Raw genomic sequence first — 49,254 nt, 5'->3', positions numbered from 1 at the left:
CAATAACCCGGGCATGAAGGACTTCTGCGGGTAGTTCAGAAGGGGTGACAAAAGAAAAACTCCACTCGCCATAAGGCAGCGTCCAGTCGCCGCTGGCGGCCTGTTTTGACTGCAAAGGTTCAGGTTTCTGTGGGCTGCAGCCAGTGATTGACAGTAATAGTGTAAGTGTCAGTACGTAATGCCTTTTCATCGTTTTTTTCCGTCCATGTTGTAAATCGTTCTTAGCCAGTTCTCGTCCGGCCGGTTCACAAAACTGATGGTTTCGCAGGCTGAAGCGCCACCCTGTAATTCCCCGTTCTGTCTGAGATCTACGGCGTTCCAGTGGGCTGAGCAGTGGATATAGTTTTGGGCAATCAAATCCATGTCTTCTGGTGAAAAACCGTTGACGGCTGCATGCCGGCGAGCTGCTTTTCCCATCTCACGGGCATGTTCGCAGAACGGTTTCAGTTCGTCAGGCAGCGCGTGTCCTCTGGTTTTGTCTACGTCAGCAAACAACGCCCCAGCTTCGACTGCGGCATCGACCATTACCCGTAGTGCAACCTTCGACCAGTCATAGCTGACCGTGCGATGGCGCAACGTCAGCGCGGCAAAGGTGCGTTTTTGCTGCTGGCTGTAGCGATCCGCTGGTGCTAAATCGTCCTGCCATGCTTCCGGGGTGATCGCATTGGTACGAATGACGGGCATGATGGCCGGCGAATGCTCCAGCATACGCAGCTGCGCCATTGTCTGCCGGTAAACGTGAGATTGCGCGCTTGGTTGATTATGAGGCAGGGTTTCCACCAGCGGACGGGTGAGAAAGAGGTCTTCCCGCAGCTGCGGCAGATATCCGCCGCCGATATCGGAATGGGCGCCGGGAAGCGACAGCTCCGGCCAGGCTGGGGCAACGCTGTTAAGAGCGAAGTTATAGCGGCACTCGTGTTGGGCGATAATGTGAAACACCTTTTGCGCCACGCCGGGGCGCAGGCGGATGTTGACGTTACCGGTATTTGCGCTGTGAGGATTAAGGCCGTTTGCCACCGTACCCACTGCCGCCACGGTGTCCATAATGCCGAGAAAGCGGGTTTTGCCCGATGATGCACCGCTATAGCTCACTTTGCCCATGCCTGCCGAAATTGCATTGGCAATAGCGGGATCTGCTGACTGGACGCGGTTGGCAAAGTGGCGGGCAGCGGCTGCACCGCGACTGAAACCGAAGATATCAAACAGCAGGGTATCGACAACATACTTACCGTTTAAACGAGATCGTGTTTTCTTTATCCCGGCTTCAAGTTGCGCCACCGCATCGTCAGTTTTGGCGATTATCCCGGTTTCTGCGGTGCCCAGCCCCAGGCCTATCGGGTTATCAGGCTCGCCAGCGCGGGTGCCAATGCCCTCAACATAGACAGCACCTTGAATATAGTTACCATCAGTTTGAAAGTTTTGCTCATATAACTCATTCAACCAGTGAATGTTCGTGTAATACCCCAGATAACTACCCGCCCCAATCCCGCTAATCCCCATCTTCTCCGATGCATTCTTGGAGAGAATGGTTGCCGCATCCGGGCTGTTGATATCAAAGTGCTGCGCCGTTAGCGCCTCAAGCATGTTCCGGGTATTCACCGCGTTATTACCCGTGCCATCAAAGAATACCCCCAGCACCAGCGTTACCTTACGCTCCGGCGGCTCTTTGAGAAGCGTGACCTTCTGCATCACCGGGAAAAGACGACCATAATTCTCCGGCGTCAGCAGGTAATCGAATTCGGTACCGGCGATGAGATGACGACTCAGAATATAATCGTAATCCACCGATATATATTCATAGTGCATATCGTTCATTTTAGCTAACTGATTAACAGATCGTATTGTTGCACCGCGAAGTTCGATAAGATAAAACTTTTCCATGTGTCCGTGTTTATTAGTACGGTAAATATCAAACGTCAGTTTTAGACGTTCATTATTATTAATGGCGTTATTGAGTAATGGAGAGCTTTTATCCAGGAGTTTGCAAAATTGCAGAACGTGGTGATGGATACGTCCGTTAACGCCGTCCACTGCCTGCGTCAGGCTGAAGACAAAGATTTCATTTTCGTGTCCCAGCTGATAGCGGTTACCAACAGAGTCCTGTGAACCACAACCTGCAGAAATCTTTCCCTGAATATCACCCTCCAGCGTTAAATAAATAATGTTACTCATTTGCTTTCCTGAGTGGGGTGTTTAATCAGGAATAAGCCTAATGATAAAACTGAGGTGTTAACCTGTTATTAATCAAATTAAACGGAAAAAGTGGCCATTATTTAAACGTAAAAGGAATAACTAACATGTTAAATTATAGTGAGTACGGAAAGAAGTATCTTATTATCAGCGTAGTCATATGCAAAAAATCCCCAGCAATGTATGCCGGGGATTTGTGTCTACAAATTAAAGTGTATGCTCAGTACGGGCGATGATATCGTCCTGCGCATCCGGCGATAGCGCGGTAAAGAAGGCGGAATAACCGGCCACCCTGACCACCAGATCGCGATACTGATCCGGGTGCTTCTTCGCGTCCAGCAGCGTTTCGCGCGACACGATGTTGTACTGAATATGCCAGCCTTTATGCACTTCGAAGAAAGTGCGCAGCAGTATCATCAGCTTCTGCTTGTCGGATTCGTTCTCCAGCGTCGCCGGGTTCAGCTTCTGGTTGAGCAACACGCCGCCGAGAATTGAGCCGGTAGGCAGTTTGCCGACGGAGCCAATAACCGCCGTTGGACCGAGATGGTCAGTACCGGAAGCCGGGCTTGCCCCTTCCGCCAGCGTGGTATGCGCTTTACGGCCATCCGGCGTCGCCATCGTTGCCGCGCCAAACGGTACGTTTGCAGAGATGGACGAGGTTCCGGCGTAATAGTTGCCGCCGGTCGGGCCGCGACCGTAACGCGGGTTGTGATACTGCTTCAGCTCGTCGATATAGGTCTGATAAGCGCGGGCCAGCAGGGTATCGACGGTGTCATCGTCGTTACCGTATTTTGGCGCGCCGTTGATCAGTCGCTGGCGTAACTGTTCATGAGTGAGGTCTTCAAAGTCATCGGCCAGTGCGGCGGCAAGCTGCTGTTGGCCGATAGCCCCCTGTTCAAAGACCAGCTTTTTCACCGCCGCCAGGCTGTTGCCGAGGTTAGCGATACCGACCTGCAAACCGGAAACCCAGTCATATTTCGCGCCGCCTTGCTTGATGCTCTTCGCGCGTTCGATGCAATCATCCACCAGCGCCGAGCAGAGAATGTCATGGACGTTCTCTTCCAGCATGGTGTCAACAACGTACTCGATTTCGATCGATTTGCGCGTGTAGTAGCGAATCTGCGTATCCCAGGCGTCCATCACTTCATCGAAGCTGGTGAAGTTACCGGCGGAGAGCGCCTTTTCCTGCGGCAGGAAGACCTTACCGCTGGTGGCGTCGCGACCGCCTTCCAGCGCTGCCAGCATCACGCGGGCAAAGTTAATGAAGCTCATGCCGGTGCAGCGGTAGCCCCATTTGCCACCCACGGCGGTTTCGATACAGCCGATGGCCGCGTAGTCGTAAGCGTCTTGTGGGTCGATACCGAGTTTAATAAATTCCGGGATAACGATTTCGTCGTTATTGAACGCGGGCATCCCAAAGCCGCAGCGAATAACCTGCACGCAGGCATCGAGGAAGTCGTTGCTCATTCCGGCGTGATAGCGCACGCTGAGGTTCGGCTGGGTGGAACGCAGGCGGCCGCAGGACTCCAGAATAGCGTAAGAGAGCGGATTGACCGCATCCACCGGCTGACCGTTGACCAGACTCTGACCGCCAATGGTGACGTTCTGATACAGCGGGCTGCCCGCAGAGGCTTTGGAGTGAGAGCCGGAGCGGATCTTGTTCACTTCCAGCAGCTTCAGCCAGCAGCTGTGCAGCAGTTCAATCGCGTGTTCGCGATCCAGCGTCTGGTTTTGCTCTACATCACGACGGTAATACGGCCAGAGATACTGGTCCATACGTCCAAACGAGACGGAGTGGCCGTTAGACTCGATTTGCAAAATCAGCTGGATGAAATAGCACAGTTGCAGCGCCTGCCAGAACGTCTGCGGCGGCTGATGGGCGATGAGATCGCAGTTCTCCGCCATCGCCAGCAGTTCGTCACGGCGGCTTTCACGGCTTTCTGTCGCCGCCATCTGACGCGCCAGGTCGGCAAAACGTTTGATGTGCAGGCTGACCGCCTCCAGTACGATATCAATCGCTTTCAGGAACTGCTCGCCGTGCAGGTCTTCCAGTACGGTCAGGTTAATGCGCGAACGGCGTTCCGCCACCTTGTCACGCAGACCATCAAGACCTTTTTCCAGCAGCAGCGGGAAGTTTACCGCCAGATGCGCGTCGCCGGAGGTCATGTTGCCCTCGGCTTTAATGATGCCGGTTTCCAGCAGACCTTTTTGCTCATCGGTAAACATGCCGTAGCAGCGGTCCTGTACCGTCTGACCACGCCACCACGGGCACACGGCGTGTAAAACGCGTTTGTTCTCTTCGCTGACCGCAAAACCGGCGCCAGGGCGATCGGCCAGATCGTCGATCTCTTTTTCAATCCACGAGACGGTGTATTCCGGGAAGATCGGCGCGGCGCGCACTTCGCTTGCCTGGTTGCCGATAATCAGTTCGTCATGTTTGATCCAGATAGTGCGTTCCGCCAGATGGTGCGCCAGCGCCAGTGCGCGACGAACCGGAATCGGCTTATCCAGATGTTGCTGATACATCTCGGTGTAGTGCTGCGCGCGCTCCGTACATACGGGCGGCTTCACAATGTGCACCAGCGCGGTTTTATGCGCTTTGATGCGGTCGCTGAGCGTATCCAGTTTCAGTGTGGTCATGGGATTATCCTCGTAAAGTCGCGGTTAAACCTTTGCTGCTGGCGTACTGCTGCGCAAAATCAAGCAACGCGGGCGCATCAAGTGGTTTGTCCGGGGCATAGTAGGGCTGACTGAGTAAGTGGTATTTATTGATGCCCAGCGTGTGATAGGGCAGAAAATGGATCTCACCGACGTGCAGTTCGTCGGCGGCAAAATCGGTAATGGCTTTGATCGCCTCTTCATCGGCGTTAAAACCCTGAATGAGCGGCACGCGGATGATCATTTTTTTACCGGCGGCAGCGAGCTTTTTCAGGTTTTCCAGTACGCGAGAAGCGCTGCCATCGGTCCACTGCTTAAACGGCGCCTCGGCAACGTGTTTTAAATCGGCGAGGAACAGATCGACATTCGGCAGGGACGGTTCGATATATTTCCACGGTACGTGCAGACAGGTTTCGACCGCGGTATGGATACCCGCATCATGGCTGGCTTTGAACAACGCGGCGGCCAGTTCCGGCTGCATAAAGGGCTCGCCGCCGGAGAGCGTTATACCGCCGCCGCTGCGATCGTAAAACGGCTTGTCGCGCAGTACGGTGTCCATGATCTCTTCCACGCGCTTTGTTTCGCCGCAGACGGTTAACGCCTGAGTAGGGCAGCAGTGGGTGAGGGCATCCATATGCGCATCGGTCAGTTTTTCGCGATGAATAAGCAGGCCGTTCAGCGCGCGTTCGATCACCTCTGGCGCGGCTTGCGCGCACAGCGTGCACCCGTCAAGGCACAGGCGCGCATCGTATAAGAGATCTCTGGCGCGTGCGCGGCTTTCCGGGTTCTGGCACCAGCGGCAGCCCAGCGAGCAGCCTTTCAGGAAGACAACGGTGCGAATGCCGGGGCCATCATGGGTAGAATAGCGCTGAATATTGAAAATCATAAACGGCCTCTCTTTCTTTCGTATAAAGATTAAATAACTTTCGAATGAAAGTTATGTTGATGCAGGTCAACTCTCAGAGAGGTTTTGTCGTGATAGTCTTAAACTATGCAAAATCTCACAGTTTGAGGAATGGTTATGGAACTCTATCTGGATACGTCTGACGTTGAGGCCGTGAAATCGCTGGCGCGTATATTCCCGCTGGCAGGAGTGACGACGAATCCGAGTATCGTGGCGGCAGGTAAAAAACCGTTGGAGGTGTTACTCCCGGAATTGCACGACGCGATGGGCGGGCAGGGGCGTTTATTCGCTCAGGTGATGGCGAGCACGGCGCAAGGAATGGTCAGCGATGCGCGTAAGCTGCAGGCGATTATTCCTGATATCGTGGTAAAAGTGCCGGTTACAGCCGAAGGACTGGCAGCGATTCAATTGTTGAAAGCGGAAGGTATTCCGACGCTGGGGACGGCGGTTTACGGCGCGGCGCAGGGACTGTTATCCGCGCTGGCGGGTGCCGACTACGTTGCGCCTTACGTTAACCGCGTGGACGCACAGGGCGGGAACGGTATTCAGACGGTTAATGATTTGCAGCAGCTACTGAAAATGCACGCCCCGCACGCCAAAGTGCTGGCGGCCAGTTTTAAAACGCCGCGTCAGGCGCTGGACTGCCTGTTGGCCGGGTGTGAATCCATCACCCTGCCGCTGGATGTCGCGCAGCAGCTTATCAGTTACCCGGCTGTTGATGCCGCAGTAGCGAAGTTTGAGCACGACTGGCAGGGCGCGTTCGGACGAACGTCGCTTTGAGCGACGCGTAGGCGCCATCTGGCAACATGCCCGGGGCGCTGCGCTTGCCGGGCCTACAAACCATCGTAGGCCGGATAAGGCGTCAGCCGCCATCCGGCACCTGTGCTCCGCACACTTCGCAACCCGGATTGCGCATTAATTTCATTTCGCGGAACTGACAGGTCATCGCGTCGTACATCACAATTTTGCCGGATGCGGGTTGACCGTAATGCGCCAGCAATTTGATGGCTTCCATCGCCTGCAATGAACCGATCACCCCTATCAGCGGCGCCATAACGCCCGCTTCCACGCAGGTGAGGGCGTTCTCGCCAAACAGACGGCTCAGACAGCGGTAGCAGGGTTCGCCTTCCTGCCAGGTAAAGACGGTGATCTGTCCTTCCATACGGATGGCGGCGCCGGAAACCAGCGGCACTTTGGCGGCGAAACATCCGGCATTAAGCTGATTACGGATGGCAACATTGTCAGTACAGTCCAGCACCAGATCGTGCCCGGCGATAAGCGCATTCAGCGCCGGTTCGTCCAGCAGGGCGTTGATCGGTGTAAGGGTGATATAAGGGTTGATGCGCGCCAGCGCCTCGCGCGCCGAATCCACCTTCGGCTGCCCGACGGTGGCATCGCTGTGCAGCGTCTGGCGTTGCAGGTTCGACACTGAAACGGTGTCAAAATCGAGCAGCGTGAGCTGCCCAACGCCCGCGCCCGCGAGGTACTGCGTTGCCGCACACCCGAGCCCACCCAGGCCAACGACCAGCACCCGCGCATCCTTTAGCGCTTCCTGTCCTTCAAAATCGAACCCTCGCAGAATGATTTGCCGGTTGTAGCGCATCATCTCCTGGTCGCTGAGTTCCGCCATTACAGGCCTCCAAACAGCGCGTTAAACGGCTCGACTTCCACCCATTCGCCCGCGTCAACGTTGCCGCGATCGCGTTCCAGCACAATAAAACAGTTACCCATGCTAAAGGAGCTGAAAATATGCGAACCCTGGTGTCCCGTGGTGGTGACTTCCAGTTCGCCGTCAGCCGTGCGTTGCAGAATGCCGCGCTGAAAATCAAGACGGCCCGGCGTTTTCTTCAGCCGTGAAGCGGTACGCACGCGCTGACGCGCTGGCAGACCGCTGGCGATATTGCCGCTAAGTTTCGCCAGCAACGGCTGCACGAGCTGATAGAACGTCAGCGCCGCAGAGACCGGGTTGCCCGGCAGACCGCAGAACCAGCTGTTGCTCAGTTTACCGAAGGCGAACGGTTTGCCAGGTTTAATCGCCAGTTTCCAGAACGCGATTTCCCCCAGCTCTTCAAGGATCGTTTTGGTGTAATCCGCCTCGCCCACTGAAACGCCGCCAGAGCTGATGACCACATCGGCCTGGCTGTCGGCTTCGATAAAGGCGGCGCGTAGCTGCTGCGGGTTATCGCGAATGATCCCGAGATTGATCACCTCGCAGCCTAACTGTTCAAGCATCAAGTGTACGGTTAAGCGGTTGGTGTCATAAATTTGCCCGTCGCCCAGCGGCTGACCCGGCAATTGCAGCTCATCGCCGGTGGAGAACAGCGCCACGCGCACTTTGCGCACGACCTGCGCTTCGGCGATGCCCAGCGAAGCCAGTACCGGCAGTTCTGCGGTGGTCAGGCGAGTCCCCGCCGGGAAAACCACGGCGTCATGGGTGATGTCTTCCCCACGGCGGCGGATGTTTTGTCCGTTACGAACGTCAGCGGTAAAGCGGATGCCTTCGTCGGTTTGCTCCGTCTGTTCCTGCATGACCACCGCCTCACACCCCGCAGGCACCGGCGCGCCGGTCATAATGCGGATACAGGCGCCAGCAGGCCATTCCCCCTGGAACGGTTGCCCGGCAAAGGCTTTCCCCGCCACCGGCAGCGGTTGACCAGCGGTCAGATCCGCCAAACGCACCGCGTAACCGTCCATTGCAGCGTTATCGAATCCCGGAACGTCCAGCGGGGAGACCACATCGTTTGCCAGGATGCGGCCAAAACAGTGAACCAGCGGCAGGGTTTCGAATGCCGTGAGTGGCGTAATGCGCGACAACATCTGGGTGAGCGCCGTTTCAAGCGGCATCAGTCCGGCGGTAAATTCCATGAAAACACTCCTGCGAGGCAAAATCGAATCCGTCTATTATGTCAGAAAATGCGGGCAGGCTGTATGCCACCTCAGACTTAGGGGCTGGCCCTTTACCTTTACATGCCGCCTGCATCTTTCTATATTCAAAAATCGAATCAATAACTCACAACAATTCTGATATTTATAGGGAAAGTTGTGTGCCACCGCTAACGGACGACAAATAATGGGCAAAGCAGTCATTGCTATTCACGGCGGCGCAGGCGCAATTACGCGCGCACAGATGAGCCAGGAGCAGGAACAGCGCTATATTCAGGCGCTGTCGGACATCGTCGAAACAGGACAGAAAATGCTGGAGGCGGGCGAAAGCGCGCTGGATGTGGTGACGGAAGCGGTGCGTTTGCTGGAAGAGTGCCCATTATTTAATGCCGGGATCGGCGCGGTTTACACGCGCGACGCCACCCACGAACTGGATGCCTGCGTCATGGACGGCAATACGCTTAACGCAGGCGCTGTCGCTGGCGTTCGCCATTTACGCAACCCGGTGCTGGCCGCCAGGCTGGTGATGGAGCAAAGCCCGCATGTGCTGATGGTGGGGGACGGGGCGGAAGCGTTTGCGGCTTCCAGGGGGATGGAGCGCGTTTCTGCCGATCTTTTCTCCACGCCTGAGCGCTATGCGCAACTGCTGGCGGCGCGTGACGCCGGAGAAACGGTGCTCGACCATAGCGGCGCGCCGTTGGATGAAACCACCAAAATGGGCACCGTGGGCGCGGTGGCGCGGGATCGGTTTGGTAATCTGGCGGCGGCCACGTCGACGGGCGGCATGACGAATAAACTGCCTGGTCGCGTAGGCGACAGCCCGCTGGTCGGGGCTGGGTGTTACGCCAACAACGCCAGCGCGGCGGTTTCCTGTACCGGAACGGGCGAGGTGTTTATCCGCGCATTGGCGGCCTACGATATTGCCGCGCTGATGGACTACGGCGGACTCAGCCTGGCGGAAGCCTGCGAGCGTGTGGTCATGGAGAAATTGCCTGCGCTGGGCGGCAGCGGTGGGCTGATTGCCGTCGATCACGAAGGCAACGTCGCCCTACCTTTTAACAGCGAAGGCATGTATCGCGCCTGGGGATATGCCGGAGATACGCCAACGACGGGGATCTACCGGGAGTGAGGAGCAACAGGTGCCACACAGTCACGAATTAGACGCCAGCGACGTACTGGCGGTCAAAAATTTGAACATTGCGTTCGAGCAGGAGCAGCAACGCGTCAGCGCGGTGCGCAATGTGTCGTTTCGGCTTCAGCGAGGCGAAACGCTGGCGATTGTCGGCGAATCGGGATCGGGGAAATCCGTTACGGCGTTATCGTTGATGCGCCTGATCGAGCAGGCGGGCGGCGACGTTCACTGCGATCAGATGCTGCTTCGGCGGCGTAATCGCCAGGTCATTGAACTGGGAGAACAAAGCGATGCGCAGATGCAGCGCGTGCGCGGCGCGGATATCGCCATGATCTTTCAGGAGCCGATGACCTCGCTTAACCCGGTATTTACCGTGGGCGAGCAGATTGCCGAGTCCATTCGCCTGCATCAGGGGGCGAGCCGCGAAGAGGCAATGGCGGAAGCTAAACGGATGCTTGACCAGGTGCGTATTCCTGAGTCGCAGGCCATCTTATCGCGTTACCCGCATCAGCTTTCCGGCGGGATGCGCCAGCGGGTGATGATCGCGATGGCGCTGTCGTGCCGCCCGGCGGTGCTGATTGCCGATGAACCGACCACCGCGCTGGACGTCACGATTCAGGCGCAGATCCTGCAACTGATCAAAGTGCTGCAACAGGATATGTCGATGGGGGTGATTTTTATCACCCATGACATGGGCGTGGTGGCCGATATTGCCGATCGCGTCCTGGTGATGTATCAGGGCGAAGCGGTGGAAACCGGCAGCGTTGAGCAAATTTTCCACGCGCCGCAGCACCCTTATACCAAAGCGCTGCTGGCCGCCGTGCCGCAGTTAGGCGAGATGAGCGGACACGATCTGCCGCGCCGCTTTCCGCTGATTTCACTGAACGATCCCGATCGTGTGGAACCGCAAACCGAGCAGGACACGGTGGTGGCAGGCGATCCGATCCTGCAAGTGCGCAACCTGGTGACGCGTTTCCCGCTGCGCAGCGGCATTCTTAACCGCGTGACCCGTGAAGTGCATGCGGTGGAAAACGTCAGCTTTGATCTCTGGCCTGGCGAAACGCTCTCGCTGGTGGGGGAATCCGGCTGCGGTAAATCGACCACCGGGCGGGCGCTGCTGCGGCTGGTGGAGTCGCAGGCTGGCGAAATTACCTTCAACGGGCGGCGGATCGACACGCTTCCTGCCGGTAAGTTACAGCCGCTACGGCGAGATATTCAGTTTATTTTTCAGGACCCTTATGCTTCGCTCGACCCGCGCCAGACGGTGGGTTACTCCATAATGGAACCATTGCGGGTGCATGGTTTGCTGGAAGGCGAGGCGGCCGCGTCGCGGGTGGCGTGGTTGCTTGAGCGCGTAGGATTGCGCCCGGAACATGCGTGGCGTTATCCGCATGAGTTTTCTGGCGGCCAGCGTCAGCGTATATGCATCGCCCGCGCGCTGGCGCTGAATCCAAAAGTGATTATCGCCGATGAGTCAGTCTCCGCGCTGGATGTCTCGATTCGCGGGCAGATCATTAATCTGTTGCTCGATTTGCAGCGGGAAATGGGCATCGCGTATCTGTTTATTTCACACGATATGGCGGTGGTGGAGCGCATCAGCCATCGCGTGGCGGTGATGTATCTGGGGCAGATTGTGGAAATCGGCCCCCGCCGGGCGGTGTTTGAAAATCCGCAGCATCCCTATACCCGTAAATTAATGGCGGCAGTACCGGTGGCCGATCCTTCCCGGCACAGGCCGCAGCGCGTGCTGCTGTCGGACGATATCCCCAGCAACATTCGTAAACGTGGGGAGGAGATCGCGCCCGCTCCATTGCAGTTAGTCGGGCCGGGGCATTATGTCGCGCGCCCGCAGGCAGAAAATGCGTTATCGCGTTTATAACATCTCATAAAACAGGCAGGGTTCAGGAGAATAATATGACAACATTTGTAACCCGTAATTGGCTGGTTGCGCTGGGCGTCGCTTCTGCACTGGCGGCATCTCCGGCGTTTGCTGCTAAAGATGTGGTGGTAGCGGTAGGCTCTAATTTCACCACGCTCGATCCGTACGATGCGAACGACACTTTATCGCAGGCGGTGGCGAAGTCGTTTTATCAGGGGCTGTTTGGTCTTGATAAAGACATGAAGCTAAAAAATGTGCTGGCTGAAAGCTACACCGTTTCCGACGATGGCCTGATCTACACCCTGAAGCTGCGCCAGGGGGTAAAATTCCAGGACGGCACCGACTTTAATGCAGCGGCGGTGAAGGCCAACCTCGATCGCGCGAGCGATCCAGAAAACCATCTCAAACGCTACAACCTGTATAAAAACATCGATAAAACCGAAGCGGTCGATCCGACGACGGTAAAAATTACGCTGAAACAACCGTTCTCGGCGTTTATCAATATTCTGGCGCACCCGGCGACGGCGATGATCTCTCCGGCCGCGCTGGAAAAATACGGTAAGGACATTGGCTTCCATCCGGTCGGCACCGGGCCGTATCAGCTGGATACCTGGAACCAGACTGATTTCGTGAAAGTGAAGAAATTTGCCGATTACTGGCAGAAAGGTTTACCTAAACTGGATACGATCACCTGGCGTCCGGTAACGGACAACAACACCCGCGCGGCAATGCTGCAAACCGGGGAAGCGCAATTTGCGTTCCCGATCCCTTACGAGCAGGCGACAATTCTGGAGAAAAACAAAAATCTACAGTTGGTTGCCAGCCCGTCGATCATGCAGCGTTACATCAGCATGAACGTGACGCAAAAACCGTTCGATAATCCGAAGGTGCGGGAAGCGCTGAACTACGCCATCAACCGTCAGGCGCTGGTCAAAGTGGCCTTTGCCGGTTACGCGACGCCTGCCACGGGCGTGGTGCCGCCAGCCATTGCATATGCGCAGAGCTACGCGCCGTGGCCTTACGATCCGGCGAAAGCGCGCGAACTGCTGAAAGAGGCGGGCTATCCGAATGGGTTTAGCACCACGCTGTGGTCGTCTCATAACCACAGCACCGCGCAGAAAGTGCTGCAATTTACGCAACAGCAGCTGGCGCAGGTCGGTATTAAGGCGCAGGTAACGGCGATGGACGCCGGGCAGCGTGCGGCAGAAGTGGAAGGCAAGGGGCAGAAAGAGAGCGGTGTGAGGATGTTCTACACCGGCTGGTCGGCTTCCACGGGGGAGGCGGACTGGGCGTTGTCACCGCTGTTTGCCTCGCAAAACTGGCCGCCAACGCTGTTCAATACTGCGTTCTACAGCAACAAGCAGGTTGATGACGACTTAGCGGCAGCGCTGAAAACCAACGATCCGCAGGAGAAAGCGCGCCTGTATAAAGAGGCGCAGGACACCCTCTGGAAAGAGTCCCCCTGGATTCCGCTGGTGGTGGAAAAACTGGTCTCAGCCCACAGTAAAAATTTGACGGGTTTCTGGATCATGCCGGACACTGGCTTCAGTTTTGATGACGCGGATTTGCAGTAAGCAACGCGCGCCCGATGGTTTTATCCGGCTTGCCGACGCAGTTCGTTGCAGGTCGGATAAGGGATTTACATCGCCATCCGGCAAAAGGTTTGTAAAGGGAGCCTGATGCTTAATTATGTGCTTAAGCGCCTGCTGGGGTTGATTCCGACTCTGTTTATTGTGGCGGTGCTGGTGTTTTTATTTGTTCATCTGTTGCCTGGCGATCCGGCGCGGCTGATTGCCGGGCCGGAGGCTGACGCGCAGGTGATTGAACTGGTGCGACAGCAGCTTGGTCTCGATCGGCCGTTGCATGTCCAGTTCTGGCATTACATGACTAACGTGTTGCAGGGTGATTTCGGCACGTCGATGGTGTCTCGGCGTCCGGTATCGGCAGAGATTGCCAGCCGCTTTATGCCGACGCTGCGGTTGACCATCACCAGTATGGTATGGGCGGTACTGTTCGGGATGACCGCCGGAATTATCGCCGCCGTCTGGCGTAATCGCTGGCCGGACAGACTCAGCATGACGCTGGCGGTAACCGGGATTTCGTTCCCGGCGTTCGCACTGGGGATGCTGCTGATGCAGATATTCTCCGTTGAGCTGGGGTGGTTGCCGACCGTGGGCGCAGATAGCTGGCAGCACTATATTCTTCCCTCCATCACGCTTGGCGCCGCCGTTGCGGCCGTGATGGCGCGCTTTACCCGAGCGTCGTTTGTGGATGTCCTCAGTGAAGACTATATGCGCACCGCGCGCGCGAAAGGGGTCAGCGAAACCTGGGTGGTGCTGAAACACGGTCTGCGTAACGCCATGATCCCGGTTGTGACCATGATGGGGTTGCAGTTTGGCTTTCTGCTCGGCGGTTCGATTGTCGTCGAGAAGGTCTTCAACTGGCCCGGACTGGGGCGGTTGCTGGTTGATTCAGTGGAAATGCGCGACTACCCGGTGATTCAGGCTGAAGTGCTGCTGTTTTCTCTGGAGTTTATTCTTATCAATTTAGTGGTGGATGTGCTTTATGCCGCCATTAACCCGGCTATCAGGTACAAGTAAGGATGCGATTATTTAACTGGCGCCGTCAGGCGGTTTTAGATGCCATGCCGCTGGTCAAACCCGACCGGGTGCGTACGCCGTGGCATGAATTCTGGCGGCGTTTTCGCCGTCAGCATGTGGCGATGATCGCAGGGATATTTGTGCTGTTGCTGATCCTGGTGGCGATATTCGCCCGCTGGCTAACGCCTTTCGATGCGGAAAATTACTTTGATTACGATCGCCTGAATGACGGTCCTTCGGCGGCTCACTGGTTTGGCGTGGACTCGCTGGGGCGGGATATTTTCAGCCGCGTCCTGGTCGGGGCGCAAATTTCGCTGGCGGCAGGTGTTTTCGCCGTCTTTATCGGCGCGGCGCTTGGCACGGTGCTTGGGCTGGTCGCGGGCTATTACGAAGGCTGGTGGGACCGGCTGATTATGCGTATTTGCGATGTGCTGTTCGCGTTTCCGGGCATTCTGTTAGCGATTGCGGTCGTGGCGGTGCTCGGTAGCGGTATTGCGAATGTGATTATCGCCGTTGCCATTTTTTCTATCCCCGCGTTTGCCCGTCTGGTGCGCGGAAACACATTAGTGCTGAAACAGCAGACGTTTATTGAGTCGGCGCGCAGTATTGGCGCCAGCGACGCGACGATTTTGTTCAACCATATTTTGCCCGGCACGGTCTCGTCGATCGTGGTCTTTTTCACTATGCGCATCGGGACGTCGATTATTTCTGCGGCAAGCCTGTCGTTTCTGGGGTTAGGCGCGCAGCCGCCAACGCCGGAGTGGGGGGCGATGCTCAATGAAGCGCGGGCGGATATGGTCATCGCGCCGCATGTGGCGATTTTTCCGGCGGTGGCGATTTTCCTGACGGTGCTGGCGTTTAACCTGCTGGGCGACGGGCTGCGCGACGCGCTGGACCCGAAGATTAAGGGGTGAATGTCGAACCGTAGGCCGGATAAGACGCTTCAGCGTCGCCATCAGGCATTGCGCCGGATGGCGGCATAAATGCCTTATCCGCCTACGGGTTTTACGATAATTTGGGCGAATTAAACGCGGCTGCCCCACAGGTCATATTCGTCGGCGTTATCAACTTTCACGCGGATAACGTCGCCGGGTTTAACGTTGGTTTCACCGTTGAGGTAGACCGCGCCGTCGATTTCCGGTGCGTCAGCCATGCTGCGGCCAATCGCGCCTTCTTTGTCAACCTCGTCGATAATGACCAGGATTTCGCGCCCCACTTTCTCTTGCAGACGTTCTGCGGAGATCTGCTGTTGCAGCTGCATAAAGCGGTTCCAGCGCTCTTCTTTCACCTCTTCCGGCACCTGATCCGGCAGCGCGTTCGCGCCAGCGCCTTCGACCGGGCTGTACTTGAAGCAGCCGACGCGATCCAGGCGCGCCTCTTTGAGGAAGTCGAGCAGCATCTGGAAATCGTCTTCCGTCTCGCCAGGGAAACCGACGATAAAGGTCGAACGCAGGGTCAGTTCCGGGCAAATCTCACGCCACTGTTTGATGCGCGCCAGTTGGCGATCGACAGCGCCCGGACGCTTCATCAGTTTGAGAATGCGCGGGCTGGCATGTTGCAGGGGGATATCCAGATACGGCAGGATTTTGCCTTCCGCCATCAGCGGGATCACGTCATCAACGTGCGGATAAGGGTAGACGTAGTGCAGGCGCGTCCAGATGCCCAGTTTTGACAACTGCTCGCAAAGGTCGACCATGCTCGTTTTTACCGGCTCGCCGTTGTGGAAACCGGTGCGGTGCTTCACATCCACGCCGTAAGCGGAGGTATCCTGGGAAATGACGAGGATCTCTTTCACGCCCGCATCGACCAGACGTTTGGCCTCGCTTAACACTTCGCCAATCGGACGGCTGACCAGATCGCCGCGCATGGACGGAATAATGCAGAAGGTGCAGCGATGGTTGCAGCCTTCAGAAATCTTCAGGTAGGCGTAGTGACGCGGGGTCAGCTTAACGCCCTGTTCCGGCACCAGGCTCAGGAACGGGTTGTGCTTCGGTTTTGGTACGTAATGGTGAACGTGTTCCAGAACCTGCTCATAGCTATGCGGCCCGGTGATTTCCAGCACTTTAGGGTGCACTTCACGGATCTGATCGACTTTCGCGCCCAGGCAGCCGGTGACGATCACCTTGCCATTTTCAGTCAGCGCTTCACCAATCGCTTCCAGAGACTCCTGTACGGCGCTGTCGATAAAGCCACAGGTATTGACGATCACCATGTCGGCGTCGTCGTAGCTCGGTACGACGTCATAGCCTTCGGTACGCAGTTCAGTCAGGATTCGCTCCGAATCAACCAGGTTTTTCGGGCAGCCCAGGGAAACGAAGCCGATTTTCGGCTGGCGGGTTACATTGCTCATAGCTTAAAAATTGTTCAGTTATTGGAATGGTCAGGGCAGGGATTCTACAGAGATCCGGGCAAAAAATGTATCGCTATCTCATCGCCTGTGCGGGCAAGCGCGCCACGGAGTTTATAGCAAATATGTAAAGTATGTTAATACCGAGTGAATTATTGATCTCAGGCAGCACTTTGTTCAAAAAATGACCATACTATTAAGTTGCAGTATGGTTGGAAAGAGGAGGAACAAGGTATGGTCGTTGACAGACTAAGAACCGAGCTACTTAACAAGCTGATAAACGCCCGAATCGATCTCGCCGCTTATTTGCAGTTAAGAAAGGCGAAAGGCTATATGTCAGTCAGCGAAAGTGATCATCTGCGTGACAACTTTTTTGAACTGAATCGTGGGCTTCACGATAAATCACTGCTGCAAGGTCTGCATCTGGATCAGGAAGAATGGAATGCTTTACATCGTGCTGAAGGCGCACTGGCAGCCGCCGCAGTATGTCTCATGAGCGGACACCATGACTGTCCGACGTTTATCGCCGTCAACGCAGAGAAACTTGAAAACTGTCTGACAACATTGACGCTGAGTATCCAGAGCCTGAAAGCGCAATCACCGCTTGAACAGGTCTAAGTCAGGGGGAGGCGACTCCCCCTTTTCGTTAAGTTTTTGTAAAAATCAATCCGCGCTGTCCCTTGCTGACTACGCTTTAACGCAGGGTCATACAGGAGGCGGTATGCGTCGGACACTTTTCTCTGTTGCCTTATTGGCACTGTTTTCTCCCTTCGTGAATGCAGAAACCCCGGCGGTGAAGGTGGAGGTTTTGCAGACCAAACTTGATCATCCCTGGGCGCTGGCTTTTCTGCCGGATAACCGCGGTATGTTGATAACTCTCAGAGGCGGCCAGCTTCGTCACTGGCAGGCGGGTAAAGGGCTTTCCGATCCGATAACGGGCGTACCGAAGGCCTGGGCGAACGGGCAGGGGGGATTGCTGGACGTGGCGCTCGCGCCTGATTTTGAGCAGTCTCGCCGCGTCTGGCTCAGTTTTTCTGAGGCCGATCGCGAGGGGAAAGCCGGAACGGCGGTAGGCTTCGGGCGACTCAGCGATGACCTGAAGCATCTGGAGGAATTCCAGACCGTTTTTCGTCAGATGCCGAAACTCTCAACCGGTAATCATTTCGGCGGACGACTGGTGTTTGATGGCAAAGGCCATCTGTTTATCGGGCTTGGCGAAAATAATCAGCGCTCTACCGCACAGGATCTGGACAAGTTGCAGGGCAAAGTGGTGCGCCTGACCGACCAGGGGAGCGTGCCGCCGGATAATCCTTTTGTGAATCAGACCGGCGCGCGCCCTGAGATCTGGTCGTACGGCATACGTAACCCGCAGGGTATGGCGATAAACCCGTGGAGCGATGCGCTGTGGTTGAATGAGCATGGCCCGCGCGGCGGCGATGAAATCAATATCCCCGAAAAAGGTAAAAATTATGGCTGGCCGCTGGCAACCTGGGGCATCAACTACAGCGGCTTTAAAATCCCGGAAGCGAAAGGTGAAATTGTCGAGGGAACGGAACAGCCGATCTTCTACTGGAAAAAATCGCCAGCGGTCAGCGGCATGGCGTTTTATAACAGCGACACGTTCCCTCAATGGAAGCAGAAACTGTTTATCGGCGCGCTGAAAGAGCAGGATGTGATTGTCCTGAGCGTTAACGGCGATAAGGTGACGGAGGACGGACGGATTCTGGGCGACAGAGGGAAACGTATTCGCGATGTGCGCGCAGGACCCGACGGTTATTTATATGTCTTAACCGACGAGTCCGACGGAGAACTGCTGAAAGTCAGCCCACGCGCTTAGCTGACCGGGATCATCACCGTTTTACGAAATGCCGGACGTTCGGTAAGTTGCTGATACCAGCGCTCAAGGTGAGGGCGCGGCGTCCAGCTCAGGCCAACGTTAAACAGGTTGTAGACGAAGGGGGCGATCGCGATATCCGCCGTGCCGAACTCCGCGCCGGAGAACCAGGTCTGGCTGGCCAGCGCCTCATCAAGAATGCCAAACAGGCCGTCGCAGACGTTGGCGCCGGCGTCGATCGCCGCCTGGTCGCGCTGCTCCGGCGGGGTGCGGACTAAACCCATCAGGATCACACGATGCGCCGGGCTTAACGTCTGGTTTGCCCAGTCCATCCACTTTTCCCCTTCTGCCCGTCGCGCCGGAGAGTCTACCCACAGACGCTTTTGCCCATACTGCGCCGCCAGATAGCGGACGATGGTATTGGACTCCCAGAGCAAAACGTCCGTTTCATCATCGCGCAGCAGCGGCACCAGGCCATTCGGGTTCATCGCCAGATAGTCAGCGTCATGATTCAGCCCGAACTGCCCGCCTGCCAGAATTTGCGTATAAGGCAGCTCCAGTTCGTCGAGCGTCCATCGCACTTTTTTGACGTTGGTTGAGTTATTCCGTCCCCACAGCGTAATCATAGTTACCCCTCAAATTGTTCTGCAATCGGTATCCGACTCGTCCCATGGTGGGATAAAGCTAACATTTACGCAACAGCTTGCAAAAAAATCCTCACGGAGGCAGCGCAGCGTGGCGTTATTGCATAAACTTTAAAAACTTTACCAACTTACGGTTTCTTTAAGTTCGTTAGTGCGTTATTACTCACCGCACTTATAACACGGTGGTATGGCGTGTTTTTTTGGAATGGATACTCGGGTGGCATTTATGACGCAATACTCTTCTTCCCTTCGTAGTCTTGCTGCGGGTTCAGCACTCTTATTCCTTTTTGCGCCGACGTTACAGGCGGCTGAGCAGACAACGGCGCCGCCGAGCGTTGATGCGCGCGCGTGGATTTTAATGGACTATTCCAGCGGCAAGGTGCTGGCGGAAGGCAACGCCGACGAGAAACTGGACCCCGCCAGCCTGACCAAAATTATGACCAGTTACGTCGTCGGGCAGGCGCTGAAGGCCGGAAAAATTCAGCTCACGGATATGGTGACGGTAGGAAAAGACGCCTGGGCCACGGGCAACCCGGCTCTGCGCGGTTCGTCGGTCATGTTCCTTAAACCCGGAGATCAGGTCTCGGTATCCGATCTCAACAAGGGTGTGATTATCCAGTCGGGTAACGACGCCTGTATTGCGCTTGCGGATTATGTTGCCGGAAGCCAGGAGTCGTTCATTGGTTTGATGAATGGTTACGCGAAAAAACTGGGGCTGACCAACACAACGTTCCAGACGGTTCACGGGCTGGATGCGCCGGGGCAGTTTAGTACCGCGCGTGATATGGCGCTGCTGGGCAAAGCGCTGATCCATGATGTGCCGGAAGAGTACGCCATTCACAAAGAAAAAGAGTTCACTTTCAACAAGATTCGCCAGCCGAACCGTAATCGCCTGCTGTGGAGTTCTAATCTGAACGTTGATGGCATGAAAACCGGGACAACGGCAGGCGCCGGATACAATCTGGTGGCCTCTGCGACTCAGGGAGATATGCGTTTGATCTCCGTCGTGCTGGGGACGAAAACCGATCGCATCCGTTTTAATGAGTCAGAGAAATTGTTGACCTGGGGCTTCCGCTTCTTTGAAACGGTGACACCCATTAAACCAGACGCGACTTTCGTGACTCAGCGCGTCTGGTTTGGGGATAAGAGCGAGGTGAATCTGGGCGCGGGAGAGGCGGGTTCCGTGACGATTCCGCGCGGACAGCTGAAAAACCTGAAGGCCAGCTTTACGCTGACGGAACCGCAGCTGACCGCGCCGTTGAAGAAAGGCCAGGTTGTCGGCACCATCGACTTCCAGCTCAACGGAAAGTCCATTGAACAGCGTCCGCTGATGGTGATGGAAAACGTGGAAGAGGGCGGCTTCTTTGGGCGGATATGGGACTTCGTCCTGATGAAATTCCACCAGTGGTTTGGCGGCTGGCTCTCTTAATCGCGGTGACGGTGCCGGACGGCGCTAACGCTTATCCGGCCTACGATACGTGCATATTTGTAGGCCGGATAAGGCGCGGCAGCGCCGCCATCCGGCAAACCCTACATCAATACATCAACGTAATGCGCTGCGCTTTGGCATAATCGACAAACTCATCGTCGGGGCGGCAGTCGCTCACTACCGCATCAAAACGCGTTAATTCGCCCATCCGCGCGGGTCGCACCTTGCCGAATTTACTGTGATCCACCACCAGTACATGGTATTGCGCCATCGACATGGCCCAGTGTTTCACCGGCAGTTCTTCGAGGTTAAAACAGGTTGCCCCTTTGCTGATATGAACGCCTGCGGCGGAATAAAAGGCGATATCAGGGCAGATATTATTCAGGGTTTCCTGAAAATCGAGCGGTTTGAAAATGGCGTTGCTGGCGTGAAATTCCCCGCCGCACAGAATCGCCCGGCACAGCGGTTTTTCCTGGAGCGCCAGAAACGTATTCAGGGAATAACAGACGGCGGTGAAAGGCAATTCGTTATCAATGGCTTCAATGATCCACGGCGTAGTGGTGCCGCAGTCAAAAAAAATCGTCTGATGCGCCTGTACCAGACCGGCGGCCAGCTGCGCGGCGCGGCGCTTCTCTTCAACCAGGCGGGATTTTTGATCGCTCAATAAATAATGGCTGGCGCTGCGGGGTTCCAGAACAATATACCCGCCCAGTAACACGACGGGCGCGCTTTTATTATTCAGGTCGCGACGAATGGTCATCTCCGATACGCCCAGCAGAGTCGCGGCTTCTTTCAGGTGTAATTTATCACTGCGTTTTAGCGCTTGCAGCAATTGACCAATACGCTCGTCGCGTCGTGTTTCCATAATTCCCCTGGACAGTTGAATAAGCACTCTGCACAGTACAGAGCGCTTAATACTACTCTTTTTTCACCAGGTTAGTCACGTACCCAGCCTTTACGAATGGGCAGCGCGAAGCAGACGCGGTAGCACGTTTGTAGGCCGTGGTAGAGAGCAACCCCATATTTTTGCCACAGCATTTGCGTGCTCAGGCAGCCGATCATCCCGACCAGCAAACCGCCGAGCATATCCAGCGGCCAGTGAACGCCGAGGTAAACGCGTGACCAGGCGACCGTCACGGCCAGCGCCATGAGCAGTACGCCAGACCAGACGCGATGCCAGAATAAAAACGCCAGCGCAAAGGTAAAGACAACGGTGCCGTGGTCGCTCGGGAAGGAGTCATCGGGCGCGTGATGCAGGAAGTTATAGCCAATACGATCGACAAAAGGACGATCGTGCGGGAAAAGATGCCCCATTATCCAGGAGATCGTCAGGCTGATGAGCAGCGCGATACCCATTTTAATCACCAGCTGGCGTTGAGCGCAGACCCGATCGCGCGGCCCCCATAACCAAAGCACAACGGCCAGCAGCGGCACGATGTTAATCAAATCTCTGGCAATGAAAATGGCCAGAGCGATCATCCACTGTGCGGAGTTGGGGGTGGCATTGATTAAGTAAAACAGCGAGTTGTTAAGGTTTTCCAGCATAACATCCAGACTCAGTGCAGTGATTAAACGAAACGACCCTACGTGCTCCGGGTAAGGGCGAGAATACAAAGTGCCGCAACGGGGGGAAAGCGGTATTGTCTTATTTACCTGTAAAATGAGGAGATTTAAGACAATGGCGCGAGCTTATTCGCCATGATAGCGCCAGCAACTTAAATTAACCTTAAAGCAAAAGGTCACGAAGGATGATTATGTAAAAATGTGCGCATTTTGTTTTTAAATCACATAATTCGCTATCTCAGGTAACGTACTTTCATTACACTTTGCGCGATTTTTTATTTGCGAAGAGATTGCATGCAAAACCTTTCACAAACAGGCGTCCGGCTCGGCCGTCAGGCACTGCTTTTCCCTCTCTGTCTGGTGCTTTACGAATTTTCTACGTATATCGGCAACGATATGATCCAGCCGGGGATGCTGGCGGTGGTGGAACAGTATCAGGCCGGGATCGACTGGGTTCCGACCTCGATGACCGCCTACCTGGCGGGCGGGATGTTTTTGCAGTGGCTGTTAGGGCCGCTGTCGGATCGTATTGGACGCCGCCCGGTGATGTTAGCGGGCGTGATCTGGTTTATCGTCACCTGCCTTGCCACACTGCTGGCGCAAAACATTGAACAGTTCACCCTGCTGCGTTTTTTACAGGGGGTAAGCCTGTGCTTTATTGGCGCCGTGGGGTACGCCGCCATTCAGGAATCCTTTGAAGAAGCGGTGTGTATCAAAATTACGGCGCTAATGGCTAACGTTGCCCTGATTGCGCCGCTACTGGGGCCGCTGGTGGGCGCCGCCTGGGTGCATGTTCTGCCGTGGGAAGGGATGTTTGTTCTGTTTGCCGTACTGGCAGCGATTGCTTTTGTCGGCTTACAGCGCGCGATGCCGGAGACTGCGACCCGCCTCGGCGAGAAGCTGTCGCTTAAAGAACTGGGGCGGGATTACAAGCTGGTGCTGAAAAACGTGCGGTTTGTTGCCGGCGCGCTGGCGCTGGGGGTCGTCAGCCTGCCGCTGCTGGCGTGGATTGCCCAGTCGCCGATCATTATCATCAGCGGTGAGCAGCTCAGCAGCTATGAATATGGCTTGTTGCAGGTTCCTGTCTTTGGCGCGCTGATTGCCGGGAATCTGGTGCTGGCGCGGTTGACCTCCCGGCGAACGGTGCGCGCATTAATTATCATGGGCGGCTGGCCGATTGTGGCGGGATTGCTGATCGCCGCAGCCGCGACGGTGGTCTCTTCCCATGCATATTTATGGATGACGGCGGGTCTGAGCGTCTACGCCTTTGGCATCGGCGTGGCGAACGCGGGGCTGGTGCGTCTGACCCTGTTCGCCAGCGATATGAGCAAAGGCACGGTTTCTGCGGCGATGGGGATGTTGCAGATGCTGATCTTTACCGTGGGTATTGAAGTGAGCAAGCATGCTTATCTGAGCGGCGGCAACGGCTTATTCAGCCTCTTCAACCTGGCGAACGGCATTCTCTGGCTGCTGCTGATGGTTATCTTCCTGAAAGACAAACGGGTAGGGGATTCACGGGAAGGGTGAGGCCCTCCGGCGCAGCGCCATCAGGCCTCAAAGAGGCATTACCCACTGAACGGGGCTTCATTTTTCAGCACGCGGTCGATAACGTCCAGCACGCCTTCCGCGTTATTCGAGCCCGCCCGATATTTCGCCGCAGAGGCCACCGCCGCTCCGGCGTTTTCCATCGCAAAACTGAAGCCGGCCTGACGCAGCATCTCAATATCATTGCCGCCGTCGCCAAACGTCACGACCTCATCATTGTTAATCCCCCAGCGTTGTTGCAGCAGACGCAAGCCGTTCGCTTTGTGTACGCCGGGAATGATCAAATCGATGCTGCCGTAACCGGTATGAACCGGCACCATGATATCGCCAATCGCATCATGCAGCGCCGTCTGAACCTGGGGAATACGGTCATCAGTAATGTTGAGGCCGAATTTAAAGAACACGTCATTGATGTTGTCGAAGCTGTCCACGAACTCAAGGCGATGGTAGTACATCGCCGCAACCTGTTTCAGTTCATCGTTGTACTGTTTCAGAGTATAGGCGCTGTTTTTACCGCAGGCGATGATTTCAATATCCGCGCGGGTCAGCAGATGATCGACAACGGCAGCAAAATCCTCTTTCGCCAGTTCGCCGTTGAACACGTCTTCGCCCTCGCTGACCACCCAGCCGCCGTTTTCAGCGACAAAGGCGATTTCGTGGGCGATCTCTGGAAAGAAAGAGATTAACTGGTAATACTGATTACCGCTGGCGACCACAAAACGGATGCCTTTCTGCTTCATTAGCCGATACTGCGCCATAAACCGGTCGCGATTATAGGTTTTTTGATCGCTCAAAAAGGTGCCGTCCATGTCTACCGCAATTAGCTTGATACCCATTAACTATTCTCCATAACAGATTGAGTGTTTGATGTCGGTTTGGCGACAGCCTTCGCGACAAGAGCGGCCAGGATGACCAGCGCCAGCACAACCAGCATTGCGCTGCGCAAACCATAATGTTCGCCAAGATAGCCCAGCAGCGGCGGCCCCACCAGGAAGGCCAGATAACCGGTTGTCGCCACCACGCTGACGCGGGTTGGCGCGTCCGGGCCGGTATCGCTGGCCGCTGAAATCGTTAGCGGGAAGCCAAGCGACGCCCCAAGCCCCCAGAGAATAACGGAAACGCCCGCGACCCAGGCGCTGTCGACGAAGATAATCAGACCAATACCGAGCGCTCCCATTAGCGCGCTGGCGCGGACTACCGCCACGCGGCTATAACGGTCGATAAACCAGCCGCCGGTAAAGCGCCCGACGGTCATACCGAGCGTAAAGCCCGCATAAATCAGCGAGCCGGACGTTGGGCTGAAGCTGTGACCATCCACCATCAGAAGCGGCAGCCAGTCGTTGGCGGACCCTTCAGCGAAGGCCATCGCCAGTACCACCACGCCGATCAACAGTAGCTGGACATCGCGATAAAAAGGTACGCCTTTTTCCGTTGTGTGGGCGCCGTCGGCGGCGTTTTTCCCCGTGCCGTCGGGAATAGCGCGAATAGCAATAAAAATGGGGACGATCGCGACGAGAGCCGCCAGCAGGATATGAGCGTTGGCAGGGACGTTAAAGGCGGTTAGCGCCATGCCGACGCCAGCGCCAGCCAGCGTACCGAAGCTGTAAAAACCGTGCATCATCGGCAGGACGGTTTTATTCATTTCACGTTCAACCGCCGCCCCTTCAACGTTGATAGCGACTTCGGCGGCGCCAAAGCTGGCGCCGAATACGCCTAAGCCAAGCGCAAAAACCAGCGGAGAAGCGAACCACAGCGCAATGCTGAGGATAACCATCCCCGCAACGGCGCAGGACATGGTGGTCTGAATGACGTTGCGCGTGCCAAATCGCTTTACCAGCCAGGCGGAACACAGAATACCGCTCATCGAACCGATGGAAAGCCCAAACAGCACCGCCCCCATTTCTGCCGTTGATACCGAGAGGATATCGCGAATGGCGGGGGTGCGGGTTGCCCATGAGGCCATCAATAGCCCAGGCAAGAAGAAGAACATAAAAAGCGCCCAGGTCCGGCGTCTTAAGGCTTTACGTGATGAGATGGCGGTCATTGATTCAAACTGAAAAAAGAGAATACAGGGGACAACACTAGCAAGTTTGTGTACATTTGTACACAAACGTGATGAGAGGAAAAGCAGTGCGACGAGCTAACGATCCCCTGCGGCGAGACAAAATCGTTCAGGCCACGCAGGAAGCGATAATAACGCATGGCATTCACGGCGTTACGCACCGCAAAATCGCGGCGATAGCGCAGGTGCCGCTCGGGTCGATGACCTATTATTTTTCGGGAATCGATGAGTTGCTGATCGAGGCGTTAAGCCGGTTTACAGAAACAATGTCGCACCAGTTTCAGTCATTCTTTGCCGATGTCACGAACGTTCAGGACGCCTGTCACGCCATTACCGACATAATCTACAGCTCGCTGGTGACTACGCCAGATAATATGGAGCTGATGTACCAACTGTATGCCTTCGCCAGCCGAAAACCGGCGCTGAAAACGGTGATGCAGAACTGGATGCAGCGCAGTCAGCAAACGCTGGAGCAGTGGTTTGAACCGGTGACCGCCCGCGCGCTGGACGCATTTATCGAAGGCATGACCCTCCATTTCGTCACCGACAGAGCGCCTTTAACGCGGGACGATATTCTGGTCATGGTGAAGCGTATTGCCGGGCAGGCGTGAAATTCAGGCAACAAAAAACCCATCAACCTTGAACCAAAATGGCGGGGTTGATGGGCTCCACAAATTGGGGACATCAAAGAAAAGCAGTGGCACTAGTTATGACTGACGCCTTGAAGAAAAGTTCTGCTTACCTGCAAAAATTTTTCACTTAAAGGCAAACTTCAGTTTTATCCTAAGCCCGGCCAGATGATGACAATAAGTGTCCCCGCCAGCGTTAACAGAACGTTGGCTATCGCATAGGTTCCCGCATAGCCTAATGCCGGAATGTTGCTGCGCGCCGTGTCGCTGATGATCTCCATCGCCGGAGCACAGGTACGCGCGCCCATCATGGCGCCGAAGAGCAGGGCGCGGTTCATACGTAATACATAAGCGCCGAACAGGAAGCAGATAATGACTGGCACCAGGCTCACCACAAGACCGGCAATCAACATTTGCCCGCCGACCGCGCCAAGCCCGTTCCCGATGCCGCTGCCTGCGCTCAGGCCGACGCCGGCCATAAAGACCATCAAACCAAACTCTTTCACCATGTTCAGCGCGCCCTGCGGGATGTACCCGAAGGTGGGGTGGTTAGCTCGCAGGAAACCGAGCATGATCCCGGCGAACAGCAGCCCGGCGGCGTTGCCGATGCCGAAGCTGAAATTACTGAACTGGAAGGTGATCATCCCGATCATCAGGCCGATGATAAAGAAGGCGCAGAAGGCCAGCAGATCGGTTACCTGACTGTGAATCGAGATAAAGCCGATACGGTCTGCGACGGTTTTCACGCGACGCGCATCGCCGCTCACCTGCAAGACGTCGCCTTTATTCAGCACCACGTTGTCGTCGATCGGCATTTCAATCTGGCTGCGGATCACGCGGTTAAGGAAGCAGCCGTGGTCGGTCAGCTTCAACTGGGCGAGACGGCGGCCTACGGCATTGTGGTTTTTCACGACGATCTCTTCGGTCACGATGCGCATGTCGAGCAGGTCGCGGTCGAAGACTTCTTTGCCGTTACGGAAGCTGGGGTCCAGCCGGGCATGTGCATCCGGGTAACCGACCAGGGCAATCTCATCGCCCATCTGCAATACCGCGTCGCCATCCGGGTTTGCCAGAATACCGTTACGGCGGATGCGCTCAATGTAGCAACCGGTCTGACGGTAGATGCCCAGCTCGCGCAGATTTTTCCCGTCGGCCCAGGCCACCAATTCCGGGCCGACGCGATAAGCGCGGATGACCGGCAGATAGACCTTGCGGTTGGCGTCGGTATCCAGGCCGCGCTCGCGGGCAATCTGCTGGGCGCTGGTTTGTAGATCCTGATGTTGCAGTTTCGGCAGGTAACGTGCGCCGACAATCAGGCTGACCAGGCCGATGAGGTAGGTCAGCGCGTAGCCCAGGCTCAGGTTGTCCAGCGCGACAGAGAGCTGCGAACTCTCCATACCGGAATGGCGTAACGTGTCGCCTGCGCCGACCAGCACAGGGGTCGAGGTCATGGAGCCCGCCAGCATACCGGCGGTCAGGCCGATATCCCAGCCAAAGAGCTTACCCAGCCCTAATGCGATCAGCAGCGCGCTACCGACCATGACAAGAGCAAGCATCAGGTAATTTTTGCCGTCGCGAAAAAAAATAGAAAAAAAGTTGGGGCCAGCTTCGACGCCGACACAAAAAATAAACAGCATAAAGCCCAGATTTAGTGCATCGGTGTTAATACTAAAGTGCTGCTGCCCTAATAATAGGGAGACCACTAAAACGCCAATGGAATTACCGAGTTGGACTGAACCCAGGCGTAACTTACCCAGACATAGCCCGAGAGCCAGGACCACAAATAATAACAGGATGTAATTCCCATTTAACAAATCTGCGACGTTTATATTCACGGAGACTAACTTCTTGTTTACCAGTAAGCTGTTGAAAGAAATGACAATTTACGCTAATGTTTTTGCCAGAAATTATGAGGCGTCGGCATCGTATCGGCGCTCAAATAAAAGCAGCACAACAATTTAATTCGCTAGTTTAATCTCATTACGTATCAACGGCTATAAGAATCGTGTGGGTGTGTTTTTGGCATGGAATGCCGAACGACTTTATCTGACTGGACGCCTTCGGGCGAAAAAAGTGTTCGATAGAGATAGTGTCAGGAGGAACGATTGAAACATAAACAAGGTTGGGCGGGTGCAATCTGCTGCTTTGTACTCTTTATTGTGGTGTGCCTTTCATTAACGATGCATATGAAAGGGGCATTTCGGGTTGCCGGGCATCCTGAGATTGGGCTGTTGTTTTTTACGTTACCTGGCGCGGTGGCCAGTTTTTTTTCCCATCGCAGAGAAGTCATTAAACCTCTTATCGGCGCCATGCTGGCCGCACCATGTTGTCTGGTCCTGATGCGATTTGTTTTTATGCCTACGCGCTCCGTATGGCAAGAACTGGCGTGGTTGTTCAGTGCGGTGTTCTGGTGTGCGCTCGGCGCGCTTTGCTTTTTATTTATCAGCAGCCTGTTTAGTCAGCGACGTAAAAAGAACCGATAACGCCCTCCGGGAGAGGGCGTAAAGCAGCGATCAGGCGAACAGGTTCAGATTCTCTTTTGCCCATGCCTCAAAATCGGTGTAACCGCCGATGTGTTTCTGATCGACAAAAATCTGCGGTACGGTCTCTACCGGTTTACCCACGGTTTTTTCCAGATCCGCTTTGGTAATGCCTTCAGCATGAATATCAATATAGCGATAGTTAAAATCGTCGCGCTCAGTGCTCAGTTTTTCTGCTAACTCTTTTGCACGCACGCAATACGGGCACCCTGGGCGACCAAAAATAACGGTAAACATTGTTTTTTTCCTCGAACTCATAGCCTTGTGACGAATGGCGGCTATGATGCCGTTAAACGACGCGTCTGAAAAGCAGGTTGCGCCTGTTGCTTTGATACCTATAGGCTATATCTGTTAAACACGATAAACCTGAACGCGTTACACTGAGCATCCGTTATCCGGGAGGCCCTTATGCGCTCGATTGGCGCTTTACCCAAAAGCGTGTTGATTCTGGAAATTCTCGGTATGATTTTGCTGGCAGCGGCGTTGCTGTCGCTCAATCAGTACCTCACATTACCCGCGCCGATGAACAGCCCGCTGGCGGTAACGGTGATGATATTTCTCGGTATCCTGCTTATGCTTCCCGCTGCGGTGGCGCTGATGTGGCGGATCGCGCAGCTTATTGCGCCGCAACTGATGACGCGCTCACCCGATTCTTCTTCCCGTTCAGCAAGAGAAAAACCGCATGACTCCAACCATTGATTTAATCCGTGGTCACCGTTCTATTCGTCATTTCACCGATGAGCCGATTTCCGATGCGCAGCGTGAGTCGATTATTGCCGCCGCGCGGGGAACCTCAAGCTCCAGTTTTTTACAGTGCAGTTCCATTATCCGCATTACCGATAAAGCCATGCGCGAAGCGCTGGTGCCCCTGACGGGCGGGCAAAAGCACGTTGCGCAGGCCGCGGAATTCTGGGTTTTCTGCGCTGATTTTAATCGTCACTTACAGATTTGCCCGGACGCGCAGCTCGGGCTGGCGGAACAGCTGCTGCTGGGCACGGTCGATACGGCGATGATGGGGCAAAATGCGCTGACCGCTGCCGAATCCCTGGGGCTGGGCGGCGTCTACATCGGCGGTATCCGCAATCATATTGAAGCGGTTACGGAACGGCTGAAATTACCGAAATATGTCCTGCCGCTGTTTGGGCTGTGCCTCGGCTGGCCTGCGGATAACCCTGGCGTTAAGCCGCGTTTGCCCGCAGAACTGGTGGTGCATGAAAATCACTATCAGCCTGTGGATGCCGCGCTGCTGGCGCAATATGATGAGCAGATCGCGGAGTATTACCTGACCCGCGACAGCAATACGCGCCGCGATACCTGGAGCGACCATATTCGTCGTACCATCATCAAAGAGAATCGCCCGTTTATTCTGGACTATTTGCATAAACAGGGTTGGGCGACGCGCTAACACCCGGTGTATGATACGCAGGCTTTTACCAGGTCTTTTAGAGAGGTGCAGGGTGAAAATTGCCATATTGTCCCGGGACGGAACGCTCTATTCTTGTAAACGCCTGCGCGAAGCAGCGATGAAGCGCGGCCATCTGGTCGAAATACTCGATCCGCTTTCCTGCTATATGAACATCAGCCCGGCGGCCTCTTCTATTCACTATAAAGGCCGCCAGTTGCCGCATTTTGATGCCGTCATCCCCCGTATTGGCTCCGCCATCACGTTTTACGGTACAGCGGCGCTGCGTCAGTTCGAAATGCTGGGTAGCTATCCGCTGAACGAATCCGTGGCGATTACCCGCGCGCGCGATAAACTGCGTTCGCTACAGTTACTGGCCCGGCAGGGAATTGACTTGCCCGTTACCGGCATTGCGCATTCGCCGGATGACACCAGCGATCTGATCGACATGGTCGGCGGCGCGCCGCTGGTGGTAAAACTGGTGGAAGGTACGCAGGGCATTGGCGTGGTGCTGGCGGAAACCCGGCAAGCCGCAGAGAGCGTGATTGATGCGTTTCGCGGTCTCAACGCGCACATTCTGGTGCAGGAGTATATCAAAGAGGCCAGAGGGCGTGACATCCGTTGTCTGGTCGTGGGCGACGAAGTGGTGGCGGCCATTGAGCGGCGGGCAAAAGAGGGCGATTTTCGCTCCAACCTTCATCGCGGCGGTATGGCGAGTATCGCCAGTATCACGCCGCGTGAACGAGAGATCGCGATAAAAGCGGCGCAGACGATGGGGCTGGATGTCGCTGGCGTCGATATTCTGCGCGCGGAGCGTGGGCCGCTGGTCATGGAAGTGAACGCCTCTCCGGGTCTGGAAGGGGTAGAAAAAACGACGGGTGTGGATATCGCCGGGCGAATGATCCAGTGGATCGAGCGTCACGCCACCCCCGAATTTTGCCTTAAAACGGGCGGTTAATCGCAATATCGTTCCCGATCGTGGTATGACGCGGTCTTTTTGCGTAAGCTGTGCCGGTAATTTTTTATCGTAAGAGGTAGCACATTATTATGACATCACTGGTCGTTCCTACTCTGGATACGTTGCGTCAATGGCTCGACGACCTGGGCATGAGTTTTTTTGAATGTGATACCTGTCAGGCGCTGCATTTGCCCCATATGCAAAATTTTGACGGCATTTACGATGCGAAAATCGACCTGGTGGATAACACGGTGCTGTTTTCCGCGATGGCGGAGGTAAGACCCTCTGCGCTGCTGCCGCTGGCTGCCGATCTGTCGGCAATTAACGCCAGCTCGTTAACGGTGAAAGCGTTCCTGGATATGCAGGATGATAATCTGCCAAAACTGGTGGTTTGCCAGTCTTTATCCGTTATGCGGGGCGTGACGTATGAACAGTTCGAGTGGTTTGTTCGTCAGAGCGAAGAGCAGATTTCTATGGTGATCCTGGAAGCCGGAGCGCATCAGCTGCTGTTCAGCGCAGAAGAAGACGCGCAAAAAAGTCGCGCTGAAAATCATTTTCTTCACTGAAATCTGCGCACATGCAACCTGAAGAATGACGCGTATAACGCAGTCGCTACCAGAGCGGCTGCTGTTTGCATTTTTTTATTCTGCCTTTAACCTTTCTTTAAAGAATAATTCACCTCCTTTCCGCCTGTTTCGCTTTATCACATAGACAAAACCTGCATAAAAAATTGATAAAAGGCGTTTTTTAATCTGAGCTATAGCCTCGAACCCTGGCTAAAGTTATTCTTGCGAAGCTTTTACACGTCATCCTTCAGACAACCTCCTGAATGATTTTGTGTATTTATGGCGAGCAATGACGGCAGGGAGAGAGCCCTCTCTTCTGTAACTGTGTCGAGTGACAAAATATGCACGTTTCTTGCATATCTTAGAATGCAACTTTTTTGGTTCGTTTGTTAACGAACTTTCAGAAGGAAAGAGATTATGACCGCCTTAAATAAAAAATGGCTATCGGGTCTGGTTGCGGGTGCTCTGATGGCCGTCTCTGCCAGCACGCTCGCCGCTGAACAAAAAACACTGCATATCTATAACTGGTCTGATTATATCGCCCCGGATACGGTCGCGAACTTTGAAAAAGAGACCGGTATCAAAGTGGTCTATGACGTCTTCGACTCCAACGAGGTACTGGAAGGGAAACTCATGGCCGGGAGCACCGGTTTTGACCTGGTTGTCCCGTCGGCCAGTTTTCTGGAACGCCAGCTCACTGCGGGTGTATTCCAGCCGCTGGATAAAAGCAAATTACCAGGCTGGAAAAACCTCGATCCAGAGCTGTTGAAGCTGGTAGCGAAGCACGATCCTGACAACAAATACGCGATGCCGTATATGTGGGCGACTACCGGTATCGGTTATAACATCGATAAAGTCAAAGCGGTGCTGGGGGCTGACGCGCCGGTCGATAGCTGGGATCTGGTGCTGAAACCTGAAAATCTGGAAAAACTCAAAAGCTGCGGCGTCTCCTTCCTTGATGCGCCTGAAGAGGTGTTCGCGACCGTGCTGAACTACCTGGGGAAAGATCCCAACAGCACCAAAGCGGATGACTACACGGGGCCTGCGACCGATCTGCTGCTGAAGCTGCGCCCGAACATTCGTTATTTCCACTCGTCTCAATACATAAACGATCTGGCGAACGGCGATACCTGCGTGGCGATTGGCTGGGCAGGGGACGTATGGCAGGCGGCTAACCGCGCGAAAGAAGCGAAAAACGGCGTGAATATCTCCTTCTCCATTCCGAAAGAGGGGGCGATGGCGTTCTTTGATGTGTTCGCGATGCCTGCTGATGCGAAAAACAAAGAAGAGGCTTATCAGTTCCTCAACTACCTGCTGCGCCCGGACGTGATCGCCCACATTTCCGACCATGTGTTCTACGCCAACGCCAACAAAGAGGCGACGGCGCTGGTCAGCGCTGAAGTGCGTGACAACCCGGGCATTTATCCGCCTGCGGATGTGCGAGCGAAAATGTTCACGCTGAAAGTGCAGGAACCGAAGATCGACCGTGTGCGTACGCGTGCCTGGACGAAGGTGAAAAGCGGTAAATAAGCCGCTGTATCAGAACGTTGCCCGGTGAGGTTTACCGGGCAATACGCACTTTTATGGTGCGTTTGCACTGATTTTTGTTTATGCCGGAGAGCACCCCGTGAACGACGCAACCCCCCGCCCACAGGCGAAAACCCGTAAAGCGCTGACGCCGCTTCTTGAAATCCGCAACCTGACAAAATCATTTGATGGTCAACACGCCGTGGATGATGTCAGCCTCACCATCTATAAAGGCGAAATATTTGCGCTGCTTGGCGCATCGGGCTGCGGGAAATCCACGCTGCTGCGTATGCTGGCCGGATTTGAACAACCCTCCGCCGGGCAAATCATGCTCGATGGCGTCGATCTGGCGCATGTCCCGCCTTATCTGCGCCCTATCAATATGATGTTTCAGTCCTATGCGCTGTTCCCCCATATGACGGTGGAGCAGAACATTGCGTTTGGGCTGAAGCAGGACAAGCTGTCGAAGGCGGAAATCACCGCGCGCGTGAACGAAATGCTGGGGCTGGTGCATATGCAGGAGTTCGCTAAACGTAAGCCTCATCAGCTTTCCGGCGGCCAGCGTCAGCGTGTGGCGCTGGCGCGTAGCCTGGCGAAACGCCCGAAGCTGTTGCTGCTCGACGAACCGATGGGCGCGCTGGATAAAAAGCTGCGCGACCGGATGCAGCTGGAAGTCGTCGATATTCTTGAGCGCGTTGGCGCGACCTGCGTGATGGTAACGCACGATCAGGAAGAGGCGATGACGATGGCCGGGCGAATTGCGATCATGAACCGTGGGAAATTCGTGCAGATTGGCGAACCGGAAGAGATTTATGAACATCCGACCACCCGCTACAGCGCGGAATTTATCGGTTCTGTGAATGTCTTTGAAGGCTTGCTGAAGGAACGTCAGGATGATGGGTTGGTCATTGATTCGCCGGGGCTGGTGCATCCTCTGAAGGTGGATGCGGATGCGTCCGTTGTCGATAACGTCCCGGTGTATGTTGCGCTGCGCCCGGAAAAAATCATGCTGTGCGACGCGCCGCCAGAAGACGGCTACAACTTTGCCGTGGGTGAAGTGGTGCATATTGCCTACCTCGGCGATTTGTCGATTTACCATGTGCGGTTGAAAAGCGGCCAGATGTTGAGCGCTCAGCTACAGAACGCGCATCGCTATCGCAAAGGGTTGCCGACCTGGGGCGATGAAGTGCGTTTATGCTGGGATGCGGACAGCTGTGTGGTGTTGACGGTTTAAGGAGCGAAAATGAGTACACTTGAACCTCCGGCTCGCGATAAAAAGCCCGGCGGCCTGACGCTGTGGCTGGCGCGGATGCAAATGAAACATGGGCGTAAGCTGGTCATCGCGGTGCCGTACCTTTGGCTGATCCTGCTTTTCCTGCTGCCGTTTCTGATCGTGTTTAAAATCAGCCTGGCGGAGATGGCGCGGGCGATCCCGCCCTATACCGATCTGGTGGCGTGGGCCGACGGGCAGCTATCCCTGACCCTCAATCTGGGAAACTTCCTGCAACTGACGGACGATCCGCTCTATTTTGACGCCTATTTGCAGTCTTTGCAGGTGGCGGGCGTTTCGACTCTCTGCTGTTTGCTGCTGGGGTATCCGCTGGCCTGGGCGGTGGCGCACAGCAGGCCGTCAACGCGTAATATTCTGCTGTTGCTGGTGATCCTGCCGTCATGGACCTCGTTTCTGATCCGCGTTTACGCCTGGATGGGGATTCTGAAAAATAACGGCGTGCTGAACAACTTCCTGATGTGGCTGGGGGTTATCGATCATCCCCTGACGATTTTGCATACCAATCTGGCGGTGTATATCGGTATTGTCTACGCCTATCTGCCGTTTATGGTACTGCCGATTTATATCGCGCTGACGCGCATTGACTATTCGCTGGTGGAGGCCTCGCTGGATCTGGGCGCGCGTCCGCTGAAAACCTTCTTTAGCGTCATTGTGCCGTTAACGAAAGGGGGAATAATTGCCGGATCGATGCTGGTGTTTATTCCGGCGGTGGGGGAATTTGTGATCCCGGAACTGCTCGGCGGGCCAGACAGCATTATGATCGGCCGCGTACTGTGGCAGGAGTTCTTCAACAACCGCGACTGGCCGGTGGCCTCTGCGGTGGCTATCATCATGTTATTACTGCTGATTGTACCGATTATCTGGTTCCATAAGCATCAGCAAAAAAGCGAGGGGGAACTCGGATGAATACTTTACCGGTGGTTCGTTCGCCCTGGCGAATTGTTATTCTGGTGCTCGGATTTACCTTTCTGTATGCGCCGATGCTGATGCTGGTCATCTATTCGTTTAACAGCTCGAAGCTGGTGACCGTCTGGGCGGGGTGGTCTACGCGCTGGTATGGCGAGCTGTTCCGGGATAGCGCGATGATAAGCGCCGTCGGCCTGAGCCTCACGATTGCCGCTTGCGCCGCGACAATGGCGGCTATTCTGGGGACGATTGCCGCCGTGGTAATGGTGCGTTTTGGCCGTTTTCGTGGAGCGAATGGCTTTGCGTTTATGATCACCGCGCCGCTGGTTATGCCGGATGTGATTACCGGGCTGTCGCTGTTGCTGCTGTTTGTGGCCCTGGCCCATGCTATCGGCTGGCCCGCAGATCGCGGAATGCTGACAATCTGGCTGGCGCACGTTACCTTCTGTACGGCCTATGTGGCGGTGGTTATTTCATCGCGTCTGCGCGAACTGGATCGCTCGATTGAAGAGGCGGCGATGGATCTTGGCGCGACGCCGTTAAAAGTGTTCTTTGTGATTACGCTGCCGATGATCATGCCTGCGGTGATCTCTGGATGGCTGCTGGCTTTCACGCTGTCGCTGGACGATCTGGTGATCGCCAGTTTTGTCTCTGGCCCGGGGGCGACGACATTGCCGATGCTGGTCTTCTCCAGCGTGCGTATGGGGGTTAACCCGGAGATTAACGCGCTGGCGACCCTTATCCTCGGCGTGGTAGGCATTGTCGGTTTTATCGCCTGGTATCTGATGGCGCGCGCAGAAAAGCAGCGGATGCGTGATATCCAACGTGCAAGACGCGGCTGAAGAAACTAAAATCTGCCAACCTGGCAACACGTTACCGTGGGCAAGCGCGGTAACGTTTTCATGGAAGACGATTCGTTGGGATTTTTTAAGAAATCATCCTCATCACATGCCCGTTTAAATGTACCCACGCTGGTGCAGGTGGCGGCGCTCGCGATTATTTTGATCCGCTGCCTCGATTTGCTGATGATTTTTAACACGCTCGGCATGCGGGGAATGGGGGAGTTTATTCATCGCAGCGTGCAAACCTGGAATCTGACGCTGGTGTTTTTAGGCAGCCTGGCGCTGGTCTTTACTGAAATATATTGCGCGTTTTCGCTGGTGAAAGGGCGCAACTGGGCGCGCTGGGTGTACCTGCTCACGCAGGTTATTGCCACAGGTTATCTGTGGGCGGCGTCGCTGGGCTATGGCTACCCGGAACTGTTCAGTATTGCCGGGGAGTCGAAACGCGAAATTTTGCACACGCTGGTGATGCAGAAATTGCCGGACATGCTGGTTCTGATGCTGCTCTTTATTCCTGCGGGCAGCAGGCGGTTCTTCCGTTTGCAATAACGTGTATAATCCTCGCCCCTGGTAATATGAAGGTCTTTGTATGCAGTGCGCACTCTACGACGCCGGTCGCTGTCGATCCTGTCAGTGGATAGTCCAGCCGATCCGCGATCAACTCTCCGCCAAAACCGCCGATCTAAAGGGGCTGCTTGCCGATTTTTCGGTTGAACAGTGGTGCGCGCCGGTCAGCGGCCCGGAACAGGCCTTTCGTAATAAAGCCAAAATGGTGGTCAGCGGCAGCGTGGAAAAGCCGCTGTTAGGCATGTTGCATCGCGATGGCACCCCGGAGGATTTGAGCGACTGTCCGCTCTATCCCGACACGTTTGCTCCCGTTTTTGCCGTGCTGAAGCCGTTCATCGCCCGTGCCGGGTTAACGCCTTACAACGTGGCGCGCAAACGCGGCGAGCTGAAATACATCCTGCTGACGGAAAGCCAGTTCGATGGCGGCATGATGCTGCGGTTCGTGCTGCGCTCAGAAACCAAACTGGCGCAGCTGCGCGCGGCGCTGCCGTGGCTACAGGCGCAGTTACCGCAGCTGAAGGTTATTACCGCGAATATTCAACCGGTACACATGGCGATTATGGAAGGGGAAACGGAGATCTTCCTGACGGAGCAGCAGGCGCTGGCAGAACGTTTTAACGATGTGCCGCTGTGGATCCGTCCGCAGAGCTTTTTCCAGACCAACCCGGTCGTTGCGAGCCGTCTGTATGCGACGGCGCGTGACTGGGTGCGTCAACTGCCTGTTCATCACATGTGGGATCTGTTTTGCGGCGTCGGGGGATTTGGTTTGCACTGCGCCACCCCGGAGATGACGTTGACGGGCATTGAGATCGCACCAGAGGCAATCGCCTGCGCGAAGCAATCCGCCGCAGAGCTGGGGCTGACGAATCTTCATTTTCAGGCGCTGGATTCTACGCAATTCGCCACCGCGCAAGGGGAAGTGCCGGAACTGGTGCTGGTGAACCCGCCGCGTCGCGGCATTGGAAAAGCCCTGTGCGACTATCTTAGCCAGATGGCGCCGGAATACATCATCTACTCCAGCTGCAACGCGCAGACGATGGCAAAGGACATTGCCAACTTGCCGGGCTACCGTATTGAGCGTGTTCAACTTTTCGATATGTTCCCGCATACCGCGCATTATGAAGTGTTAACGCTGTTGACCAAAGCACGCTGACCGGTAGGCCGGGTAAAGCGAAGTCGCCGCCTGGCGCAACGGCCGCACAAAGTTCAACAAAATGTGAACTCTTCCCCCCTGTGAAATCGGGTAAGCTTAAGTCATTGGCATTGAGAGAATGAAGGCTTACCCATGAAGCAGATCCTGCTGGTGGAAGATGACCACGACATCGCGGCGCTCCTGCGCCTCAATCTAGAAGACGAAGGCTACGCCATTACTCACCAACCGGATGGGGGTAAGGCGTTACAGTGCCTTGAAACCCAGCCCTGGGATGCCGTGATCCTCGACCTGATGCTCCCCAACGTTGACGGTCTGGAAATTTGTCGTCGCATCCGTCAGATGACCCGCTACCTGCCGGTGATTATCATCAGCGCCCGCAGCAGCGAAACGGACCGCATTACCGGGCTGGAAACCGGGGCAGATGATTACCTGGCAAAACCCTTCTCGGTGCAAGAGCTGATCGCGCGCATCAAAGCGCTGTTTCGCCGTCAGCAGGCTATGGGGCAGGCACAGACTGCCGGGCATATTCAGGCTCATGGCCTGACGCTTGATCCGCTGGCGCGTACGGTGCGCCTGCACGGTCAGGATGTGGACCTCACGCCGCGTGAATTTGAGCTGCTGTACTTCTTTGCCCGTCATCCCGGCGAAGTCTTTTCGCGTCTGGCGCTGCTGGAACAGGTCTGGGGCTATCAGCACGAAGGGTATGAGCACACCGTCAACACCCACATTAATCGCCTGCGTATCAAGATTGAAAAAGATGCCGCTGAACCGGAGATTATTCGTACCGTCTGGGGCAAAGGTTACAAATTTGCGGAGCTGAACCATGATGCGGCGCTTTAGCCTGAGCCAGCGGCTGACGCTGCTGTTCATTCTGCTGCTGATGCTCTGCGCTACCGTTGCCTGCGCGGTGCAACTCTACAGCAGCATGCAGTACGGCAACGCGATGGTGCAGCGGCTGTCCGGCGGGCTGGCGCAACAGATTGTGCAGCGTGAACCCATTCTGGATGCGCAGGGCAGAGTTGACCGCAGCGTGCTGAAGCCGCTGTTTGACCGCCTGATGACCTTTAACCCGAGCGTTGAGCTGTATGTCGTCTCTTCTGACGGCGAACTGCTGGCCGATGCCGCGCCGCCGGGCCATATCCAGCGGCAAAAGATCGATATTAGTCCATTGCAAACCTTTCTCAGCGGCGCAGCGATGCCCGTCTATGGCGACGATCCGCGTAGTCAGAGTCAGAAAGTTTTCAGCGTCACCCCTTTACGTCAGGATGGTGAGCTTAAAGGCTATTTGTACATCATCCTGCAAGGCGAAGAGTCAAATTCGCTGGCAGAAATGGCCTGGCATAAAGCACTCTGGAGTACGGTGTTGTGGTCCCTGCTATGGGTGGCGCTGTTCGGCCTGCTGGCGGGGTTACTGATCTGGTACTGGGTGACGCGCCCGGTAAAACGCCTGACGATGGACGTTGCCGGGCTGGAGCAGGACAGCATTACCGCCATCAAACAGCTGGCGGCACAGCAGCCGGAGACCACGGTGAGTGATGAAGTTGCGGTGCTGCGCAATACTTTTATCGAGCTGGCGCGCAAAATCGCCGGTCAGTGGGATCAACTGGCCGACAGCGACCGGCAGCGCCGGGAGTTTATCGCCAATATCTCGCATGACTTACGCACGCCGCTGACGTCATTGCTGGGCTACCTGGAAACGTTATCGCTTAAATCCGCTACGCTGACGCCGCAGGAAACGCAGCAATATCTCGCCACTGCGCTGCGTCAGGGGCACAAGGTGCGGCACCTGTCGCAGCAGCTTTTCGAGCTGGCGCGGCTTGAGCATGGCAGCATTAAACCGCAACTGGAGCGCTTTGCTATTGGTGAGCTGATTCAGGATGTGGCGCAAAAATTCGATCTGACAATAGAGACCCGGCAGTTGCATTTGCAGGTCGATATGCCGCATTCCCTGCCGCTTATCAATGCTGACGTCTCGATGATAGAGCGGGTAGTGACGAATTTGCTGGATAACGCCGTGCGCCATTCACCGCAGGGGAGCACTATCCGGCTGAAGGTATGGCAGGAGGAGGCGCAGCTACAGGTAGAGGTCAGCGACAGCGGGCCAGGTATCGACGAAGCGTTGCGTGAACAACTGTTCCAGCGACCATCGGTGCTGGGGCATCAGGCGTCGCGGGAAGATCGCGGAGGGTTAGGGCTGCTGATTGTAAGACGGATGCTGGAACTGCACGGCGGTGGGATCAGGCTGATGGATTCGGTGAGTGGCGCGCGGTTTAGGTTCTTTGTGCCCTTATAGAATTGCCGGATGGCGCTGCGCCATCCGGCAAGGAAGATTACTGCGGGAACCACTGATCGCTGATTTTCTGATAAGTGCCATCAGCTTTGATTGCCGCCAGCGCGGTGTTCAGTTTTTCCAGCAGCGCTTTATTATCCGGGCGCACAGCGATGCCAAGGCCGGTGCCGAAGTATTGCGGATCGGTCACTTTTTCTGTTGCCGCGCCCAGTTGCGGATTGGTTTTCAGCCACTCATTCACCACGGCGGTATCGCCGAATACGCCATCAATACGGCCATTTTTCAGGTCGATAATCGCATTCTGGTAGCTGTCATAAGCCACGGTTTTCACTTCAGGATGCTTATCTTGCAGGTATTTCTGGTGCGTGGTGCCGTTTTCCATGCCGATACGTTTCCCTTTCAGGTCGGCAAAGGTTTTATAGCTGTCTTTTTTCGCAATCACCAGCGCAGAGTTGGCATAGTAAGGGCTGGTGAACGTCACCTGTTTGCTACGCTCAGGGGTAATATCCATACCAGAGATAACCGCGTCATATTTTTTGAATTTCAGCGCCGGGATCAGGCTGTCAAACGCGTGGTTGGTAAAAGTACAGTCGGCCTGCATTTGTTTGCATAACGCAGTCGCCAGATCGATATCGAAACCGACGATTTTATTGCTCGCATCCAGTGATTCGAACGGCGGGTAAGTAGCGGAAACGCCGAAATTGATTTTATCGGCAGCTGAGGCGCCAGCGGCGAAAGTAGCGAGTAATGCGGCCAGAACTAACTTTTTCATGGTGGAACTCCCGTCTGTCAATCTTATGATTATTCACCGTGTCTGCGGCATGGGTTTACAATGCCATTTAATGAATTTATATGCAATAAAAATGATTAAATATTTTTGTCGTTATAAAAAAAGACGGACAGCTTAGTGGCTTGTCCGTCTTTATGATTTCGTTTTATGCATTTATGTCGATGATTTTGTAGGCTGGATAAGGCGCTTGCGCCATTGCCTGATGGCGACGCTGATGCATCTTATCAGGCCTACATGGTGTTCTTAATTCCTGCGCTCAAACGCCAGCGCTTTACGCTCGATGAGGCGCATCAGCAAGGTTAGCAAACCGTTGACGATCAGATAAATCACGCCAGCTGCGCCAAACACCATCACATCGTAGGTACGACCGTACAGCAGCTGGCCGTGGCCCATCACTTCCATCAGCGTAATGGTGTACGCCAGGGAGGTGCTTTTGAAGACCAGCACCACCTCATTGGAGTAAGAGGAGAGGGCGCGTTTAAACGCGTACGGCAGCAGGATCGCCAGGGTATCTTTTTTGCTCATCCCCAGCGCGCCGCAGGACTGCCACTGGCCTTCCGGGATCGCACGGATCGCGCCATAGAACAGCTGCGTGGTATAGGCCGCGCTGTTGAGCGACAGGGCAAGTAAGGCGCATAGCCACGGCTCGGACAGCAGATGCCAGAGTACCGGGTAATCCTGTAACGACGGGAATTGCCCCGGGCCGTAGTAGATCAGGAAGATTTGCACCAGCAGCGGCGTACCGGTAAACAGCGTAATGTAGCCGCGAACCAGCCATACCAGCACCGGCGTTTTCAGCGTCAGAATGATGGTGAAAATCAGCGCCAGGATCAGCGCGACGATGATAGACGCAACCGTCAGCGTCAGGCTGGTGTGCAGCCCTTTCATCAGTTCAGGTAAATACTCAAACATCAGCCTGGTCTCCGCTCAAAACGTGTCGCGCGCAGGTCAATGCGTTTGAGAATGTACTGACTCACCAGCGTAATCACCAGATAGATAGCCGCAGCCACAATGTACCAGGTGAACGGCTCCTGAGTGCGCGTGGCGATGCTTTTTGTTTGCAGCATCAGATCGTTCACGCTGATAAGGCTGACCAGCGCGGTATCTTTCAGCAATACCAGCCACTGGTTGCCCAGCCCTGGCAGCGCATGACGCCACATTTGCGGCATCACCAGGCGGAAGAAAATCGCGGTTTTTGATAAGCCTAACGCCTGACCGGATTCCCACTGTCCAGACGGAACCGCTTTCAGCGCGCCGCGCAGCGTTTGCGACGCGTATGCCGCATACAGCAACGACAGCGCGATGACGCCGCACAGGAACGGGCTGACGTCGAAGTCTTCAATCTGCATCTGCAACGGGATTTGCACAAACCCCAGGTTGATGGTGAAGCCATCAGACAGCATCAGCAGAAGCTGAGAGGAACCGAAATAGATAAACAGCACCACCAGAATTTCCGGCAGGCCGCGCAGAATCGTGACCACTGCGGAACCTGTCCAGGCTATCGGGCGCCATTTTACGGACTCCCAGACGGCAAAAATCATAGCGAGGACGAGGCCGATGATCAGCGCACAAACGGCAAGGCCGACGGTCATCCCGGCGGCGCTTGCTAAAGGAAAAAATTCGTTCATCAAGTCTTACTTCTGGAACCATTTGTTGTAGATGGTTTCGTACGTGCCATCTTGCTTCACTTTTTCCAGCGCAGTGTTGAATTTCTGCTGTAGTTCCGTGTTGCCCTGGCGTACCGCGATGCCGAGGCCGGTGCCGAAGTAATCTTTGTCGGTCACTTTATCGCCAACCGGCGCCAGCTTCGGATTATCTTTCAGCCATTCAGTGACCACGGCGGTGTCGCCGAACACGCCGTCAATACGACCATTTTGCAGATCCAGCTTCGCGTTCTGGTAGCTGTCATAAGGCACGGTGGTGATTTCCGGGTGCTTATCCATGATGAACTTCTGGTGGGTAGTGCCATTCTGTACGCCCACTTTTTTGCCTTTCAGCTGGTCGATGCTGGTGTATTTACCCTGCTGACCGATGAATAGCGCGGAGTTGTCATAGTAAGGCGTGGTGAACAGAACCTGCTTTTCACGCTCAGGCGTGATGTCCATACCGGCCATTACCGCGTCGAAACGACGGAACTTCAGGCTTGGGATCAGGCTGTCAAACGCCTGGTTGGTAAAGGTGCAGGTCGCGTCAATCTCTTTACACAGCGCATTGGCCAGATCGACGTCAAAGCCGACGATTTTATTACTGGCATCCATAGATTCGAACGGAGGGTAGGATGCTTCCGTGGCGAAACGGATGGTTTGAGCTGCTGTAGCGGAAAGGCTAAAGCCTGCAATTAGCGCGGCAATCAGAACTTTTTTCATTGTCATTGTCCCGAATCTTAGTGAGATAAATAGTTTTTGAATGCATCGGTCTGCGGGTTCGCAAAGCAGCTCGCATCCCCTTGCTCGACGATGTGACCGTTTTCCATATAGATCACCCGGCTGGCGGTTTTACGCGCCACTTCTACTTCGTGAGTGACGATCACCTGGGTAATTTTGGTTTCCGCCAGTTCACGAATAATACTGACGATTTGCGCGGTGATTTCCGGGTCCAGCGCGGCGGTTGGCTCGTCAAACAGCAGCACCTGCGGCTCCATCATTAACGCACGGGCGATAGCCACACGCTGTTGCTGACCACCGGAAAGATGCAGAGGATAGCGATCGCTGTAAGGTTTCAGACGTAGACGTTCCAGCAGTTTCTCGGCACGCGCCAGCGCCTGGTCTTTTGACAGACCCAGCACGCGGCAGGGCGCTTCAATCAGGTTTTGTTGTACCGTGAGATGCGGCCAGAGATTGTATTGCTGAAAAACCATGCCTACGTTCTGGCGCAATTCACGAATCGCCTTATCGGAAGGCGTTTTCGTGAAGTCGAAATGATTTCCTGCGATAGTGAGCGTGCCGGAGCGCGGCATCTCAAGCAGATTGAGTACACGCAGCAGCGAGCTTTTACCCGCTCCGCTTGGGCCAAGTAACACCAGCGTTTCGCCCTGAGGGCAATCCAGCGTGATATCGAACAGCGCCTGATGCGCGCCGTAGAAGCAATTAATGCCGTTTAATTGAATACTCATTGATTCTCGTATGCTGGCAGTCTGATAACTGTACACGTCATCCTTCATGCTGCCTCTTTGTTGGCTGCTGAGTGACTCGTCTCACCCTGAGACTCGCCCTTACGGACCGTTGCTCGCGACGTTCAAATCTGTTCCTGACAGATTTGTCACTCCAGTCACTTGCCGCCTCGACGCATCATGAATGATTTTGTGTATGTTGAGGCCGCAGATAGTACCTTTGACAGAATAGTTATGCAATATTTATGCGTTAAAAGTTAAATGCAAACCGCATTCTTCAATAAACATAGCACAAAATAGCGGGGGAGGTAGGCGGCAAGAATAATTGTCGGCATTCTATGCAGAATGCCAGACAATTTGTGGGGCTTATGATTTATCGACGTTTTGTCGGGTGATCAGCGGTTTTCGACGGACTGGCGCAGCGTACCGGCTGGCGCGTGGACGCTGCCGCCAAGATAACGTACATCATCAATAACCCAGCACTGACCCTCATGGATCATCAGCACTTCGTCGCGCCAGGTCTGGTCGCCTTGCTTCAGCTCCACGCGCAGCGGGATGTTGCGGGCGTCGCGATTAGGAATGGTGGACGCGCTGGCTACGCTGGCGCTATCCGGGAAGGTGGCGCGGCTGGAGAACGGGTCGCTGCTCATCAACTGGCGGTGTTCGCTGTCACGGCTGGCGTCAGAGAGCAGTTTTGCCAGGTTGTCGCTTAAGTAAGGGCGAAGGGCGGTAATGTCGTTAGTACGGTTTTGAATGCGGTAGTCATAAAATTGTTGAGCCACGCTGTCCGGCCCGCCTTCTATGCACGACCCGCTGCGCGGGCCATTGTCTTTATAAGCAGGAGTGACGGTTGTGCAGGCACTGAGCAGCAGTGCGCAAGGGACGAGCAGAGAGAGTTTGCTGTAGCGCATAGTGATTTCCTTATAAGCGATCTGCCAAAAAGCGATCTACGATAATCAATTATATCTTTTCAATGATAGCGTATCGGTCTGATAATGCGTTTGAGATCGAGTGCTTAGGTAAACAAGGAGATCGGCTATGCAGTTTTCGACAACCCCGACGCTGGAAGGGCAGAACATCGTGGAATATTGCGGTGTGGTAACGGGTGAAGCCATTTTGGGCGCCAATATTTTCCGTGACTTCTTCGCGGGTATTCGCGATATCGTCGGCGGACGTTCGGGTTCCTATGAAAAAGAGTTGCGTAAAGCGCGTGAAATCGCTTTTCAGGAACTGGGCGAACAGGCGAAAGCGCTGGGTGCGGATGCGGTTGTGGGCATCGACATTGACTATGAGACCGTAGGCAAAGACAGCAGTATGCTGATGGTGAGCGTCAGCGGGACGGCGGTAAAAACGCGCCGATGAGACGCCTGCTCTGGCTGGTCGCGTTCGCGCTTCTGTTAACCGGGTGCGCGGGCGAGAAAGGGATTATTGATAAAGACGGGTATCAGCTGGATACCCGTCATCAGGCACAGGCGGCGTACCCGCGCATCAAAATCCTGGTCATCCACTACACGGCGGATGACTTTGATACCTCTCTGGCGACGTTAACGGATAAAAACGTCAGCTCGCACTATTTAATTCCTGCTGTACCGCCGCTTCACCGTGGCAAGCCGCGTATCTGGCAACTGGTGCCAGAGCACGATCTGGCGTGGCACGCGGGCATCAGCTTCTGGCGCGGCGCAACGCGCATCAACGACACGTCCGTTGGTATCGAACTGGAAAATCGCGGCTGGCAAAAGTCGGCGGGAATGAAATACTTCGCTCCGTTTGAACCTGCGCAAATTCAGGCCCTGATCCCACTGGCGAAAGAGATCATTGCCCGCTACGACATTAAGCCGCAAAACGTGGTGGCGCATGCGGATATTGCCCCGCAGCGTAAAGACGATCCCGGCCCTCTGTTCCCCTGGCGCGATCTGGCGGCGCAGGGTATTGGCGCCTGGCCTGATGAACAGCGCGTGGCGTTTTATCTGGCGGGACGCGCGCCCAATACGCCAGTCGATCCCGCATCATTGCTCGACTTGCTTTCGCGTTATGGTTACGAGGTCAAACCGGAGATGACCGCGCGTGAACAGCAGCGGGTGATCATGGCGTTCCAGATGCATTTCCGCCCGGCGTTATGGAACGGGGTGGCGGATGCGCAAACGCAAGCGATTGCTAATGCGTTACTGGAAAAATATGGCCAGAATTAATGGCGCTGACGTCGTGATAAAAGTCAGTTAACTTGTTTATTTTCATCGAAATTCATTTTGGATAAAAATCAAATTAATCTATGGTTAATTGACTTTAAATTCCCCTCATCTATGATTGATTTTATCAGGAAGATATTTCTTATACGCTAAAAGTCGTGAAACTTAGCGCGCACAATCTTTTTTTTGCTTAATTTTATTTTTAACCAGGTTGAATCAGTGAGTGACATTAAGCTGAGGTTATCACTCGTCGCTTGTCATTAAATTCAAATCAATATTCTTTGAAAGGCATAATATGTTAAGCATTTACGGTAAGAAAATTCGTCCGCATCATGAAATGGAACGTATTATTTCTTTAACGTCAGGTTATAAAGAAAAAACCTTAAAAAAATGGCAGAAAATCACCACCAGTGACTCGGAATATATTCATATTATCGTGAGTGGTGACGTTGAATTTCGCCGTACCTCCGATGAGTTATGTATGTTTACCCTGCAAGGGCAGTGTATCTTTGGGCTGTCTGCCATATTTTATGGTTCTCTGCATATGTATGGGCTTGCTCGTACCAATACCGTCGTGCGCTCAATCAAAAAAGATGAGTTTATGCGTCTGTTGACTGAACACAGTTTATGGCCAGATCTCACCAGGGTGCTGTCATGGTATATTTGTCTGCTTAGCAAACGTGATGATGTTTTGGTTGCCCGTAGCGCTTACTCTGTTATTCGTGAATTTTTAATCGAAATTAATGAGCTGATTATTCACCATAACCGTGACATCAATGTATACGACTATATTCAGGAATATACGAATTTTGCCCGCAGTACGATTATCAAAATTCTCTCTGACCTTAAAAAAGGAAACTATATCGTCATTGAGAAAAGCCGATTAATGTCGATGACGACCTTGCCAGAAAAATATTAATCACATTTCCCATCGTCTCCTCTTCAGCTAATGAAGCGGAGGCCTTTGGGGAGCGCATTAAGACGTAATGATGTTTTCTTGCGTCATCAATCATCGGGCGGTTCCGGTATTTTTCCCTGCTGATAGTCCTCTTTTTGCTCCTGTAACGCTTGCAGGAAACGCGCTTTCAACGATGGCGTCTGTTCTTCCGCGCCGGGCAATGCCCGATCCGAGAGATCGCCTTCTGGCGCTTGCCGCCAGTCGTTGTCTTGACTTACCGGCGCTTCATCCTGCAATGGGGGTAACGCCTGGGGAGCAGGGGTCGGTTTGGGTGCTGGCTGTGGGAATGGCTTCGAAATATAAACATAGTGCATCTCAGAAAGCCGGGTATCCGGGTTTTCCATTTTTGTCGGTTTCGGCTCAGGCATCGGATGATGACAGTTCCAGTAAATATGGGCATACAGTCCGGCAATAATAAACGTGCAGAGGGTCAGCAGCCACATCATGGCGCGGAACAGCACTTTTTGGGGCGCCGGAAGGCGCCAGGCAAAATAGACCGCTTCTCCCGTCGTGAAACTGCGCTGTGCAGCAAGGCAAATGGTGGACATTATTTCGTGTTCCCTTGCGTTTTATGTTCCTGCTTCTGGCTTGGTGTTTGCGCCAGTACGCCCGGAACGCTGTTGGTTGCGCGCATTAACTGCATCAGCGTCTCTTCGCCGGCGATGCCGTCGACATGCAGTCCTGCCTTACCCTGAAATTCACGGGTGCGTTTTGCCAGTTCAGCCGTCCAGCTTCGCGAGTGGGTCAGCGGTTCATTCAACGTCTGGCTTAGCGTTTGATCCAGCCATGCCAGGTCTTTATCGCCGCTGGTCGCGCTAATCTCATCTTTCCCTTGCGGCGTTAAACGATGCAAAAGCGTGTAATTTCCGGTGGCGTGTTGATTAAACCAGTGTCTGCTTACCTGCCAGGTTCGGTTATTGATCAGAAGATCGAGCGACTGTTTATCAACGTGGGCCACGACGGCGTAATTCAGGTGATTACCCGTTTTGATCTCTCCTGCCCACGGATAACCTTCCTGTTCCAGCGCCTGTAAAGACGTATTCCCCTGACGACACATCAGGTTCACTCGCGCTGCGTTCTGGCATAGCGCATCGTTCGCGGAAGCATCATAACCCCACATAAGATAGAGCTGATGCATGGCGTCCGACTGATTCACTACCTCATTTTCAATGGTGGGCATAACAGGCGCAGTCGCCTCAGGCAGCGTCTTTTTCCAGCTGGCCGGAACCGGCACTTGTTGCGGCAGGCGAGACGCGATCGCGCCGGAAAAGTACCAGCCGCAGCAGGCGAACAGGACGGAGGCAAACAGCCCTGCGGTTGCCAGGCGTTTACCGCGCGGCGTGGGCGGCAGGAGTTCACCGGCAGCCAGGCGTAAATGGCGTGGGGAAACCTGTATCGCCCGCTCGGTCCATGCGGCAAGCAGCGCCAGATGCGCCAGTTTATTGAGTCCGGTTACGTGGCCTTTGGTCAGCGCATGCATTCTGCGCACCCGCGCGGGCGTCAGTGGCGAGGTGTCGACGTTTTGTTCGTCCATCTGTGCCCCGACGTAGTCGATATATTCACGGCAGGTCAGCGAACGTAGCGCAAGGCAGGTATGAACGCGGGGCTGTAAACCAGAATGATCCAGAAGACGGGATTTCTGATCGGGAGAGCCGGTCAGAAGAATCGTGAGCGGGAAGTTCAGCTCTTGCGCCCGCGTCAGCAACATACCCAGAACATCCCAACAATTATCTTTCATGGCTTGTGCCGTGGAGAGGATCAGCAGTTTGCCTTTTTTATTACGCGAAGGCGTTTCCTCATGCCATTGGCGCAAAATGGCATCAATGGCATAAATTTTGTTTTTACCCTCTTTAACGGCAGGGTTCAGTTT

49 protein-coding genes (1 of these 49 cut by a window edge) are annotated in these 49,254 nt (G+C 54.9%); 27 read left to right on the top strand and 22 right to left on the bottom strand.

Annotated features, from left to right (window positions below):
- The 4 genes from OGX81_RS10080 to OGX81_RS10065 form a co-directional block, all read right to left on the bottom strand.
- Positions 1-190, bottom strand: a 190-nt coding sequence (locus OGX81_RS10080) for a DUF2931 family protein (RefSeq protein ID WP_286450049.1), incomplete at its 3' end; no start/stop codon positions are given.
- Complete coding sequence (tssD, locus tag OGX81_RS10075; RefSeq protein ID WP_104868874.1) at positions 187-2,172, bottom strand: type VI secretion system tube protein TssD; 1,986 nt, start codon at positions 2,170-2,172, stop codon at positions 187-189. The genes OGX81_RS10080 and tssD, both read right to left, overlap by 4 nt.
- A gap of 225 nt (positions 2,173-2,397) precedes the next feature.
- Positions 2,398-4,830 (bottom strand): glycyl radical protein, encoded by a 2,433-nt coding sequence (locus OGX81_RS10070; protein WP_104868873.1) that lies wholly within the window; start codon positions 4,828-4,830, stop codon positions 2,398-2,400.
- A gap of 4 nt (positions 4,831-4,834) precedes the next feature.
- Positions 4,835-5,734: a glycyl-radical enzyme activating protein gene (locus OGX81_RS10065; RefSeq protein WP_012133135.1), complete on the bottom strand. Its 900-nt coding sequence runs from the start codon at positions 5,732-5,734 to the stop codon at positions 4,835-4,837.
- Between the two features lie 135 nt (positions 5,735-5,869).
- Here OGX81_RS10065 and fsa point away from each other — a divergent pair, with 135 nt between their 5' ends.
- Positions 5,870-6,532, top strand: a complete 663-nt coding sequence (gene fsa / locus OGX81_RS10060; protein ID WP_104868872.1) for a fructose-6-phosphate aldolase — start codon at positions 5,870-5,872, stop codon at positions 6,530-6,532.
- Between the two features lie 82 nt (positions 6,533-6,614).
- Here the strand turns inward: fsa and moeB are convergent, their stop codons facing one another.
- Together moeB and moeA are read right to left on the bottom strand one after the other, a co-directional pair.
- Complete coding sequence (gene moeB, locus OGX81_RS10055) at positions 6,615-7,382, bottom strand: molybdopterin-synthase adenylyltransferase MoeB (protein WP_012133132.1); 768 nt, start codon at positions 7,380-7,382, stop codon at positions 6,615-6,617.
- Entirely contained in the window at positions 7,382-8,617 is a 1,236-nt protein-coding gene (gene moeA / locus OGX81_RS10050) for a molybdopterin molybdotransferase MoeA (RefSeq protein WP_012133131.1), read from the bottom strand. Before moeA ends, moeB begins: the two co-directional genes overlap by 1 nt.
- A 205-nt stretch (positions 8,618-8,822) precedes the next feature.
- Here moeA and iaaA point away from each other — a divergent pair, with 205 nt between their 5' ends.
- From iaaA to gsiD, 5 genes are all read left to right on the top strand, one after another.
- Positions 8,823-9,764: a beta-aspartyl-peptidase gene (iaaA, locus tag OGX81_RS10045; protein WP_012133130.1), complete on the top strand. Its 942-nt coding sequence runs from the start codon at positions 8,823-8,825 to the stop codon at positions 9,762-9,764.
- 10 nt (positions 9,765-9,774) lie between these two features.
- On the top strand, positions 9,775-11,646 hold the full coding sequence (gsiA, locus tag OGX81_RS10040) for a glutathione ABC transporter ATP-binding protein GsiA (protein ID WP_024130503.1): 1,872 nt from the start codon (positions 9,775-9,777) through the stop codon (positions 11,644-11,646).
- A gap of 35 nt (positions 11,647-11,681) precedes the next feature.
- Positions 11,682-13,220 carry a glutathione ABC transporter substrate-binding protein GsiB gene (gene gsiB / locus OGX81_RS10035; RefSeq protein ID WP_047457921.1) on the top strand — a complete coding sequence of 513 codons (1,539 nt, stop codon included), beginning with the start codon at positions 11,682-11,684 and terminating at the stop codon, positions 13,218-13,220.
- A 105-nt stretch (positions 13,221-13,325) separates the two neighbouring features.
- Entirely contained in the window at positions 13,326-14,246 is a 921-nt protein-coding gene (gsiC, locus tag OGX81_RS10030; protein ID WP_104868871.1) for a glutathione ABC transporter permease GsiC, read from the top strand.
- A gap of 2 nt (positions 14,247-14,248) precedes the next feature.
- Positions 14,249-15,160: a glutathione ABC transporter permease GsiD gene (gsiD, locus tag OGX81_RS10025; RefSeq protein ID WP_012133126.1), complete on the top strand. Its 912-nt coding sequence runs from the start codon at positions 14,249-14,251 to the stop codon at positions 15,158-15,160.
- A 110-nt stretch (positions 15,161-15,270) separates the two neighbouring features.
- Here gsiD and rimO read toward each other — a convergent pair whose 3' ends face one another.
- A complete protein-coding gene (rimO, locus tag OGX81_RS10020; RefSeq protein ID WP_024130502.1) occupies positions 15,271-16,596 on the bottom strand; it encodes a 30S ribosomal protein S12 methylthiotransferase RimO in 1,326 nt (441 codons plus the stop codon).
- A gap of 231 nt (positions 16,597-16,827) precedes the next feature.
- Between rimO and bssR the strand changes: the two genes are divergently transcribed.
- Entirely contained in the window at positions 16,828-17,211 is a 384-nt protein-coding gene (bssR, locus tag OGX81_RS10015; RefSeq protein WP_024130501.1) for a biofilm formation regulator BssR, read from the top strand.
- Between the two features lie 103 nt (positions 17,212-17,314).
- A complete protein-coding gene (locus tag OGX81_RS10010; RefSeq protein ID WP_104868870.1) occupies positions 17,315-18,430 on the top strand; it encodes a PQQ-dependent sugar dehydrogenase in 1,116 nt (371 codons plus the stop codon).
- Here the strand turns inward: OGX81_RS10010 and OGX81_RS10005 are convergent.
- On the bottom strand, positions 18,427-19,053 hold the full coding sequence (locus OGX81_RS10005) for a glutathione S-transferase family protein (RefSeq protein ID WP_049008548.1): 627 nt from the start codon (positions 19,051-19,053) through the stop codon (positions 18,427-18,429). The two genes, OGX81_RS10010 and OGX81_RS10005, sit on opposite strands and share 4 nt — an antisense overlap.
- A 244-nt stretch (positions 19,054-19,297) precedes the next feature.
- On the opposite strand from OGX81_RS10005, the gene dacC reads away from it, so the two are divergent.
- Positions 19,298-20,500 (top strand): serine-type D-Ala-D-Ala carboxypeptidase, encoded by a 1,203-nt coding sequence (dacC, locus tag OGX81_RS10000; RefSeq protein WP_104869151.1) that lies wholly within the window; start codon positions 19,298-19,300, stop codon positions 20,498-20,500.
- Between the two features lie 106 nt (positions 20,501-20,606).
- Here dacC and deoR read toward each other — a convergent pair whose 3' ends face one another.
- Positions 20,607-21,365: a DNA-binding transcriptional repressor DeoR gene (deoR, locus tag OGX81_RS09995; RefSeq protein ID WP_058668858.1), complete on the bottom strand. Its 759-nt coding sequence runs from the start codon at positions 21,363-21,365 to the stop codon at positions 20,607-20,609.
- Between the two features lie 71 nt (positions 21,366-21,436).
- A complete protein-coding gene (gene ybjG, locus OGX81_RS09990; protein WP_104868869.1) occupies positions 21,437-22,045 on the bottom strand; it encodes an undecaprenyl-diphosphate phosphatase in 609 nt (202 codons plus the stop codon).
- A 312-nt stretch (positions 22,046-22,357) separates the two neighbouring features.
- Between ybjG and OGX81_RS09985 the strand changes: the two genes are divergently transcribed.
- Positions 22,358-23,590 (top strand): MFS transporter, encoded by a 1,233-nt coding sequence (locus tag OGX81_RS09985; RefSeq protein ID WP_104868868.1) that lies wholly within the window; start codon positions 22,358-22,360, stop codon positions 23,588-23,590.
- Between the two features lie 38 nt (positions 23,591-23,628).
- Here the strand turns inward: OGX81_RS09985 and OGX81_RS09980 are convergent, their stop codons facing one another.
- Both OGX81_RS09980 and OGX81_RS09975 read right to left on the bottom strand, forming a co-directional pair.
- On the bottom strand, positions 23,629-24,444 hold the full coding sequence (locus OGX81_RS09980) for a Cof-type HAD-IIB family hydrolase (protein ID WP_012133115.1): 816 nt from the start codon (positions 24,442-24,444) through the stop codon (positions 23,629-23,631).
- Complete coding sequence (locus OGX81_RS09975) at positions 24,444-25,652, bottom strand: MFS transporter (protein WP_104868867.1); 1,209 nt, start codon at positions 25,650-25,652, stop codon at positions 24,444-24,446. Before OGX81_RS09975 ends, OGX81_RS09980 begins: the two co-directional genes overlap by 1 nt.
- Before the next feature lie 86 nt (positions 25,653-25,738).
- Between OGX81_RS09975 and OGX81_RS09970 the strand changes: the two genes are divergently transcribed.
- The gene (locus OGX81_RS09970; protein ID WP_058668865.1) at positions 25,739-26,281 is read left to right on the top strand and encodes a TetR/AcrR family transcriptional regulator; all 543 of its coding nucleotides are present in this window, start codon (positions 25,739-25,741) and stop codon (positions 26,279-26,281) included.
- A 167-nt stretch (positions 26,282-26,448) separates the two neighbouring features.
- On the opposite strand, the gene OGX81_RS09965 is transcribed toward OGX81_RS09970, so the two are convergent.
- Complete coding sequence (locus OGX81_RS09965) at positions 26,449-28,134, bottom strand: aspartate:alanine antiporter (protein WP_012133110.1); 1,686 nt, start codon at positions 28,132-28,134, stop codon at positions 26,449-26,451.
- 270 nt (positions 28,135-28,404) lie between these two features.
- On the opposite strand from OGX81_RS09965, the gene OGX81_RS09960 reads away from it, so the two are divergent.
- Positions 28,405-28,782, top strand: a complete 378-nt coding sequence (locus OGX81_RS09960) for an inner membrane protein YbjM (RefSeq protein ID WP_024130498.1) — start codon at positions 28,405-28,407, stop codon at positions 28,780-28,782.
- A gap of 30 nt (positions 28,783-28,812) precedes the next feature.
- On the opposite strand, the gene OGX81_RS09955 is transcribed toward OGX81_RS09960, so the two are convergent.
- A complete protein-coding gene (locus tag OGX81_RS09955; RefSeq protein ID WP_024130497.1) occupies positions 28,813-29,076 on the bottom strand; it encodes a GrxA family glutaredoxin in 264 nt (87 codons plus the stop codon).
- Positions 29,077-29,247: 171 nt separating this feature from the next.
- Between OGX81_RS09955 and OGX81_RS09950 the strand changes: the two genes are divergently transcribed.
- From OGX81_RS09950 to OGX81_RS09895, 12 genes are all read left to right on the top strand, one after another.
- Positions 29,248-29,538 carry a YbjC family protein gene (locus OGX81_RS09950; RefSeq protein WP_104868866.1) on the top strand — a complete coding sequence of 97 codons (291 nt, stop codon included), beginning with the start codon at positions 29,248-29,250 and terminating at the stop codon, positions 29,536-29,538.
- Positions 29,522-30,244: a nitroreductase NfsA gene (gene nfsA, locus OGX81_RS09945; protein ID WP_012133106.1), complete on the top strand. Its 723-nt coding sequence runs from the start codon at positions 29,522-29,524 to the stop codon at positions 30,242-30,244. Before OGX81_RS09950 ends, nfsA begins: the two co-directional genes overlap by 17 nt.
- A gap of 52 nt (positions 30,245-30,296) precedes the next feature.
- The gene (gene rimK, locus OGX81_RS09940; RefSeq protein ID WP_024130496.1) at positions 30,297-31,199 is read left to right on the top strand and encodes a 30S ribosomal protein S6--L-glutamate ligase; all 903 of its coding nucleotides are present in this window, start codon (positions 30,297-30,299) and stop codon (positions 31,197-31,199) included.
- An 89-nt stretch (positions 31,200-31,288) separates the two neighbouring features.
- On the top strand, positions 31,289-31,765 hold the full coding sequence (locus OGX81_RS09935; RefSeq protein ID WP_012133104.1) for a YbjN domain-containing protein: 477 nt from the start codon (positions 31,289-31,291) through the stop codon (positions 31,763-31,765).
- A 417-nt stretch (positions 31,766-32,182) separates the two neighbouring features.
- The gene (potF, locus tag OGX81_RS09930) at positions 32,183-33,295 is read left to right on the top strand and encodes a spermidine/putrescine ABC transporter substrate-binding protein PotF (protein WP_012133103.1); all 1,113 of its coding nucleotides are present in this window, start codon (positions 32,183-32,185) and stop codon (positions 33,293-33,295) included.
- Positions 33,296-33,392: 97 nt separating this feature from the next.
- Positions 33,393-34,526: a putrescine ABC transporter ATP-binding subunit PotG gene (potG, locus tag OGX81_RS09925; protein WP_012133102.1), complete on the top strand. Its 1,134-nt coding sequence runs from the start codon at positions 33,393-33,395 to the stop codon at positions 34,524-34,526.
- A 9-nt stretch (positions 34,527-34,535) separates the two neighbouring features.
- On the top strand, positions 34,536-35,489 hold the full coding sequence (gene potH, locus OGX81_RS09920; protein ID WP_047457887.1) for a putrescine ABC transporter permease PotH: 954 nt from the start codon (positions 34,536-34,538) through the stop codon (positions 35,487-35,489).
- On the top strand, positions 35,486-36,331 hold the full coding sequence (gene potI / locus OGX81_RS09915; protein WP_012133100.1) for a putrescine ABC transporter permease PotI: 846 nt from the start codon (positions 35,486-35,488) through the stop codon (positions 36,329-36,331). Before potH ends, potI begins: the two co-directional genes overlap by 4 nt.
- Positions 36,332-36,391: 60 nt before the next feature.
- Positions 36,392-36,880, top strand: a complete 489-nt coding sequence (locus OGX81_RS09910) for a YbjO family protein (RefSeq protein WP_071260108.1) — start codon at positions 36,392-36,394, stop codon at positions 36,878-36,880.
- 40 nt (positions 36,881-36,920) lie between these two features.
- Entirely contained in the window at positions 36,921-38,051 is a 1,131-nt protein-coding gene (gene rlmC / locus OGX81_RS09905) for a 23S rRNA (uracil(747)-C(5))-methyltransferase RlmC (protein ID WP_104868865.1), read from the top strand.
- A 132-nt stretch (positions 38,052-38,183) separates the two neighbouring features.
- Positions 38,184-38,891, top strand: coding sequence for a response regulator transcription factor (locus tag OGX81_RS09900; protein WP_047457883.1), 708 nt, complete (start codon positions 38,184-38,186; stop codon positions 38,889-38,891).
- Positions 38,875-40,344 (top strand): sensor histidine kinase, encoded by a 1,470-nt coding sequence (locus OGX81_RS09895; protein WP_047457881.1) that lies wholly within the window; start codon positions 38,875-38,877, stop codon positions 40,342-40,344. Before OGX81_RS09900 ends, OGX81_RS09895 begins: the two co-directional genes overlap by 17 nt.
- A gap of 37 nt (positions 40,345-40,381) precedes the next feature.
- Here OGX81_RS09895 and artJ read toward each other — a convergent pair whose 3' ends face one another.
- The 6 genes from artJ to OGX81_RS09865 all read right to left on the bottom strand — a co-directional run bounded on the left by artJ (position 40,382) and on the right by OGX81_RS09865 (position 45,151).
- Positions 40,382-41,113, bottom strand: a complete 732-nt coding sequence (gene artJ, locus OGX81_RS09890; RefSeq protein ID WP_012133094.1) for an arginine ABC transporter substrate-binding protein ArtJ — start codon at positions 41,111-41,113, stop codon at positions 40,382-40,384.
- A 261-nt stretch (positions 41,114-41,374) separates the two neighbouring features.
- Complete coding sequence (artM, locus tag OGX81_RS09885) at positions 41,375-42,043, bottom strand: arginine ABC transporter permease ArtM (protein ID WP_012133092.1); 669 nt, start codon at positions 42,041-42,043, stop codon at positions 41,375-41,377.
- Positions 42,043-42,759 carry an arginine ABC transporter permease ArtQ gene (gene artQ, locus OGX81_RS09880; RefSeq protein WP_012133091.1) on the bottom strand — a complete coding sequence of 239 codons (717 nt, stop codon included), beginning with the start codon at positions 42,757-42,759 and terminating at the stop codon, positions 42,043-42,045. The genes artM and artQ overlap by 1 nt, the downstream gene beginning before the upstream one ends.
- Before the next feature lie 6 nt (positions 42,760-42,765).
- On the bottom strand, positions 42,766-43,497 hold the full coding sequence (gene artI, locus OGX81_RS09875) for an arginine ABC transporter substrate-binding protein ArtI (RefSeq protein ID WP_024130494.1): 732 nt from the start codon (positions 43,495-43,497) through the stop codon (positions 42,766-42,768).
- 17 nt (positions 43,498-43,514) lie between these two features.
- The gene (gene artP, locus OGX81_RS09870; protein ID WP_024130493.1) at positions 43,515-44,243 is read right to left on the bottom strand and encodes an arginine ABC transporter ATP-binding protein ArtP; all 729 of its coding nucleotides are present in this window, start codon (positions 44,241-44,243) and stop codon (positions 43,515-43,517) included.
- Positions 44,244-44,635: 392 nt separating this feature from the next.
- Positions 44,636-45,151, bottom strand: coding sequence for a lipoprotein (locus OGX81_RS09865; RefSeq protein ID WP_104868864.1), 516 nt, complete (start codon positions 45,149-45,151; stop codon positions 44,636-44,638).
- A 127-nt stretch (positions 45,152-45,278) separates the two neighbouring features.
- Between OGX81_RS09865 and OGX81_RS09860 the strand changes: the two genes are divergently transcribed.
- From OGX81_RS09860 to OGX81_RS09850, 3 genes are all read left to right on the top strand, one after another.
- Positions 45,279-45,602: a heavy metal-binding domain-containing protein gene (locus OGX81_RS09860; protein WP_012133087.1), complete on the top strand. Its 324-nt coding sequence runs from the start codon at positions 45,279-45,281 to the stop codon at positions 45,600-45,602.
- Positions 45,599-46,429 carry an N-acetylmuramoyl-L-alanine amidase gene (locus tag OGX81_RS09855; protein WP_047457875.1) on the top strand — a complete coding sequence of 277 codons (831 nt, stop codon included), beginning with the start codon at positions 45,599-45,601 and terminating at the stop codon, positions 46,427-46,429. The genes OGX81_RS09860 and OGX81_RS09855 overlap by 4 nt, the downstream gene beginning before the upstream one ends.
- A gap of 292 nt (positions 46,430-46,721) precedes the next feature.
- On the top strand, positions 46,722-47,345 hold the full coding sequence (locus OGX81_RS09850; RefSeq protein WP_012133085.1) for a helix-turn-helix domain-containing protein: 624 nt from the start codon (positions 46,722-46,724) through the stop codon (positions 47,343-47,345).
- 86 nt (positions 47,346-47,431) lie between these two features.
- Here OGX81_RS09850 and OGX81_RS09845 read toward each other — a convergent pair whose 3' ends face one another.
- Both OGX81_RS09845 and OGX81_RS09840 read right to left on the bottom strand, forming a co-directional pair.
- The gene (locus OGX81_RS09845; RefSeq protein ID WP_104868863.1) at positions 47,432-47,932 is read right to left on the bottom strand and encodes a type II secretion system protein GspB, cryptic system variant; all 501 of its coding nucleotides are present in this window, start codon (positions 47,930-47,932) and stop codon (positions 47,432-47,434) included.
- Positions 47,932-49,254, bottom strand: the 3' portion of a protein-coding gene (locus OGX81_RS09840; protein WP_104868862.1) for an ExeA family protein. It continues 255 nt past the right edge of the window; only the last 1,323 of its 1,578 coding nucleotides appear in the window; the start codon falls outside the window, past its right edge — the gene reads right to left on this strand; it ends in the stop codon at positions 47,932-47,934. Before OGX81_RS09840 ends, OGX81_RS09845 begins: the two co-directional genes overlap by 1 nt.

The sequence above is a fragment of the Citrobacter sp. CK206 genome (genome assembly GCF_030333125.1).
Lineage (GTDB): Bacteria > Pseudomonadota > Gammaproteobacteria > Enterobacterales > Enterobacteriaceae > Citrobacter_B > Citrobacter_B koseri.
The sequence above is the reverse complement of the archived record's forward strand: the minus strand, read 5'-3'. Positions and strand labels throughout refer to the sequence as shown.

Bases quoted from the DNA above. Each gene is read 5' to 3' on its own strand.
- moeB (WP_012133132.1), bottom strand. From the start codon at position 7,382: ATGGCGGAACTCAGCGACCAGGAGATGATGCGCTACAACCGGCAAATC.
- ybjG (WP_104868869.1), bottom strand. From the start codon at position 22,045: ATGCTGGAAAACCTTAACAACTCGCTGTTTTACTTAATCAATGCCACC.
- OGX81_RS09860 (WP_012133087.1), top strand. From the start codon at position 45,279: ATGCAGTTTTCGACAACCCCGACGCTGGAAGGGCAGAACATCGTGGAA.
- dacC (WP_104869151.1), top strand. From the start codon at position 19,298: ATGACGCAATACTCTTCTTCCCTTCGTAGTCTTGCTGCGGGTTCAGCA.
- artQ (WP_012133091.1), bottom strand. From the start codon at position 42,759: ATGAACGAATTTTTTCCTTTAGCAAGCGCCGCCGGGATGACCGTCGGC.
- artJ (WP_012133094.1), bottom strand. From the start codon at position 41,113: ATGAAAAAGTTAGTTCTGGCCGCATTACTCGCTACTTTCGCCGCTGGC.
- artP (WP_024130493.1), bottom strand. From the start codon at position 44,243: ATGAGTATTCAATTAAACGGCATTAATTGCTTCTACGGCGCGCATCAG.
- gsiB (WP_047457921.1), top strand. From the start codon at position 11,682: ATGACAACATTTGTAACCCGTAATTGGCTGGTTGCGCTGGGCGTCGCT.
- OGX81_RS10005 (WP_049008548.1), bottom strand. From the start codon at position 19,053: ATGATTACGCTGTGGGGACGGAATAACTCAACCAACGTCAAAAAAGTG.
- tssD (WP_104868874.1), bottom strand. From the start codon at position 2,172: ATGAGTAACATTATTTATTTAACGCTGGAGGGTGATATTCAGGGAAAG.
- artM (WP_012133092.1), bottom strand. From the start codon at position 42,043: ATGTTTGAGTATTTACCTGAACTGATGAAAGGGCTGCACACCAGCCTG.
- OGX81_RS09910 (WP_071260108.1), top strand. From the start codon at position 36,392: ATGGAAGACGATTCGTTGGGATTTTTTAAGAAATCATCCTCATCACAT.
- potF (WP_012133103.1), top strand. From the start codon at position 32,183: ATGACCGCCTTAAATAAAAAATGGCTATCGGGTCTGGTTGCGGGTGCT.
- OGX81_RS09955 (WP_024130497.1), bottom strand. From the start codon at position 29,076: ATGTTTACCGTTATTTTTGGTCGCCCAGGGTGCCCGTATTGCGTGCGT.
- OGX81_RS09975 (WP_104868867.1), bottom strand. From the start codon at position 25,652: ATGACCGCCATCTCATCACGTAAAGCCTTAAGACGCCGGACCTGGGCG.
- iaaA (WP_012133130.1), top strand. From the start codon at position 8,823: ATGGGCAAAGCAGTCATTGCTATTCACGGCGGCGCAGGCGCAATTACG.
- rlmC (WP_104868865.1), top strand. From the start codon at position 36,921: ATGCAGTGCGCACTCTACGACGCCGGTCGCTGTCGATCCTGTCAGTGG.
- nfsA (WP_012133106.1), top strand. From the start codon at position 29,522: ATGACTCCAACCATTGATTTAATCCGTGGTCACCGTTCTATTCGTCAT.
- artI (WP_024130494.1), bottom strand. From the start codon at position 43,497: ATGAAAAAAGTTCTGATTGCCGCGCTAATTGCAGGCTTTAGCCTTTCC.
- OGX81_RS09980 (WP_012133115.1), bottom strand. From the start codon at position 24,444: ATGGGTATCAAGCTAATTGCGGTAGACATGGACGGCACCTTTTTGAGC.
- gsiD (WP_012133126.1), top strand. From the start codon at position 14,249: ATGCGATTATTTAACTGGCGCCGTCAGGCGGTTTTAGATGCCATGCCG.
- potI (WP_012133100.1), top strand. From the start codon at position 35,486: ATGAATACTTTACCGGTGGTTCGTTCGCCCTGGCGAATTGTTATTCTG.
- OGX81_RS09850 (WP_012133085.1), top strand. From the start codon at position 46,722: ATGTTAAGCATTTACGGTAAGAAAATTCGTCCGCATCATGAAATGGAA.
- OGX81_RS09845 (WP_104868863.1), bottom strand. From the start codon at position 47,932: ATGTCCACCATTTGCCTTGCTGCACAGCGCAGTTTCACGACGGGAGAA.
- gsiC (WP_104868871.1), top strand. From the start codon at position 13,326: ATGCTTAATTATGTGCTTAAGCGCCTGCTGGGGTTGATTCCGACTCTG.
- OGX81_RS09895 (WP_047457881.1), top strand. From the start codon at position 38,875: ATGATGCGGCGCTTTAGCCTGAGCCAGCGGCTGACGCTGCTGTTCATT.
- OGX81_RS09985 (WP_104868868.1), top strand. From the start codon at position 22,358: ATGCAAAACCTTTCACAAACAGGCGTCCGGCTCGGCCGTCAGGCACTG.
- deoR (WP_058668858.1), bottom strand. From the start codon at position 21,365: ATGGAAACACGACGCGACGAGCGTATTGGTCAATTGCTGCAAGCGCTA.
- OGX81_RS10010 (WP_104868870.1), top strand. From the start codon at position 17,315: ATGCGTCGGACACTTTTCTCTGTTGCCTTATTGGCACTGTTTTCTCCC.
- OGX81_RS10070 (WP_104868873.1), bottom strand. From the start codon at position 4,830: ATGACCACACTGAAACTGGATACGCTCAGCGACCGCATCAAAGCGCAT.
- rimO (WP_024130502.1), bottom strand. From the start codon at position 16,596: ATGAGCAATGTAACCCGCCAGCCGAAAATCGGCTTCGTTTCCCTGGGC.
- OGX81_RS09865 (WP_104868864.1), bottom strand. From the start codon at position 45,151: ATGCGCTACAGCAAACTCTCTCTGCTCGTCCCTTGCGCACTGCTGCTC.
- OGX81_RS09855 (WP_047457875.1), top strand. From the start codon at position 45,599: ATGAGACGCCTGCTCTGGCTGGTCGCGTTCGCGCTTCTGTTAACCGGG.
- fsa (WP_104868872.1), top strand. From the start codon at position 5,870: ATGGAACTCTATCTGGATACGTCTGACGTTGAGGCCGTGAAATCGCTG.
- moeA (WP_012133131.1), bottom strand. From the start codon at position 8,617: ATGGAATTTACCGCCGGACTGATGCCGCTTGAAACGGCGCTCACCCAG.
- OGX81_RS09950 (WP_104868866.1), top strand. From the start codon at position 29,248: ATGCGCTCGATTGGCGCTTTACCCAAAAGCGTGTTGATTCTGGAAATT.
- OGX81_RS09935 (WP_012133104.1), top strand. From the start codon at position 31,289: ATGACATCACTGGTCGTTCCTACTCTGGATACGTTGCGTCAATGGCTC.
- potH (WP_047457887.1), top strand. From the start codon at position 34,536: ATGAGTACACTTGAACCTCCGGCTCGCGATAAAAAGCCCGGCGGCCTG.
- OGX81_RS10065 (WP_012133135.1), bottom strand. From the start codon at position 5,734: ATGATTTTCAATATTCAGCGCTATTCTACCCATGATGGCCCCGGCATT.
- bssR (WP_024130501.1), top strand. From the start codon at position 16,828: ATGGTCGTTGACAGACTAAGAACCGAGCTACTTAACAAGCTGATAAAC.
- OGX81_RS09900 (WP_047457883.1), top strand. From the start codon at position 38,184: ATGAAGCAGATCCTGCTGGTGGAAGATGACCACGACATCGCGGCGCTC.